This window comes from Aeromonas sp. R2-3 (assembly GCF_040908375.1).
GTDB lineage: Bacteria > Pseudomonadota > Gammaproteobacteria > Enterobacterales > Aeromonadaceae > Aeromonas > Aeromonas veronii.
The window spans coordinates 338725-396395 of the sequence record NZ_JBFODP010000032.1; the positions used below are offsets into that span (position 1 = coordinate 338725).

Consider the following 57671-nt stretch of genomic DNA (forward strand, 5'->3'; position numbering starts at 1 on the left):
TTCGACCACCAGCACGCCGTTATCCTTGAGGAAATCTGCCGCATGGGCCAGCAGACGCTTGGTCAGTTTGAGACCATCGGAGCCGGACGCCAGCGCCAGTTCGGGTTCGTGACGGAACTCGTCCGGCAGATCCGACATATCTTCGGAGTCCACATAGGGCGGGTTGGAGACGATGAGATCGTACTTGTCGCCCGCCGGCAGATCGCGGAACAAATCGGAGCGGATCGGGATAACCTGCTGCTCCAGCCCGTGATCGTTGATGTTGCGCTCGGCCACATTCAGGGCATCGACGCTGATGTCGATGGCATCCACTTCCGCTTCAGGGAACTCGTGGGCCATGATGATGGCGATACAGCCGGAGCCGGTGCACAAGTCCATGATCCGGGTCGGTTCATGTTTGAGGAAGGGTGCAAAACGGTTGGCCACCATCTCGGCAATGGGGGAACGGGGAATGAGCACCCGCTCGTCCACGTAGAACTCCCAACCGGCATACCAGGCCTTGTTGGTCAGATAGGCGGCCGGTACCCGCTCCTGTACGCGGCGGATAATCAGCTCGGCGATGCGGTGACGCTCGCTGCTGGTCAGACGGGAGTGGCGCATGGCCGGGTCTACATCCGGTGGCAGATGTAACGCGGGCAGTACCAGCTGCACAGCTTCATCCCAGGCGTTGTCGGTTCCATGACCGTAAAAAATCCCGGCGTCGTTGAAACGACTCATGGCCCAACGCAACATGTCCTGGATGGTGTGCATCTCGGCAACCACCTCATCGATAAATATCTTGTCCAAATCCACCTCCAAGTCGAGTAATATCCGGCCCGAGCCCCGTTTACGTTGCGGGCAAGACGCATACCTAATACATGAGCATCTGATGAAAAAAACGCCCTCACCGACAGAAGAGGAAACCCTGCTGTTCCGCGATGCGATAAAAGGTACCCGGAAAATCAAGCAAGATACCATAAGGGCCGAGTTACGCCCGGTCAAGCAGAAACGCGAATTGCGCGAAACCCGCGAAAAGCTTGGGGTTGACCACTATTTCAGCGATGAGTATCAGCCCCATCTCGACGATGATGGGCCGACCCGTTACGTGCGGGAAGATGTGTCAAAATTTGAGCTGAAAAAGCTCAAGCGGGGCATTTATCCGCCGGAGATCTACCTGGATCTGCACGGCATGAACCAGCAGCAGGCAAAACAGGAGCTGGCCGCCCTGCTCACCCTCTGCCAGAAAGAGAACATTCACGTCGCCTCGGTGATGCACGGCATCGGCAAACATATTCTCAAGCAGCGCATTCCCAGCTGGCTGGCCCAGCACCCCAATGTGCGCGCCTTCCATCAGGCCCCCCGCGAATGGGGTGGCGACAGCGCCATTCTGGTGTTGCTGGATATCGAAGAGTAGTTAGCCAAACGACCACACTATACTGAATATCAATATGTTATTCGCCGTGGAGGTCGCATGTTTACACAGGGTTCCCATGCCGACATAAAGTCATCTCTCGACGCCATCGGCGCAGCCGTGGCGGTGTTCAGCCTCGACAAGGATGATCACTTTGTGCTGGTCTCTGCCAACGATACCTTTGCCAAGGCGTTTGAGCTGGATGTCCTTGGCAGCATTGGCAAACAGTTGAGCGAGATGTTTCCCCGCTACATCACCAATACCATCGAGCCGCCAATGCACGAATGTGTGCGCATGCAGACCGGGCTCGAGAGCGAGCTGCCCATCGACAGCCTGTCGCGTACCAGTTGGTGGCGCTTTATTCTCTCCCCCATCATTCCCGAGCAGGCACGGATCAACCGGATCATCGTCACCGCCATCGATATCACCGCCAGGATGCAGCTGGAAGAGGCGCTCACCACCAGTCGCCGTCGCTTCGAGGCAGTGGTCAACTCCGCCTATGACGGCATCATCAGTGTCAGCAGCGAATCGCGCATCGAGCTTATCAATACCGCCGCCTGCGAAATGTTCGGGATCGACGAGAGCTATCTCGGCAAGCGGCTGGAAACCCTGCTGCCACAGCGTTTTCGCGCCAATCACGAAACCTATTTCAAAGCCTTCAGCAGCTCCCCCATCAATTCGCGCCCGATGCATGCCCGCGCCTCGGTGATGGGTCTGCGCCGAGACGGCAGCGAATTTCCGCTGGAGGTGACCATCGCCAAGATCAATCTGGGCCCGACCACCGAGATGACCGCCATCTTGCGGGATATCTCTGAGCGAGCCCGACTGGTGGAGGAGTTGAAGGTCGCCGCCACCACGGATCCCCTGACCGGTATTGCCAACCGGCGCCGTTTCGATGAGCTGGTCAACGCCGAGATACAACGCTGCCAGCGCTTTGGTCACACCATGAGCCTGCTGCTGATCGACATCGATCACTTCAAGGAGGTCAACGACAACTTTGGCCACCAGCAGGGGGATCAGGCGATCCTGAGTTTGGTCAACCGGATCGGCAAAGAGCTGCGCGAGGTGGACATGCTGGGACGCTGGGGCGGCGAGGAGTTTATCGTGCTGCTGCCGGAGACCTCGCTGGAGCTGGCCTGGGCCAGCGCCGAGCGGATCAGACTGGCGGTGGAGTCGGCCCGCCATGCGCTATCCGGAGCGCTTGAGGTCTCACTCACCATCAGCATCGGGATCAGCGCCAGCAAGGGCCCCCTCGACAGTGTGGAGAAGATGGTCAGACGGGCCGACACCGCCCTCTATATGGCCAAGAAACAGGGGCGCAACTGCTGCCGCAAAGAGGAGCAAGAGCCGACCTGATGGCGCACGCCCCTGCCCTCTGATGACACTGCTAACCTGTGCCTGCAGAGATAGCCAACCGCAACGTACACAAAAAGCAGCGCTACTCTCTTCGGTAGCGCTTTTTTCGTCCTGTTTTTGGTGCACTCTTCAATCACCACCATCAAGGGGACGGCTAAAGCGCAGTGGGCCGTCATCAGCCAGAGAGAGCCTCACCGACAGCATGCCGCCGTTGGGCAATTGCCACTCGAAGAAGTCATCAAAACCGGCCATCGTTACAGCGCGGATCACCTTGGCGACCACACCGAGCGCCACCAGCAATACCCGCTCCCCTTGCATGGTCGAAGCAAGTTCCGTGAGTCCCTGCGAGACCCGGGCAATCACCTCATCAATGGTTTCACCACCGGGAGGAGCTTCAGCCCAGCACCGAGTGATATTGCGCGCCCACAGTTCGGGATAGCGTGTTCTTGCCTCTACCTGCGTTAGCCCTTCAAACAGGCCGACATCCCGCTCACAAAAGGCAGGCACAAGTTCCACAGGCAATCCCAACTGACGAGACAAGATGGCAGCGCTCTCCCTTGTTCGAAGCAGAGGGGATGCCAGCAACCGATCGAACGGCTGCTCTGTCACAGCTACCTTCTCAGCCAGACAAGAGATCTGGCGCACGCCATCGTCATTGAGCCCGATATCCAGCGCGCCTTGATAGCGCCCTTCCGCATTGGCCTGCGTCTCTGCATGGCGGATAACCACCAGTTCCATGGTGCACTCCTCTTTCCTGCTATCTGCTTAGTGATTAAACCGCATGCGACTTCCCATTCGGATAACGAGACGAAAATCCCCATTCATCTGCGCACCTCAACAATTATTTTAAATCGAGCAAGATTACCTCGCTCCCAGTGAAAATAATCTGCTGAACTACGCACGCTCATCCGTAAACAAATAGATACACATGAATTTTACATCCAATATTTTCATTTCTCACTCTGTGAAATAAATAGCGAGCCGAGTGATGCCATGAGTTGATAGATGGGAAGAATAAACATCCTCATCCTAAATAAGAGAAGGATGGCGCCATGGGTGTGCTCTTCGAACCCATCGTTTAGCAAAACATCACTCAACGCTTTTTAATATTACTGAGCAGCAAGATTAAAACATTAAATCCAGCCATCAATAAATTTGATATAGGCCGTTTACATCACTTTAAGCAGGAAATAAAAGTTGGCCTAAAAATACAGCTACCCCTCCAGATTGATGGTTCTCTTTTTAATCACTGCCACATATTATCTCATACCATAAAAATATATAAAAAGGGGGCCAAGCCCCCTTTCCTTATCAATCAATGGATGGACTATCTCTTTTATTGGGTTGTCACCAACACCCAAGGGCCACCTTTGGCGGGATCATCCCCTTGCGTCCACCATTTGGCCTGATAGACGGCGCCCTTGTAGCTCACCTTGCTGCCAGCGATGTAGACCTTGGTCGCTTCCCAGGCCGGGTTGCCACCGATGGGGGGTTCACTCGGATCGACCGGCGGTGGAGTCAGTTTGTCCACGACCCGCACTTTCGGCCAGTTGGCGTGGGAGCCGTAGAAGTTGGTCACGCACTTCTCGTAATCACCCGGCACCAACGCAGAATAAGCGGTCTGAAAGCCCACCAGCTCGCACTCGAAGGAGTAACCGCCCGGGCGATCCGGATAGTACTTCCAGTTGCCATCCCAGTTGGTGTAGAGCACGTCGGTAGCACCGTTGAGATTGAGGCTGCCATAGGGAGTCTGCTGCCAGCAGGTGTTCTTCTCATCCGCCTTGATCGGGATCTGGTAGTGGTTGGCCAGCCCTTCCCAGTAGCGGATACGATTGACCGGCTGCCCCTTGTCCTTGTTCTGCTCGCCACACTCGATGCCGCCGTTGATGACGTTGATGGTGGTGCCAAAACCATAGCCGATACCAGCGTCAGCTTCCCGTTTGGAGGGTACCCAGGTGCGATCAATCACGTGCAACATGGCCGGTTTCGGGGCCTGCGGGGTGAGGAAAAACCAGATGGCAGAAGCGAGGTTAAGCCAGGAGTCCGCCACCAGCCCCGGGTTGTTGAGCAGCACGGAGGCATCGCCATCAAACATCGCCTCGGAGAAGGCGCCGTAGTTGAAGTGGTAAGAAAGCTGCTTGGCGCCGCGGCCGAAATACCCCTGACCCGTGCTGCAAGGCCACTTCTTGTTCTGCCAGTCGTTCTGGCCGCAGCCTGTGGTGTAGCCGGTCTGTCCCTCTGACCAGCCCATCTCCCGCACATGCACCAGTGCCTGTTGCCACTCCTCCAGCCCCAGCGGGTTATCGGAAATGTTCTCCTTGGCAATATGGCCACCGGTCTCCTGAGAGAAGTGGGCAAAGGCGGTCACGATGGATTTTTTACAGATCGCATCAGAATCACGCCCGTCAGTATATTCGCCACAGAACGCAGGGAATTTACCGATGGCTCGCAAGAAGCGGACATAAGTATATTCCGGCGCTGCCATCTGGGTTAAATATTCCCATTCAGATTGGGGAAATACCCGTTCAACCCGTTTTACGTTGTCAGGATTGCTTGCCAGACCCGGTTCAATGGCATCAACGATTTTATTTGACCGGGTGGCCAATGCCTTGGCCCATATGGCATACATGGGATTTGCCGTCTTGGCTTTTTCCATGGCTGCCAGATCCGGGGCCGCAATCACATATCCTCCCGCATTTTGCGGATCGGGTTGAATATTCATGGCTGCACTCATTGCGGCATAGCTTGGCAATGCGCAGGCGGCAGCGATTAGCCAGGCACAACGCTTGGGTTTGAACATATTTATCGTCCTTGTTTGAATTAATGCGTTCCAAGAGTAGGTGTTTCAACAACTAAATTCACGATGAGAATTAAGAAATGAGCAGAATTTGTGAGCCATTTCACCTTGTGATATTCAGTGCAGCTGAAACAAAGAAAAAGAACCCAAACGAAAACGCCAAAGCGTGATCTGTCGCCCATTTTTAAAACAGTCGAGACGGCCAGGTGGCCTGCCATACGGTCATTGTTCGTGATGAAAAAAATGGCTGACAGGCTCAACCTGTCAGCCATCATGAATGTTCAAGAAAAATGCTCAAAATAGCCGGATGTCAGGCACGCACGGCACGGATCAGGATATTGCGCGGGGTCATGGGTTTGGCACAGAACTCCCCCACTTCGACCCGATAGCCCTGCTCTTGCAAAAAGAGCGCGCGATCCAGCGCCAGCCAGATCTCAAGGGGACGGCGAAATAAATGACGCACCAGCTCCATGCGGGCGACATCACCAAAGCGGCGCTCTCCGTGTTCCAGCCAGGCGGAATAGTCGAGCCCAGCTGGCAGCACAATCCCTTTGCGCTCTGAAGCCCAAACGCAGAATGCCTCAAACGTGCCGGTCAACAGGCTCTTTTGCATATTGGGCACCGGCAGATACTCATCCACACCGCGCACCTGACGCTGCAGGCAGTCAAACCCGAGCCGCCACACCACTTCCTGCTCGCGCAGGCGGGCGATCCGCGCACCGCCAGTCACCGTCTCCTGTAGCGGCAACTTGAGATCCGCCTTGCTCAACACCAGCTCGCTGGCGTTGGCCGCCGCCGACAGCGGGCGATAGTGGCTGCTGCGGATCAGGTGATAACAACAGGGAGAGATGGTCACGCCGCTGGCACTGCGCTCGGCCACCCGCTCCAGCAGATGGGTGTGCAGCTCGCCGCAGGCATGGAGTGCCATAGCGTGATGTTCGGGGGCGATCAGCGCCGCCGATTCGGGGGCAAAGGCATCGGCGCAGGTAAAAGTCATATTGGCGCCATCCCGCTCGGCCAGCAGCCGACCTTCGTCACAAAGCTGCTCTTGCAACTCCAGACTGAGGATAGGAGCCTGTCGATGAAGTGACACCAGCCGCCCAAGATGCCCCTTGCCGGCACACCACTCCAGATAAGGGCCCTGATGGGCAGGCAGACAGGCGGTGAACGACTCGATCTGGGCCTGCTTGCGTCCCGGCATATGCAGTGCCATCTCCTTGCTGCAGGTGATGGGCTCAGGGGTAAACGGGGCAAGCTGACTGAGTTGCTGCAGCTCGGCTCCCTCGGCAATCCAGGGGGCAAGCAGACTGCTGAGGGCATCCATATCCGCATCGAGCTCTGCCAACTGGCCGAGCGTCAGCCCATTGAACAACGCCGCCAGTTCGGGCGCCTCATCGGCAAAGGCTATGGTCAAATGATGATATGGCTGATATTGCCACCAGCGTCGGTAGCGGGTGAGCAGTCGATCCAGTTGTTGAAAACGTTGAGCCAGCACGAATGCCCCTGCCTTGCAGTCAAAAAGGAGGCTCATTCTAGCGATCCCGCTTCAAATTGCACTCTCAATACCTGACGATCAGCGCCGCGCAACAGCACCACCAACCCTGTGACCCAGGGCAGACCTGACAAAGTACGGGGTTTTATGCTATATTCCGCCCCCTCTTTCACGCGCCCCGTCCAACGCGGGTCGCTTTACCACTAGCTATGGGACCAACAACATGACCATCAACGCCATTCTGCAAGCGCGCGCGGGCGCCAAGTGTGAACTGTGCAGCGCCGAGCAGGCGCTGACCGCCTTCGTGGTGCCTCACTCCCCCGCCAGCGACGATGATCACAGCGTTGCTATCTGTGACACCTGCCGTGGTCAGCTGGAACAACCGGATACCCTGGTGGTCAACCACTGGCGTTGCCTGAGTGACAGCATGTGGAGCCAGGTGCCTGCGGTGCAGGTGATGGCATGGCGCCAGCTCAAAGCTCTCTCCGGCAAGGGTGAAGTGTGGGCTCAGGATCTGCTGGACATGATGTACATGGAAGACGAAGCCAAGGCTTGGGCTGAAGCTGGTATTGCTGACGAAGATGACGACAGCGTACCGACCGTTGACTCCAACGGTGCCGTGCTGCAAGAGGGCGACTCCGTCACCCTGATCAAGGATCTGGATGTGAAAGGCGCCGGTTTCACCGCCAAGCGCGGTACCCTGGTCAAGGGCATCCGTCTGACCAACAACCCGCTTCATATCGAAGGCAAGGTCAACGGCGTGCAGATCGTACTGGTTGCTGCCTACCTGAAAAAGGCCTAAGCCAAGGGCGATTGCTCTGCTGTCTGCAGCCAGAGCACAAGCACAACGGAAAAAGGATGGCGTCACGCCATCCTTTTTTATACCCGCTTGCCGCAAACGGCCAACCTGAGTCCATAACAAGCCAGCCAAAGCAACAAGGCGCATCCGGATGGACGCGCCTTGTTTACATGGCCGATACCGTTAACCGGCAGCGGAAACGGTCACTCAGGAGGAGAGTTTGCCGTCCAGCTCGGCAATCTTGGCAGACCAGTAGGCCGGGCCGGTTTCGTGGATATTGTTGCCTTCGGAGTCGACCGCCACGGTCACCGGCATATCTTCCACTTCAAACTCGTAGATCGCTTCCATGCCGAGATCGGCAAAAGCTACCACGCGCGCCTTCTTGATGGCCTTGGCCACCAGATAAGCGGCGCCGCCGACGGCCATCAGATAGACAGCCTTGTGCTGCTTGATACTCTCGACGGTTTTCGGGCCACGCTCGGATTTGCCGATCATGCCGATAAGGCCAGTTTCACCCAGCATCATGTCGGTGAACTTGTCCATCCGGGTGGAGGTGGTGGGGCCTGCCGGGCCAACTACTTCGTCACGCACCGCATCGACCGGGCCAACGTAATAGATGAAGCGGTTTGTGAAATCGACCCCTTCAGGCAGCCCTTCGCCATTTTTCAGCATGTCGGCGATACGCTTGTGGGCGGCGTCGCGACCGGTGAGGATCTTGCCGGAGAGCAGCACGGTATCACCGCTCTTCCAGCTGGCCAGCTCGGCCTTGGTGATGCCATCGACGTTGACGCGGCGCACGTTGCCACCCGCTTCACGGGTGATCTCCGGCCAGTCACTCAGTTTCGGCGGCGTCAGTTCGGCAGGGCCTGAACCATCCAGCTCGAAGTGAACGTGGCGGGTGGCGGCACAGTTGGGGATCATCACCACCGGCTTGGAAGCGGCGTGAGTCGGCGCAGATTTCACCTTCACATCCAGCACGGTAGTCAGACCGCCCAGACCCTGGGCACCGATCCCCAGCTTGTTGACCTTGTCGTAGAGCTCGACCCGCAGCTTCTCTTCGGTGGTTTGCGGGCCACGAGCGATCAGCTCCTGAATGTCGATGTGCTCCATCAGAGCCTCTTTGGCCAGCACCGCCGCTTTCTCGGCGGTACCGCCGATGCCGATGCCCAGCATGCCGGGCGGGCACCAGCCTGCGCCCATGGTCGGCACGGTTTTCAGCACCCACTCGACGATATCGTCAGAGGGGTTGAGCATCACCATCTTGGATTTATTCTCGGAGCCGCCGCCTTTGGCCGCGATGCTCACTTCCACCTTGTTGCCGGGGATCATGTCGATATGGACCACGGCAGGGGCGTTGTCTTTGGTGTTTTTGCGACTGCCGGCCGGATCGGCCAGCACGGAGGCGCGCAGCGGGTTGTCAGGATTGGTGTAGGCACGACGGGTCCCTTCGTCCACCATCTCCTGCACCGTCATGTCGCTGTCCCACTGGACTTGCATGCCAATCTTGACGAAACAGGTCACGATGCCGGTGTCCTGGCAGAGCGGACGATGACCTTCGGCGGACATGCGGGAGTTGATCAGGATCTGGGCCAGCGCATCTTTGGCGGCCGGGTTGGCCTCACGGTCATACGCCGCTTTGGCAGCCTGAACAAAATCCAACGGGTGGTAATAGGAGATGTACTGGAGGGCATCTGCGATAGAATCGATGAAATCCTGTTTTTTTATAATGCTCATATCATCCTCACTGGTCCTTGTCTCTGCCACGGAGCAGGGCAAGGGCTTCCATATGATGGGCCGTGCTGACGTGCTGGCTAAAAACTATCAACCAGCAAAAAACGAACGACACGGCAGTTTTTTCTTAAGTCACCGACACCTATGATACGCTTGCCCACCAGCACCGACTAGGGTTCGGGAACCAAACTGTTGCCTGTGTAACATAAAATGACGCCAACACTTCATATCCATCATCTAGACCATAATGCTGAACTCCATCAGCTTTTTGCCCGCCTGCAACATCAGCCGTGGGCCATGTTGCTGGAATCGGCGGGACCACTCAGTGCCGATAACGGCTTTGATATCATCACTGCCGATCCGCTGGCGACCCTCGAAACCCGTGGCGAGGTGACCACTCTGCGTGTCGGGGCGAATATCAGCAAACACCACGAAGATCCCCTCGCCCTGCTGGCCCATACCCAGCAACAGCTGCTGGGGGAGCTGGATCTGTGCGCCACTCACCTGCCCTTTATTGGCGGCGCCCTCGGCCTGTTTGGCTATGATCTGGGCCGTCGCTTCGAGCGACTGCCGGTGCAGGCCGCCGCCGATATCGCGGTACCGGACATGGCGGTGGGCATCTACGACTGGGCGCTGCTGCGCAATGTGGCGACCGGAGACTGGCAGCTGGTGCACTGGGGGAATGAAGCAGGCCTTGCCAACCGGCTGGCCTGGCTTGAACAGCAGCAGGCCAAACCGGCCCCCTCTTTTGCCTTGCAGGGGTCGTGGCAGAGCAATATGAGCCGTGCCGAGTATGGCGAGAAGTTTGCCCGCATTCAGGAATATCTCGCCGCGGGGGATTGCTACCAGATCAACCTGACCCAGCGTTTCAGCGCCCCCTATCAGGGGGATGAGTGGCAGGCCTATTGCCTGCTGGCAACCGCCAACAAGGCCCCCTTCTCAGCCTTTATCCGCCTGCCGGACAGTGCACTGCTGAGCCTCTCCCCCGAGCGGTTCCTGCTGCTTGATGGCCGCCATATCGAAACCAAACCCATCAAAGGCACTCGCCCTCGCCACCCCGACCCGGCCACCGATCGGCAAGTCGCGCGGGAGCTGGCACAGGCGGACAAGGACAGATCAGAGAATCTGATGATCGTTGATCTGCTGCGCAACGATATCGGTCGGGTCAGCCGGCCGGGCTCGGTCAGCGTGCCTCATCTCTTTGCGGTGGAGTCGTTTCCGGCGGTACATCATCTGGTCTCCACCATCCACGGTGAGCTGGATGCACGCTGGCAAGGAGTCGATCTGCTGCGGGCCTGTTTCCCGGGTGGCTCCATCACCGGCGCCCCCAAGATCCGCGCCATGGAGATCATCGAAGAGCTGGAGCCCCAGCGCCGCAATGCCTATTGCGGCAGCATCGGCTACCTCAGCCAGCATGGCCGAATGGACACCAGCATCTGCATTCGCACTTTGATCGCCGAAGCGGGTCACCTGCACTGCTGGGCCGGTGGCGGCATCATCGCCGACTCCGACGCCGACAGCGAATATCAGGAGACCTATGACAAGGTCGCCCGCATCCTGCCGCCGCTGTCGGCGCTGTAACCCTCCCCACTGTCTGGCCAACGCACAGGAGAGCTCCCCGCCATGGATCGCCACGAACTGTTGACCCGCTTCCAGTTGCAGCGACCCGCCCCGGCCCATCGCCTCGCCATCGGCGGGCTCAGTCCGGCGGCAGTGTTGATCCCGGTGGTGATGCGCGATGAGGGGCTCAGCGTGTTATTGACCCGGCGCAGCCCACGGCTGCGTCATCATGGGGGGCAGATCAGCTTCCCCGGCGGGCGACAGGATCCCGGCGACGAAAACCTCATTGCCACGGCGCTGCGGGAGACCGAAGAGGAGCTCGGCATTCCGGCCCGACTGATTGAAGTGATCGGCACCCTCAACCCGCTCAATACAGTGTCACGATTCGAGGTGCTGCCGGTGCTGGGGCTGCTCGATGGCAACTATCCCCTCATCCTGAGTCCGGATGAGGTGGATCACGCCTTTGAAGTGCCGCTGACCCATCTGCTGGATCGGCGCAACCACATCCCCCTGACCCTTTCCAGAGGGGGGAAAGCACACACTATCTACTGGATCCCCTGGCAACAGCACTTTATCTGGGGGGCTACCGCCAGCATGATCAACCAGCTAGCCCAGCATCTCACAAAATAACAATTTACTTACATTTGGCTGAGCGAGATTTAATCATTAACACTAAAATAACGTGCCAATTGATAAACAATAATTGAATTTTTCTTGTTTTGATCACATTTCCATAAGAAAGTGCGGTTTTTCGTGCCGTAAAGATGAATTTGATCAACATTTTTGATTAGAAAAACCGTATCCTTGCGCCGACTTAATAAGAACCACACATTCGGGGTGAGATAGATGTCAAACACAGTCACTGGCACGCAGGGAGTTGCGGCGTCAACAGAGCAAGGGATCTGCTCTACTCAAACCACTCGTTGGGAAAAACGCGACTCTACCTGGGTCATCAGTCTGTTCGGGACCGCGGTTGGCGCGGGGATCCTGTTCCTGCCGATCAACGCGGGTATGGGCGGTTTCTGGCCGCTGGTCGTCATGGCGCTGCTGGTAGGTCCCATGACCTATCTGGCACACCGTGGTCTGGCCCGCTTCGTGCTCTCCTCCAAAAAGCCAAATGCAGACATCACCGAAGTGGTGGAAGAGCACTTTGGCGTGGGTGCCGGTAAATTAATCACCCTGCTCTACTTCTTCGCCATCTACCCCATCGTGCTGATCTATGGCGTGGGTATCACCAACACCGTGGAAAGCTTTATGGTCAATCAGCTGCAGATGAGTGCCCCACCGCGCTGGATCCTCTCCATTGTGCTGATCATGGGCATGATGTCGGTAATGCTGGCCGGTGAAAAGCTGATGCTGAAAGTGACCGAGCTGCTGGTTTATCCGCTGATCGCCATTCTGGCCGGTATCTCTTTGTACCTGATCCCTGACTGGACCGGTGCTGCGCTGGAGCAAGTGCCCTCTGCCAAGGATTTCGCCACTACCCTGTGGCTGACCATCCCGGTACTGGTCTTCTCCTTCAACCACAGCCCGGCCATCTCCAGCTTCTCCCTGGCCCAGCGCCGCGACCACGGCGATCAGGCTGTCGAGAAAGCCGATGCCATCCTCAAGCGTACCGCCATGGTGCTGCTGGGCTTCGTGATGTTCTTCGTCTTCTCCTGCGTCATGAGCCTGACACCGGCCCAGCTGGCAGAAGCCAAGGCCCAGAACATCGCCGTGCTCTCCTATCTGGCCAACCAGCATGCCAGCCCCATCATCTCCTACTTCGGTCCGTTGGTTGCGTTCGTCGCCATCGTATCCTCCTTCTTCGGCCACTATCTGGGTGCCCGTGAAGGTCTGAAAGGGATGATCGTGCAGAACATGCGCAAGTCCGGCAAAGAGCCGAACGCCAAGAAAGTCGAGATGTTCATTATCGCCTTCTTCATCCTGACCCTGTGGGGCACTGCCATTGCCAACCCTTCCATCCTGGGCATGATTGAATCCTTGGGCGGCCCGATCATCGCTACCATCCTGTTCATCATGCCGATGTACGCCATCAAGCGCGTACCGGCTATGGCGAAATATCAGGGCCATATCAGCAACGTCTTCGTTGCAACCATGGGCATGATCGCCATCTCCGCCATCCTCTATCAGCTGGTCGGTTAATCCCCTACCTGCCGCTGATAGCAAAAAGCCAGCCGAACACTCGGCTGGCTTTTTTTATTGCGTTGTCCCGTCCTGAATAGTCTTGCCACTCATCACGCAGTTATTGCAGCCACAGCACCTGAACTCACACAACAACCAAGGAAACAACCCTTATCCGGCAACCACATCATGATGTTTCAGGGCTTCGCACCGAACCTCGACCAACAAAAATGCCAGTCGGGTAAGCGACTGGCATCTCTTGATAAACACGCACTATCTCTGGCTGATTAGAGTGGTTGCGCTTCCAACAGGAACGGCGTGATACCGGTGATTTCCGGAATACCGAGCACCAGGGTGTCTTTCTGACCATTGCTACCCGGTTTCATGGTCAGATATGCAGTGACACTGGCGTTGCGATCGGCAAATTCGCGCATCCTTTTTTCCCAGAGCCCCTCATAAATTTTTCCCTCTTTGATATCAGCAGGCCCTGTCAAGGTATTGAAACTGCATGACCGATTGTTCCAACCAGTCAACGTCAGCTTGTTCAAACCTTGAGTGTTGGCCTCTGTCTCACCGCTTACAGAACACCCTTCTTTAAACAGGATGGTCAGCTTGATCCCCAAGCCATTGTTGCTGCGCTCGGTTTTGAAATCTTGAAACAGTGCACTCTCCCCAAGGTTGTACCAGGAGTCCGCGTTGATAGGCGCAGTGACCATCGGCTGCAATGCCACTTGGCCGCCCCAATTCTGAATAGTGAGTGCAGAATCGATTTTGGCTTTGACGGGTCGATAATCGAGTACCCAGAGTGACTGGCTGCTTCCCGCCGTATCTGGCACAGACGCCACCTTGACCAACCCATCGACATTGGTATTGGACTTTTGCTCAGCCGAGTCGAAGGTACTGGGTTGGCTTTTGTTCACCAGCAACGACAACGTCAGTGGGTAACCCTCACCTTTATTCAGAGAAGAGAAGCCTTGAGGGAAGGTATAAGTGCTGACTGTGGCACTTCTTTTCTCAGCAATGTTCATCGCCCAACCCGTGCCCTCTGTGGACGCCGGATAGACAAGACCGACCGCACGATAACTGTCGTTGACCGGACGGTTGATTAACTGCCCCTGAGCGTCCATCAGGACGGGGAGATAGACGCCAGCCACCGGCAGCGCCCTCGGTTGCGGCTCCGGTGGCGTGGTACCACCACCACCACTATCTCCGCCACCACCACCGCAACCAACCAAACCTAATGCACCAATAATTGCCCACGAAAGCGTAGTTTTTTTCATTATTTAATCTCGTTTTTTAGCCTGAACCTTATTATTCCGCAGCTATTTTAACGGGGCAGCACCCGCACTGTCTGTCGGCTATTTGTAACCAAACATTTCATCAAAATGAATGTTTTCTTGCGCACTCCTCTCCTCAACACATTTAGGCCCGCTGATATAAAAAGCCCCTCACAGAGAGGGGCTGAATCGAAAAATCGAGCTACCGGCTCACGCCTCGCTGCTGGGCAGCGCGGAAGGTTCCAGCAGGGTTTCATCTTCGGCCATGCAAGCAGCGGCGGTGAACAGCACGTCGGTGGAGCTGTTCAGCGCCGTCTCGGCAGAATCCTGCAGCACGCCGATGATAAAGCCGACTGCTACCACCTGCATGGCGATGTCATTGCTGATGCCAAACAGGCTACAGGCCAGCGGGATCAGCAGCAAGGAGCCGCCCGCCACACCGGAAGCGCCACAGGCACTGACGGTGGCAACCACAGAGAGCAGCACGGCCGTTGCCATGTCCACTTCCATCCCCAGGGTATGTACCGCCGCCATGGCAAGCACAGTGATGGTGATGGCCGCACCCGCCATGTTGATGGTGGCACCCAGCGGGATGGAGACCGCGTAGGTATCTTTGGGCAGGCGCAGTTTTTCACACAGCGCCATGTTGACCGGAATGTTGGCGGCAGAGCTGCGGGTAAAGAAGGCGGTCACACCGCTCTCTTTGAGGCAGGTCAGCACCAGCGGATAAGGGTTGCGCTTGATCTTCCAGAAGACGATCAGCGGGTTGACCACGAAGGCGATAAACAGCATGCAGCCGATCAGCACCACCAGCAGTTGGGCATAGCCAAACAGGGCATCGAAGCCGGTTTCTGCCAACGTGGAGGCAACCAGACCCAGGATCCCGAGCGGAGCACAGCGGATCACCGCTTTCACGATGGCGGAGACACCGTGAGACAGGTCAGTGACCAGCGCCTTGGTGCTCTCGTTGGCATGGCGCATGGCGATACCCAGACCGATAGCCCACGCCAGAATCCCGATATAGTTGGCATCCATCAGCGCCTTGACCGGGTTGGTCACCACGTTGAACAGCAGGGTCTGCAGCACCTCGGTGATCCCGCCTGGCGGGGTGATCTCGGCAGTATTGGCCACCAGATGGAGGTTGGAGGGGAACAGGAAGCTGGCAATCACCGCGACCACGGCCGCAGAGAAAGTACCAAACAGGTAGAGAGCCAGCAGCGGGCGAATATTGGTCTTCTGACCCTGCTTGTGACCAATGATGGCCGCCATCACCAGTACGAATACCAGCAGCGGGGCTACCGCTTTCAGTGCACCAACGAACAGACTGCCGAGCAGACCTGCCGTTTTCGCCCACTCGGGCGCAAACAATGCCAGCAAGATACCGAATACCAAACCAACCAGGATCTGGCTGACCAGACTGGTGCTATTGACCAGCCGAAGGAGGGGGTGTTGTTGTGTCATCAAAAAAGTCCCTAAGCACCGTAGTGCATGAATCATGAGTCCTGTCTGCAACCACTCATCGGGAGACCCCTGTCGCCCGAATGTGGTGTCTGTGGCCAGCCTTCTGTCGGGCCGATCCGCCAGTCACCGGATTGCATGTCGGAATATCCCATTCGCCATCTTTTTTTTCCAGAGACTCACCAAAAAATATCCCGTTTCCATCACAAAAAACCGCAACAAAACCTTAACTACAGCGCAACCACCCATTTTTGTACGTTTTATCGACACTCTCTGCCCTCACCCTCACGACCATTCCTGTGCCACCCGTGACCGGTGTCGCTGTGCTATCATCCCCCATTTGCCGCGGAGCCTTGCCATGATCACGTTCCTGCTCAACCAATATTTTGGTTTCTCCGCACTCAGGCCAGGTCAGGAGGCGGTGATCAGCCGGGTGCTGGCAGGTCAGAGTGCCGCAGCCATCTTTCCCACCGGCTCCGGCAAGTCGCTCTGTTATCAACTGCCTGCCCTCGCCCTGCCCCATCTGACCCTGGTGATCTCGCCGCTGCTGGCGCTGATGCACGATCAACTCGCCTTCCTTAAAAGCAAGGGAATAAGCGCCGCCACCCTCGACTCAAGCCAGAGCACGGAGGAGAGCCGACGAGTGATGCAGCAGGCGCTGGATGGCCAGCTCAAGATCCTGATGATCTCGGTGGAGCGACTCAAGAACGAGCGTTTTCGCCGCTTTATCCAGCAAGTACCGCTCTCGCTGCTGGTCGTCGATGAGGCGCACTGTATCTCGGAGTGGGGCCACAACTTTCGCCCCGACTACCTCAAGCTGCCGAGCTATCGCCATGACCTGAAGATCCCGCAGGTATTGCTGCTGACCGCTACCGCCACGTCGGCGGTGATTCAGGATATGCAGACCAAATTCGGCATCGCGCCGGAGGGGGTCGTGGTCACCGGTTTCTACCGCTCCAATCTTGATCTGGCGGTCATTCCCCTGGCGCCCGATGCGCGGGATAGCTGGCTCGCGCAGGAGCTGGCAAACGATCCGGCGGCCCCCACCATCGTCTACGTCACCTTGCAACACACCGCCGAAGCCTGTGCCGAGCACCTCATTAGAGAAGGGATCAACGCCCGCGCCTATCATGCCGGACTCGACTCGGCGCTGCGCAGTCAGATCCAGCACGACTTCATGGCGGGCAAGGTGGACTGCATCGTCGCCACCATCGCCTTTGGCATGGGGATCGACAAAGCGGATATCCGGCGGGTCATTCACTACGATCTGCCCAAATCTATCGAGAACTACAGCCAGGAGATTGGCCGCGCCGGACGGGATGGCCAGCCATCGCGCTGTATCGTGCTGGCCAACCAGAGCCAGCTGCCGGTGCTGGAGAACTTCGTCTACGGCGATACGCCGGATTTGAGTGCCATCCTCCAGCTCCTTGCCATCATCAAGCAGAGCGGGAACGAGTGGGAATTCCCCCTGCTGCGTCTCTCCAACGACACCAATATCCGCCAGTTGCCCCTTAAAACCCTGCTGGTCTATCTGGAGATGGCGGGCATCATCACCCCGGCCTACAGCTACTACGCAGATTACCGCTTCAAGTTCGTGCTGGATAAAGGCGAGATAGTGAGCCGCTTCAATCCGGAACGCCGCCAGTTTCTGGAGCAGCTGTTCGCCTGTGCCCCGCAAGCCCGCAGTTGGTGCACCATGGACTTTGACGCCCTCTGGCAGGGCTATCAGGGGGAGCGGCAGCGGGCCGTTGCGGCGCTCGACTACCTGCAGCAGCAAGGCTGGATCGAGCTTGAAAGCAAACAGATGACTGAGGTCTACCGGATCACCCGTCAGGGGTGGGACTGCGAGCAGGAGGCTAACGCGCTCCATGCGCTCTTCTTGCAAAAAGAACAGAGTGAGCTGGCCAGACTGCAAGCCATGCTCGACTTCTTCACCTCAAGTGAGTGCCTGAGCCACCGCCTCGCCCGCTATTTTGCCGATGAGGTGGCGCCGGTTCATTGTGGCCACTGTTCGGTTTGTCGCGGCGAGGTGGCGCATCTTCCTCCCCTACCCTCACTGACCATGCCAAACGAGGCGGGGATCCGCGCCTGGTGCGATCCGCTGATTGCCAAGACAGGTTCCGTGGATGCTCGTGTTCTGGCCCGTTTCCTGTGCGGTATCACCACACCGCTGACCAGCCGGATCAAAGCCAAATCGCTGGCGGGCGCAGGCCAGTTGGCCGCGCACCCGTTTGCCCGCGTCCTGGCGGCAGTGCAACAAGCCTACCCTTGCTAGATGAGTGCTGGTGGCTTTAATAGCCACCAGCAGAAACAAGCGTTTAAAGACGCAGAAAAAGAAGACCCTCGCGGTTGCGAGGGTCAAGCCAACGGAAACGTGCTTAAACAGAGCTTGGTGAGGCAACAGTCAACTCTCTTGCTAAAGCGTCTTGCTGCTCACACATCGCCAATCTAGGGTACTCGAAATGTAGCGTCAATGTAAAAATTAGAGCCAAAACTCCAAACAAAGTGATTTACGTTAACGTACACGTAATGACGTTTTCATTCATAACCCCGCCAACCCGCAGCCCCATTGCCTTTCGTCAAACCCCTTAATCTTTTCGCAATAAGTTCCCTCTTTCCCATAAACATTTATTTTTTATGTCTTTGACATTTACCTCACTATCGTGGCAAAAATAATTTAACAGTCAGTAACATAGCGGTGTTGTTGACTGACCCTCCCCGCACAAGGATCGGGCAGGTTTCTTCAGAATTTAACCTATCAACCGTGATGGATTACTGGAGTCTGTTGACTAGGCTTTAAAAGCGCACAACACAAAAGCAGTCATCCACTTTTTTCAGGGTAAGCGACTATAACGAGGGCAAAGTTATGGGCATATTCGAGCATTACCAACAGCGATATGAAAAAGCGAGAGAAGAGGAATATACCATCCAGGAGTTCCTGGATATGTGTAAGCAGGACAAAGCCTGCTACGCCTCCGCAGCCGAACGTCTGCTGACCGCCATTGGTGAGCCGGAGATGGTAGACACCTCAGCCAACCCCAGACTGAGCCGACTCTTCTCCAACCGCGTCGTGGCACGCTATCCCGCCTTCAAGGATTTCTACGGGATGGAAGAGGCCATCGAACAGATCGTCTCCTACCTCAAACACTCCGCCCAAGGGCTGGAGGAGAAGAAACAGATCCTCTATCTGCTGGGCCCCGTTGGCGGCGGTAAATCCTCGCTGGCAGAGAAACTCAAATCCCTGATGCAGAAGGTGCCCATCTATCGCATCAAGGGCTCACCGGTCAACGATCACCCCTTCTGTCTGTTCGACATCGAAGAGGATGGGGAAATCCTGGAAAAAGAGTACGGCATCCCGCGCCGTTACCTGCGTCCCATCATGTCCCCTTGGGTGGCCAAACGCCTGCACGAGTTTGGCGGCGACATCACCAAGTTCAAGGTGGAGAAGGTCAACCCCTCCATCCTCGATCAGATTGCCATAGCCAAAACGGAACCCGGTGATGACAACAACCAGGATATCTCCTCACTGGTCGGCAAGGTCGACATCCGCATGCTGGAGCACTTCGCCCAGGATGACGCCGATGCTTACTCCTACTCAGGTGCGCTCTGTAAAGCGAACCAGGGGGTTATGGAGTTTGTGGAGATGTTCAAGGCCCCCATCAAGGTGCTGCACCCGCTGCTGACGGCAACCCAGGAGGGTAACTACAACGGTACCGAAGGGCTCTCCGCCCTCCCCTTTGACGGCATTCTGCTAGCCCACTCCAACGAATCCGAGTGGCAGCAGTTCCGCAACAACAAGAACAACGAGGCCTTCCTCGACCGGGTCTACATCGTCAAGGTGCCTTACTGCCTGCGTGTCTCCGAAGAGGTGAAGATCTACGAGAAGCTGCTGGTCAATAGCGAACTGACCGAGGCAAAATGTGCCCCGGGTACCCTCGAACTGCTGGGCCAGTTCTCGGTGTTGTCACGGCTGAAAGAGCCGGAAAACTCCAGCATCTACTCCAAGATGCGGGTCTATGATGGCGAAAGCCTGAAAGACACCGATCCCAAGGCGAAGAGCTATCAGGAGTATCGCGACTACGCAGGTGTGGACGAGGGGATGAATGGTCTCTCTACCCGCTTTGCGTTCAAGATCCTCTCCCGCGTCTTCAACTTCGACCACGCGGAAGTGGCTGCCAACCCGGTGCACCTCTTCTATGTGCTGGAGCAGCAGATCGAGCGCGAGCAGTTCCCGCAAGAGCTGCACGATCGCTACCTTGAGTTCATCAAGGGTTATCTGACTCCGCGTTACGTGGAGTTCATCGGCAAGGAGATCCAGACCGCCTATCTCGAGTCCTACTCCGAGTACGGTCAGAACATCTTCGATCGCTACGTCACCTACGCCGACTTCTGGATCCAGGATCAGGAGTACCGTGACCCAGAAACCGGCCAGCTGTTTGACAGAGCGTCACTCAACAGCGAGCTGGAGAAAATTGAAAAACCCGCCGGGATCAGCAACCCGAAGGATTTCCGTAACGAAATCGTCAACTTCGTACTGCGTGCCCGGGCCAACAATGCAGGCCGTAACCCCAACTGGACCAGTTACGAGAAGCTGCGCACCGTGATCGAGAAGAAGATGTTCTCCAACACGGAAGAGCTGCTGCCGGTTATCTCCTTCAACAGCAAAACCTCGGCCGAGGAGCAGAAGAAGCACGATAACTTTGTCGAACGGATGATGGAGAAAGGCTACACCCGCAAACAGGTGCGACTGCTCTCCGAATGGTATCTCAGGGTACGCAAATCATCCTGACCCTGACTGTTCAAGGGGGAGTTATGGCGCATTTTATCGACCGCAGGCTCAACGGCAAAAACAAAAGCGCTGTCAATCGGCAGCGCTTCATCCGCCGCTACAAGAAGCAGATAAAACAAGCGGTCTCGGATGCTGTCTCCAAGCGCAGCATTCAGGACGTAGACAAGGGCGAGAGCATCAGCATCCCGACCAAGGATATCGGTGAGCCCCATTTTCATCAGGGGCACGGTGGTAAACGGGAGATGGTGCATCCCGGCAATGACCAGTTCGTCTCCGGCGACAAGATTGACCGCCCCAAAGGAGGGGGCGGTGGACAGGGTTCCGGCGAGGGACAAGCATCCAATCAGGGGGAAGGGGCCGATGACTTCGTGTTCCAGATCTCCAAGGATGAGTATCTCGATCTGCTGTTTGAAGATCTGGAGCTGCCCAGGCTGCAGAAAACCCAGCTCAATCAGCTCATGGAAGTCAAAACCTACCGTGCTGGCTACACCTCAAACGGGGTGCCCGCCAACATCAACGTGGTGCGCTCGCTGCAAAATTCGCTGGCGCGGCGCATGGCGCTGCAAGCGGGCAAGAAACGCCAACTGCATGAACTGGAAGATCGGCTGGCCCTGCTGGCCGCCGATCCCAACGAGCACTTTGCAGAAATCGCCCTGCTCGAGAAGGAGATCTGGGAGCTGAAACGACGGATCGATGCGGTGCCGTTTATCGACACCTTCGATCTCAAGTTCAACAACTTCGTCAAACGGCCCGTCCCCTCCAGCCAGGCGGTGATGTTCTGCCTGATGGACGTCTCGGGCTCCATGGATCAGGCCACCAAGGAGATGGCCAAGCGTTTCTATATCCTGCTCTATCTGTTCCTGAGCCGGACTTACAAGAACGTAGAAGTGGTCTATATCCGCCACCATACCCAGGCCAAGGAGGTGGACGAACACGAGTTCTTCTACTCCCAGGAGACCGGCGGCACTATTGTCTCCAGCGCCCTCAAGATGATGAATGACATCATCAACGAGCGTTACCCCGCCAATCAGTGGAACATCTATGCGGCGCAGGCGTCGGATGGTGACAACTGGGCCGATGACTCACCGCAATGCAGGGAGATCCTGGCGCGGGACATCATGCCAAGGGTGCGGTACTACTCCTACATCGAGATCACCACCCGTGCTCACCAGACCCTGTGGCACGAATATGAGTCGGTAGCCAGCCAGTTCCCCCACTTTGCGATGGAGCACATTCGCAAGGTCGAGGATATCTATCCGGTGTTCCGCGAGCTGTTCAAGAAACAAGCGGCGTGAGGAGGTCACATGATCGAAACAGAAAAACGTGTAGCGCCACTGGATGACGGACCAGACTGGAACTTCGATCTGCTGGAGACCTATCACCAGGAGATCGCCCGGGTCGCCCGTTTCTACAAACTGGATACCTACCCCAACCAGATCGAGGTGATCACCGCTGAGCAGATGATGGATGCCTACTCCAGCGTCGGCATGCCCATCGGCTATCAGCACTGGTCGTTCGGCAAGCGCTTTATCCATACCGAGCGCAACTACAAGCGTGGCCAGATGGGACTGGCCTACGAGATCGTCATCAACTCCGATCCCTGCATCGCCTACCTGATGGAGGAGAACACCATGCCGATGCAGGCGCTGGTGATGGCCCACGCCTGCTACGGTCATAACTCCTTCTTCAAGAACAACTACCTGTTCAAGGCCTGGACCGATGCCTCCTCCATCATCGACTACCTGCTGTTCGCCAAGAACTACATCACCCAGTGTGAAGAGAAGCATGGCATTGAGGCGGTGGAACAGCTGCTCGACTCCTGCCATGCCCTGATGAACTTCGGGGTGGATCGCTACAAGCGTCCCCAGAAGATCTCGATGGCTGAGGAGAAGCGGCGTCAGAAGGCGCGGGAAGATTATCTGCAGACTCAGGTCAACGAGCTGTGGCGAACCCTGCCCAAACAGCATAAAGCGGCTGGCGTGGAGGACAGGCGCTACCCCGCAGAGCCCCAGGAGAACATTCTCTACTTCATCGAGAAGAATGCCCCCTTGCTGGAGCCTTGGCAGCGGGAAGTGGTGCGCATAGTGCGCAAAATCAGCCAATATTTCTATCCGCAAAAGCAGACTCAGGTGATGAACGAGGGGTGGGCCACCTTCTGGCACTACACCATCCTCAATCACCTCTATGACGAGGGCAAGCTGAGCGATCGCTTCATGATGGAGGTGCTGCACAGCCACACCAACGTGGTCTATCAACCTGCTTACAACAGCCGCTACTACTCGGGGATCAACCCCTATGCGCTGGGGTTTGCCATGTTTACCGACCTGCGCCGCATCTGCGAGAACCCGACCGAGGAAGATAGATACTGGTTCCCCGACTATACCGGCAGCAACTGGGTCGAAACCCTCCACTTTGCCATGCAGAACTTCAAGGACGAGAGCTTTATCAGCCAGTTCCTCAGTCCCAAAGTGATGCGGGATATGAAGCTGTTCGCCATTGATGACGACGACCTGAAGAACTATCTGAAGGTCTCCGCCATCCACAATGACGAGGGGTACCGTCAGGTGCGCAATACCCTGTCGGCCCAATACAACCTCAGCAATCTGGAGCCCAATATTCAGGTCTACAACGTTGCCGTGAAGGGGGATCGCTCCCTTACCCTGCGCTATGTTCCCCACAACCGCATACCCCTTGGTGACTCACGCCATGAGGTGCTCAAACACCTGCATCAGCTGTGGGGATTCGACGTGGTGCTGGAACAGGATAACGGCGATCTGCCTGCAGATATCATCGGCCGCTGCCCGGAGCGCAAACCGGGGATCTGACCCGCGATCAGATATCTCTACGGCCCACTTCGGTGGGCCGTTTTTTAATCGGTTGCTTCTGCCAGCATGAGCGCAGCCCAAGCCGTACAACCGGAACAAACCACAATATAGAAAGAGGCCCGCATGGTGTGCGGGCCTCTTTGCCTTGCGGTCATTCTGCTGCGATTATCAGTAGAAGGTCTGCTGCTCTGCCGCCATCGCCTTGAGACGGGCACAGGGGGCGAACCGGTCGCCGTGGCGCTTCTGGTAATACTCCAGACGGCCAACCAGATGATCGATCCCGAGCGTGTCCATATAACGGAACGGGCCGCCAAGGAAAGGCGGGAAACCGATGCCGAAGATGGCGCCGATATCGCCATCACGGGCCGACGCCACCACACCGCTATCCAGCGCCATCGCCGCTTCGTTGAGCATCAGCAGCACGCAGCGCTCGGCGATCTCCTGACGGGCCAGCTTGGCAGACGGCTTGATGCCGAGCACGCCATAGACGCTCTCGTCCACCGTCTTCTTGCCCTCTTTGCCAGTCAGCTTGTTGCGCGGTGCCGCCTTGCCATAGAGGTAGAAGCCCTTGCCGTTCTTGCGTCCCTTGCGATCATTTTGCAGCAGTTTGTCGAACGCTTTGGGCGCCTGGAACTGCTCGCCGCCCAGCTCTTTCTCGAGAATGGGGGAGATCTTGGCGCCCACATCGATCCCCACCTCGTCCAGCAAGGTGATGGGGCCAACCGGGAAGCCAAAATCCAGCAGCGCGCTATCCAGCACCTCTACCGGCTCCCCTTCCAGCACCAGTCTTGCCGCCTCATTCATGTAGGGCGCCAGGATGCGGTTGACGTAGAAACCGGCTTCGTCCTTCACCACGATGGGGGTTTTGCCCTGGGCACGGGCAAAAGCCAGGGTGGTGGCGACCGTCTCGGCACTGGTGCCAGCGTGGGGGATGATCTCCGCCAGCGGCATCTTGTCCACTGGGCTGAAGTAGTGCAGCCCCACGACTCGCTCTGGGTGCGCCGCCTCTGCCGCAATCTGGTTAATGGGCAGGGAGGAGGTGTTGGAGGCAAACACTGTGTGCTCACCGCACTCACGCTCCACGTCCTTCACCATCTGGTGTTTGAGATTGAGATCTTCAAACACCGCCTCCACCACCATGTCCACTCGGTGAAAACCGGAGTAGTCGAGGGTGCCGGTCAGCAGGCTCATCTGCTTTTCCAGCTCGCTGCGCAGGATGTGACGACGCTTGAGCTTCTTGGCCAGAATGTCATAGCTGTAGCGCATGGCATTGCCGATCCCGGCGCTTGCCACATCCTTGATCCGCACCGGCACGCCCGCCTTGGTAGCGGTGACGAACGCAATGCCGCCCCCCATCAGACCACCGCCCAGCACGGCGGCATGGGCTACCTTGCGCGGCTCGGCTCCCTGATAGGTGACCTCTTTCTTCATCTCGGTGGTGGCAAAGAAGATGGAACGCAGGGCGGCAGACTCGGCAGTCATCACCAGCTCGCCAAAGTGACGGGATTCGGCAGCCAGGCCGGCCTTCATCCCCTCCTCCACGCCGATGCGGACAACGTCCAGGATCCGCTCCGGCGCCGGATAGTTGCCGCGGGTCTTGGCTTTCACCCCCTTGCTGGCCTGATCAAACAGCACCTTGCGGCCCAGCTTGTTGGTCTCCAGCACCTTGCCCTGCAGATCCCGTTTCAACTGATGGCGCGGTTTGCCCTTCTTGGCCAGCTTGATGGCAGCATCCAACAAGATTGACGGCGACACCACATCGTCCACCAGCCCCAATTTTTTGGCTTGTTTGGCCCGCACCTGCTTGCCGGTCAGCATCAGATCCAGCGCCTTGGCCACCCCGATGAGGCGCGGCAGACGCTGGGTACCGCCAGAGCCCGGCAGCAGACCGAGCTGAACTTCCGGCAATCCCAGCACAGATTTTCCGTGATCGGTCACCACCCGACCATGGCAGGCCAGCGCCAGCTCCAGCCCGCCACCGAGGCAGGGGCCGTGAATGGCGGCGATCACAGGAATGGTCAGCCCCTCGATCTCGGCAAAGATCTCCTGCCCTTCTCGCGACAGGGTCTCGGCATCCTTGGCACTGGTGCAGGCGGCCAGCATGGTAATGTCAGCGCCGGCGATGAAGGAGTCCTTCTTGCCGGAGGTGATCACCAGACCGATCAAATCCTTGTTGCGTTTCACTTCGGCCAGCACGGTGCGGATCTCCTCCACAAAGGCGGCCTTCAGGGTATTCATGCTCTCGCCCGGCACATCCATGGTGAGGATGCCGATGCCATCTTTGCGAACATCCAGGGAAAAAGTCTTAGCGCTCATCATTCAACCTCCAACACCATAGCCACGCCCAATCCACCCGCCGCACAGGCGGTGTTGAGCCCCAGTCCCCCACCGCGACGACGCAGCTCGTGCAGGGTCTGGGTGATCATCCGCGCACCGGTCGCGGCAAAGGGGTGGCCATAGGCCAGCGAACCACCGAGGACGTTGAACTTCTCCATGTCCACCTCGCCGATGGCCTGATCGCGGCCCAGCTTGTCACGGGCAAACTCGTGGCTGGCAAACATCTTGAGGTTGGCCAGGGTCTGGGCGGCAAAGGCTTCGTGCATGTCGATCAGGGTCAGATCGCTGAGCGTGATACCGGCTCTGTCCAGCGCCAGCGGCGTGGCGTAGGAGGGCCCCATCAGCATGTCTTGCCACACATCGATGGCCGAGAAAGCGAAGCTGCGGATATAGCCAAGCGGTTCGAGGCCCAGCTCTTTCGCCCGACCTTCGCGCATCAACAGCACGGCAGCAGCGCCATCGGTCAGCGGGGTGGCGTTGGCAGCAGTGACTGTGCCATGGACCCGATCAAACACCGGCTTGAGCTTGGCGTAACTCGCCAGATCCGAGCTTTCACGGATATTGTTGTCCCGCTCGAGCGGTGACTTGTAAGGCGGTACATGGGCGGTAAACACCTCGCCACTGAGCTTGCCATCAGCCCAAGCCTGCGCGGCCAGAGTGTGGGAGCGGTGAGCCAGCGCATCTTGCGCCTCGCGGTTGATCTGGTGACTCTTGGCCATCTGCTCGGCGGTCTGTCCCATGGAGAGACCGGTCGAATATTCCGCCACAGCGGGCGGTACTGGCAGCAGATCCTTGACCCTCAATGTCCGCAGAATATTGAAGCGCTGCTGCAGATTGCGCGCCTTGTTGAGATCCACCAGGGCGCGGGCCAGCTTCTTGCTCACTCCGATAGGCAGTACGGAGGAGGAGTCAGCGCCGCCGGCGATGGCGATGTCTACGGTACCGGCCATGATGGATTCGGTGACGTTGGCCACCGCCTGAAAACTGGTGGCGCAGGCGCGGGAGACGCTATAGGCATCGGTATTGACGCTCATGCCGGTACCGAGCACGATCTCGCGGGCAATGTTGGGGGCTTCCGGCATCTGAACCACCTGACCAAACACCAGCTGGTCGATAAGCTTGGGATCGAGATCGGTACGGGCGAGCATCTCGCTCACCACCAGTTTGCCGAGATCGACTGCAGGCACGCCATGAAAGGCGGTGGCCTGCTTGGCAAAGGGGGTACGCAGCCCCGCCACGACGGCAATCCGTTCGCCCTGGCGAGTCGTCAGTTTCAATGGCTGTTTCATCCTGGCTCCTTGGTTTAAAAGGCAGAGGTCTGACCTCATTGCGCCACATCTTAACAATCCAATCACAAGTTTCATACAGCTGATTGAAACTAAATTAAGCGCGGCAAGGCCCCTTTGCTCGCCCTTGGGAAGCAACTGGAGTATAAAAAGATCAACTTCCATAAAAACAACGGGTTTATCGCATGGCAGCGGCCGAGTTCAGAGCGCTTAGGGACTATCTTGGCAGTCAGATCCTCGGGCAGGAGGAGCTAATAGAAGGGCTCCTGATTGCCCTGTTATGTGAAGGACATGTGTTAATCGAAGGGGCTCCCGGGCTGGCCAAAACCCGCGCCGTCAAGGCGCTCGCTGGCGCCGTCGAAGGGCGCTTTGCCCGTATCCAGTTTACCCCCGACCTGCTACCCGCCGATCTCACCGGCAGCGAGGTGTTTCACCCGCAGGATGCCAGTTTTGTTTTCCAGCCAGGCCCCCTCTTCAACCATCTGGTGCTGGCAGACGAGATCAACCGAGCACCGGCCAAGGTGCAATCAGCGCTGCTGGAGGCCATGGCCGAACACCAGATCACCGTGGGCAAAAAGAGCTGGCGGCTGCCACCCCTCTTTATGGTCGCCGCCACCCAGAACCCAATCGAGCAGGAGGGAACCTATCCCCTGCCGGAGGCACAGCTCGACCGCTTTCTGCTCAAGCTGATGGTGGATTACCCGAGCCCCACCATGGAGCTCGCCATCTTGCAGCTCAACGCCAGCGGGGAACAGCTCGGCGCGGCGCTGGTGAACCTGAGCCAAACCACCTTGCAGCGTGCGCGCAGCGAAGTGCTGGCGGTCACCATGCAAAGCAGACTGGAGCACTATCTGGTGGAGCTAGTCTGCGCCACCCGCCCGGGTAGTGGCCTTTGCCCTGCCCTTGAGCCATTGATTGCCGTGGGAGCCAGCCCTCGGGCTACGCTGGGGCTGGCTCGCTCCGCCCGTGCCCGCGCCTGGCTCGCCGGACGTGATTATGTGCTGCCGGAAGATATCCAGCTGCAAGCCTATCCGGTGCTGCGCCACCGCCTTATTCCCAGCTATCAGGCACTGGCCGACAATCTGGAAAACGATATCCTGATCGCCCAACTGCTGGATCAGGTGCCATGTCCCTAACACCGGACCTCCATCCCGATATCGCCCTGTCGCTGCCACGGCTGCTCAATATCCGGCTCTGGGCCAAGGCCAGGAAGCCACCTCACGCAGGCAGAAGCAGCAGCGAACGCGGCAAACCGGGCCGCTCTCCCGGACTCACGTTTCGGGAGCTGCGCGCCTATCAGGCTGGTGACGAGGTACGCCATATCGACTGGCGAGTGACCGCACGCCTCGGTCGTCCCTATACCCGCCTCTATAGCGAGGAGCTCGATCAGGCGCACTGGCTGCTGCTCGATCTCTCTCCTGCCATGTATTTCGGCTCCACGCTGCAGCTCAAGGCGCGTCTGGGGTGCGAGCTGGCAGCAGCCTTGATCTGGCAAGGGGGGAAGCAGCACAACACCCTGATCTGCCACGGGCTTATCCCCCATCACCAGAGCCAGCGCGGCAGCGTGCTGCCCCTGCTCGAATCCCTCTGCCATCACTACCAGCAAGGGCTGGCACGTCGGCCCCTTTCGCACTCGCTAGCCGACACCTTGTCTGGCGTGAAGTTGCCTCACGGAGCCAAGCTGACGATCATCACCGATCACAGACCCTGCGAGTCGGCGCTCTGTCAGCAATTGCAGCTGCTCTCCCGGCGCCACGATATTCACTATTGGCAGATCCGCGACCCCCTAGAGGCCGCCCTTCCCTCTGACGGCCAGCTGCCAGTGGCCATCGATCGGCCAAGGCAGCACTATCAGGGCTGGCTGGATGGGGGCCATGCCGGTTTCTCCCGCCGCTACCAGCAAGCTGCCGAGCAGCAGCTGGCCTACGGCAAGCAGTTGCTGTTGCCATTGGTGCAGCGCCTCTACCTGCTCGATAACAGCCAGACGCTGCAACAGCAGTGGCAGGAGGGGTTATGTCATCAGGGATGATCTCCCCCGCCGAACTCGACAGTGCCAGCCCCGCCTCCGACGCCATCACTCCGCCGCTGGTTGCCCTGATGCGAGACATCCACCCGGGGCCGGATCTGGTTGAACAGAGTCTTGATCCCAGAGTGCAGGCGCTTTTGTGGCTATTGATCACAGGTCTATTGCTGCTGCTGATCGTCCTGATTGCCCGCAGGGTGATACGTTACCGCCGCTGGTGTCGTCAGCTGGAGGGAGATCCGGCACTGCTGGTGGCACGCATACAGAAGGCCCTGCGTCATGAAGCACTGCAACGCTGGCCCGAGGCGCGCCAGTTGCAGAGAGAGGCGTGGCTCGCCTTCGTCGATCGTCACGGCGGCAGCGATTTCAGCCAGTTCTCGTCTCACTGGAGCAGTTGGCTCTATGGCAGCCAGAACCCGACTCGCGAGCAGTGCGAACAGCTTCGGCAACATTATTGCCGCTGGGGTCAGACCCTCTTCTTGCAACGCTCTCCCCGCTCGAGGCGTAAAGCCGCGCGGAGGCACCCATGACCCTGGCCTGGCCCTGGTTTGCGCTGGCGCTGGTGCTGCCCTTGCTGGTGCGCTTCGGCTTGCCGCCCCTGCGCCGCGGTTATCTGGCTCATCCCGGATTTGCGCTGTTACGCCCCCACGCCGGATTACCGCTCTGGCGCGCCATGCTGCTCTGGTGCGCCCTTATCCTCGCCCTCTGCCGTCCCCAGTGGTGGGGGGAACCGGTGATCCAATATGAAGGGAGTCGGGATCTGCTGCTGGCGGTGGATCTGTCAGACAGCATGCGCACCCCTGATATGCTCGATAACGGTGAGCAGCAAGCTCGGTTGACGGCGGTGCGCCAGCAGATCAAGGCGTTGATCGCCAAACGGGCCGGAGACAGGGTGGGCCTCATCGTATTTGCCGATCACGCCTACCTGCTCTCTCCCCTCACTCAGGAGATCCCGGCGCTGTTGACCTTGAGCGACGAGCTCGATTTTGATCTGGTCGGCCGAACCACTGCCCTTGGCGAGGCAATCCAGCTGGCACGTCAGCATGGGGATCCGGGTCGCCCCACCGCCCTGCTGCTGGTCACTGATGGCCGCAATACCGCAGGCAGTGCTGACCCACTGCAGGAGGCCAAGCTCGCCGCAGCGCAGAGAATACGGATCTACACGCTGGGGGTCGGGGCCGATCCCGATACCTTTATCCAACCCTACGATGAGGCGGGCAGCGGTCAGGCCGATCCCAGCAGCGAACTGGACGAGCCGCTGCTGAAAGAGCTGGCGCAGATCGGCAGGGGGCATTACTTTCGGGCTCGCACCCAAAGCGATCTCGATGCCATCAACGCAACCCTCAATACCCTTGAACCTGCCCCCATGCCGGTTGCCCAGTACCAGCCGGTGATCGAGCTCTACCCCTGGCCGTTGGCACTGCTTTGTAGCTTGCTACTTCTGCCATCAGGGCACGGCAGACTGGAGTTTCGCATGGTGCGTAGCTGGCTGGCACGAGGCTCGCGCAGATGGAGCTGATCTTGCTCCGCCCCCTGTGGCTGATCGCACTCATCCCCTGGCTCTGGCAAGGGTGGCGCCGTCGTCGCCAACCCCCGTTGCTTGCGCCTGCTATGCAGGCTTATCTGCTGCCAGCATCCCGTCCTCAGCGCCCCTGGCTCTGGCTGGCAACCCTGCCCGTGATTTTGGCCCTGAGCGGACCGGCACTGCGCGGTGAGCTGCAACAGCAGCCTGCGGCACCGCTCGATATCTGGCTACTGGACTTGTCACGCTCGATGACCGCCACCGACCTCAAACCGGATCGGGCAACCCGGGTCAGATGGCAATTACAGCAGTTGCTGAGCCGCGCCAAGGGCGAGCGCATTGCGCTGATCCTCTACGCAGGCGATGCCTACCTCGCCATGCCGCCAACCCGGGATCATCAGGCCCTCGCGTTACTGCTGCCCGATTTGCGCCCCGATATCATGCCGCTGCAGGGCAGCAACCCGGCACGGGCGGTGGAACTTGCCATGAAGCAGCTGGCCCCTGGAGAACAAGCGCGTCTGCTGCTGATCACCGACGACCTCACCCAGGATCAGATGACCCAAATCGCTGCTCTGTGGCCCTGCCAGCAACGCCTTCTCTGCCGCGACACCCAGTCGGCACGCCTCGATATTCTGCTCGCCAGCAGTGGTCAACCGGCCCCCATGCCCGCCATTCCGGCCAATGAGTTGGGGTTTGCCACCCGCATGCCCGCTCAGTTGCCCGCCCCCGATAGTCAGGCCATTACCGCCTTGGCCAATCGCCTCGGCGGTGAGCTGCAGTGGCTTGGCAGCGACGCCCCCCGCTTTGCACCGCTGCCCACCACTACCTCGGCCCTCACCCCGGCGCCACTGGATCTTGGCCCATGGTTGCTGATCCCCTTGTTACCGCTCGCCTTGCTGGCCAGAGTCGGCGCCCGGTTGATGATGGCGCTGATGGTGGGAGCGCAGCTGCTTGCGCCACAAGATCTGCAAGCAACAGAGAGAGGAGACCTGCAAGCGATGCAGGCTTATCAAGAGGGGGATTTTCAGCGGGCCGCCCGCACCTTCAACGATCCAGTCTGGCGCGGTAACGCCTGGTATCGAGCCGGTGCCTATCGGCAAGCTATCTCAGCCTATCAGGAAGCTGCGAGCGCCACCGCCCACTACAACCGCGGCAATGCCCTGCTGCAGCTGGGGGAGTTTGCCTCGGCCAAGGAGGCCTATCTGGCCGCTCTGGCACTGGAGCCCGGCCATGAAGATGCGCTCTATAACCTCTCTCTGTTACAGGGTGGAGCGACCGCCGCTCCCGATACCAGCAACAGCAAGCAGCCCAAGCCATCGGCTGAACAGCAGGCAGCAGCAATGCCCCTGCCACCCTCCCCCCCGGTGTTGCTGCTGGAACAGCGACTGCGCAAAGAGGCGCTGCGCCGGGACCTTATCAAGGTGGAGGAGCCCTGGTGACGCGAGCAGGATGGGGACTGTTGCTCGCACTCGCGAGTCCACTTTGCTGGGCTTTGCCCCCTCGGGCAGAGTTGCTGCCGGGGGCCGATCCCAGCGATTGGCTGCTGATCATCGAAGCGGATGGCGAGCGCCAGAACAGCGAACTGGAGATCACCCCCCTACTGCGCCAGTTTGCAGTGGGAAGAGTGACCATGAGCAGGGTCACCACCCCGGTACAACAACTAACTCGCTGGCAGATCCCGCTGCACCAGAGCAACTCACCTGCTAATACAAAGGTGGTGATTGCCCCGCTCAAGCTCGGAAATGAGTTCACCCCCTCGCTCACCCTGCCATTGAGAGAGGCGAAAACTGCCTCGCTGCCGCAGCCCGCAGCCCCCTCACCCCTCGAGATGCAGGCCAGCCTTGATCATCAGGGCCCGCTCTATCCCGGCCAGCCGGTGATCTACCGCCTGACTCTTTGGCTTCCCACCAGCATGCAAAACCCGGCGCTGAGCGAACTCAGCTCTGCTAGCTTCACCATCCGTCGCCTCGGTAGCGACGAGTGGATCGCCCCCGCTCAGGCTGGTCTACCAGGCCGGCTCACCCGCAGCTGGCTCGTTCAGGCAAAAGCGCCGGGGCTCTGGTACCTCGACTCACCCCGCTTGCAGGGGCAGCTCACGCCGCAAGGGGGCAAGCCGCAAAAACTCTCGGCCCGTGCGGCACCACTCGAGGTTCGGGTCGACAAAGCCCCCGCCACGCCAGTGGCCACCCGGCTGACCCTGAGTCAACGGCTTGAACCGGCCACCATGGGGGAAGTGGGTGAACCGCTGATCCGGATCCTCACCCTGACCATGGAGAATGGTGACAGCGGCCAGATACAGCTTGCCCCCCTGATGGCCCATCAACTGCCAAGCGGCATACAGGCACATCCCGATGGCGAGCAACAGCAGGAGCGTTACCGAGATGGCAAGCTGCTGTTTGAGCGACAATGGCGCCAGACTCTGTTCGCGGAGCAGAGCGGCGACTATCAGCTGCCCCCCATTGATCTGCCCTGGTTTAATACCCAAAGTGGCCGGATTGAGCAGGCCAGCCTGCCTGCCATCACGCTGACGTTTCAGGCAACGACAAATCGGCAACCTGATCAGCAGACATCGCAGATGGCACTGCGAGAGAGCCTTTGGTGGGCCGTGCTGGCCATAACGCTGCGTGCGCTATGGCGCCACTGGCCCCGCTGGCGCGCCTTCTATCAACTGCAACGTGCCCTTGCCCAACACCAGCCGGATGCCAGTCGCAAGGCACTGATCCGATGGGCGACCTTGCGCTGGCAGGTCTCCTATTATCAATTAGGCCAGTTGCCCGACGCTGGGCATAATCGGCTCGGCAACGCGCTCGCCGCACTCGAGCGAGCCTGTTTTGCACGGCCCTCTTCTGGCCAGCCCATCGAGTGGCGCACTCTGGCGCGCACCCTCAGGGCTGATGAAACGGCCGGTATTGCGCATCTGATTTACCTGCTGGCGCACGGGAGTTCCCGCTCCCGCCGCTACGCGCCCTGACAAGGATTGCCCTATGGCACTGCTGTTTTTTAGAAAAAAACGTGCTCAGCAGCATATTGGTGGAAATGATCCGGCCACTTCGCCGGTCTCTGATCCCATGGCTGACAAACAAACCAAATTTGAAGCACTGGTTCATGCGCTGCACGGCGATCTCTACCGGTATGCCTACTGGCTGACCCGGGATCCCAACGTAGCGGAAGATCTGGTGCAAGAGACCTTCCTGCGTGCCTGGAAGGCTATCGACACCCTGCAGGATGACAAGGCGGCCAAAGGGTGGCTGATCACCATCCTCAGACGGGAGAACGCCCGCCGCTTTGAACGCAAACAGCTGGAGCTGGTGGATCTCGACGATCACCCTCAACCCCAGCACGATGCGCTGCACAGCGAACAGGAGATGGAGAACGAGTGGTTGCACCGTCACATCGCCCGGTTGCCCGAGGAGTACCAGGAGCCACTGCTGCTGCAAGTCGTGGGAGGATTCAGTGGTGAGGAGATTGCCGAGATGCTCGGCCTCAACAAGAACACCGTCATGACCCGACTGTTTCGCGCCCGCAACCAGATCAAGGAGGCGATGGAGCAGAAGAACCAAGCAAGAGGACACGGACATGGATGAACTCGAATTTCGCCGCAACGCCATGATCCAGCCCAACGATAAACTGCCGGATTTTCTCAAAGCCGCTGAAGCAAGCCAAGCCAATCGGAACTACCTCGACGAGATGAAGCAGTTCGACAGAACTCTCAAGCACGCCATGCAGGTTGAGGTTCCCGCCGGACTGGCCGAACGGATCCTGCTCAGGCAAGCCATGCTGCAAGACAGTGACGCGCAAGATGAGATGCCGCCATCCCGACCCCTTGGCACGGCGCCAGTCAAGCTCCGGACATCAACATCCTGGCGCCAGATCGCCCTGGCTGCATCGGTCGCCTTCCTGCTGGGAATGAGCACCCGCTGGATCACGCTGCCAGAAACGGCTCCTGCGGCCCTCTCCCTCGCACAGGTGGCGATGGCTCATGTCTATGGCGAAGAACCCTTTATTGAAGGTGTCGATGAGCAGGTCAATCTGCATAACATCAATGCCAAGATGGAGAAGTATGGCGCCACCTTAAGCGGGATGGATGGGCTCAAGGTGACCTATGTCAATCACTGCTCGTTTTATCAGGGACCGGCCTTGCACATGGTGATCCAGGGAAAGATGGGGCCAGTCACTCTCTTTTTAGTGCCCAAACATGTGCCATTAACCCTGCAACAGGCCACCTTTGAAGATGGCACCCTCAAAGGAGAGATTGTCCAGCTCAAAGGCGCCAATATGGTACTGATTGGCGAGATGAGAGAGCCACTTGCCCCCGTTGCCAACGCCCTGCAGTCACGTCTGCAGTGGGACATTTAACATCGCTGGTTAACAACCTCAGATCCATCCTCAATAGCAGGCGGCGGTCACGAGCCGCTGCCTGTTCCCTCCCTGTTTACTCCCCTTTGTCACTCATTTGCCTCAAGATTTCGAAAAATTGACAAAATTATTTTTGTGACGGAGATCAGCAATCCAGGTCAATATTCCGCCTTTAGACCCTGAAAATGATGAATTAAACAGCAAGTTAAAACAAATGATTAACACACCGATCACTTTTATGTATTCTGCTGTCACTGGTCTGATTTCTTACCTCCTACCAGATCCATAGAATCACGCCAGAATTGATTGGGAAGAAGCTGAAATAAAAACGGATTTTGTCGAGGTTTGCATTGAACGTGCAGCCAATATCGGCAAAAAAATCTGCCTACAAGAGAGAACACCATGACGACAACTATTTTCAAGAAGAGCCTGATTGCCGCCACCATCGCGCTGGCCACCGGTCAAGTCCATGCCGCGGCATTCCAGTTGAACGAGCACTCGGCCTCCGGTCTGGGTCGCGCCTATGCCGGTGAAGCAGCTATCGCCGACAACGCCTCCGTCCTGGCCCGTAACCCGGCGGCCATGACCACCTTCGACAAGATGGCAGTTTCTGTCTCCGGCACCTACATCAAACCGGATGTGGATGTGGAGGGAACTATTCCTTTGCGTGGCGTAAGTGCCAGCCAAGATGACATTGCACCAGCAGCCTTTGTGCCAGCCTCATATTTTATCCAACCAATTAATGACCAGTGGGCTTGGGGTATTGGTCTCTTCTCCAACTACGGGTTGTCTACCGAGTACGATAAGAGTTTCAACGCAGGCTCTGGAGCAGGTGACACATCCCTTGTTACGTTCAACATCAACCCCAATATTGCCTACCGCATCAACGAGCGGTTCAGCATAGGTGCAGGTATCAATGCGGTCTATGGCGCTGCAGAGTTGAACCGTTTTAACGGTGAACTAATCCCATCGCTGCCTAATGAGACCCGAGTTTCCCATATGAAAGGAGACACTTGGGGTTTTGGTTGGAACGTCGGCACCCTTTATGAAATCAATGAAAACAATCGATTAGCTCTCACTTACCGTTCACAGGTAGACATGAGTTTTGATGGCGATTATTCCAACGATTTACCCGCAGGCCCTGGAGCTTTGGCTGGTAAAACCATTGATGGAAATTTGAAACTTGACTTGCCCGCCCAAGCTGAGTTTGCTGGTTATCATCGTCTTAATCAGCAATTTGCAGTTCACTACTCCGTCAACTGGACCGACTGGAGCGCATTCCAAGAGCTGAAAGCAACCTCCAGCAGTGGCGCAACGCTGTTGAAAAAAGAAGAGAAATTCAAAGACTCAACTCGTTATGCGCTTGGTGGAACTTGGTACATCAACCCAGTTTGGGAAGCACGTCTAGGCTTTGCTTATGACAAAACTCCAATCGAAGCTGAATATCGCAGCTTGAGCATTCCAGACTCAGATCGAATCTGGTATAGCGCTGGTACAACATACCACTTCAACCAAGATATGAGCTTGGACTTCGGCTTGACCTATATCGATGGCAAAAAAGTTGATGTAGATGAAAGCTTGGGTGCGACTCATGGTCCTGCAAGCCTACAAAACCCGCATTGGGTTGGTACTTCACACGGTGATGCATTCTTGGCATCTGTTGGCTTCAATATGAAGTTCTGATTATTGATAGAATGAAAAGAGCGCCGTCAGGCGCTCTTTTTTTGTCCGCAAAAGCCAGTTCAGCGCACACATGTAGCACACACGTGTTTATTTTTCTTTTCTAATCAATCTATTAGATTTCATCATCCCAGCATTTAATCTTGTTTTATCCAGATGCTGGCCATTACCGTTGCCTTACTGGTCATACCATATAAAATCCTGCCTCCATTCATATGACCGATTGAACCTTCGGATAACAGCAAGGATTTTGCCATGCACCCCATCATCAAACCGTCCGCCATCGCCCTGCTGGTGATCGCGGGTCAGACCCATGCCGCCGGGTTCCAATTGGCTGAACAGTCCGCTACAGGACTGGGACGCGCCTTTGCCGGTGAGGCAGCCATCGCGGATAACGCCAGTGTACTCTCCCGCAATGCAGCAGCCATGACCCGCTTCGATCAGATGGCGCTCTCTGGCGGAGTCATCTATGTCAGTCCTGACGTCAATATTGAAGGCAACACCCGCTTGCCGACCAAAGCCGGTATCGTCACCTCCGATGCCAGTGCACACGATATCGCCGCCGCAGCCTGGGTACCCAACGCCTATCTCATCATTCCACTCAATGAGCAGTGGCGACTAGGCTTCTCGGCAACCTCTTACTACGGCCTTGGCGTCAAGATGCCGGATAACTACAGCGCGGGACACTTTGGCAATGTCTCCGATATCAAGACCATGGATCTGGGTACCTCACTCGCCTATCGCATCAATGAAATGTGGTCAATTGGTGCCGGGATCTCTGCTATTCAGGGCGAAGGCGAAGTCGGTGGCACCTTCCCCTCTCGCAACCTGATCGCAAAACATTTGCAAGGGGATGGCTGGGCATGGGGCTGGAATGTCGGCACCTTGCTGGAGTTGTCCGAACAAACCCGAATTGGCCTATCCTACCGTCACGATGTCACTTTGACCCTCTCGGGAGATGCTATCGTGGGCCGACCCAATGCAGATGGCTCCGTTACCGAAATCAGAGATACCGGCAGTCTGGATCTGCCGTTGCCAGCGACGGCAGAGTTGGCGGCATTCCATCAGCTGACTGACAAGCTGGCTCTCCACGGCAGCCTGAACTGGACCAACTGGAGCAAATTCGTTCAGTTGGAAGCTGATCTCAACAATTTGCAGAACATGCACATCAAGGATGAGCACTGGGAAGATAGCTGGCGCTACGCCATCGGTATGACCTATCAGGTCACTCCCAAGTGGCAACTGCGCTCCGGTGTGGCCTATGACGCCAGCCCGGTGCCAGCCGATCGTCGGACCATCTCCATCCCGGATGCCGATCGGCTCTGGTACAGCCTGGGAATGGGGTATCAGTTCACGCCCAACCTGACCGTGGATCTGGGGCTGACCCTGATCGATGGCAAAAAGGTGGATGTCACTGAAAAAATGGAGCTGCAACCGGGTAATCCGTTGACGACCTCCACCTTCCAGGGCACTTCCGAAGGGGATGCATGGCTGGCTGGTGCACAATTGAGCTATCTCTTCTAAATTCCTTCCCTGCAAAAAACGCTATGCCAATTATTGCCTTACTCAATAAGGTGAACACTGGCATAGTGTTCTGCAACACCATAAAATCAACCCAGTACCTTTACTGGAGCAAGGCATGTATTCCTACGTAGCAAGACAGCCGATCCTCGACAGAGACCTCAAAACTCATGCCTATGAGCTGCTCTTTCGCGATAGTCTGAATAATGTCTTCCCGAGTATCTCCTCCCAGCAGGCGACGTCACGCCTGGTGGTCGAACAGTTCCTGCAACAAAATATCGATCAGCTGTTGGGGGGCCGCCCCTGCTTTATCAATTTCCCCCACTCACTGCTGCTGGAGGGATTGGCAGAGTGCCTGCCGCCCGAAAAAGTGGTGATTGAGATCCTGGAAGATTCCCCACCGGATGATGCCCTGCTGGAAAAGGTGAAACAGCTGCACAAGCTGGGATATCAACTGGCACTCGACGACTTCACCATGTCACCTGATTGGGAGCGCTTCCTCCCCTTTATCCACATCATCAAGTTTGATCTTCGTGCCACCCCCCTGATGCAGATCAAGGTGTTTATCCAGCGGCATCAGACGCTGGGGCTCACCTATCTGGCGGAAAAAGTAGAGGACAAGGCGGAGTTCGAGCGGGTCAAACAGCTGGGGATCCAGCTGTTCCAGGGTTTTTTCTTCAGTCGACCCGAGATGGTCAAACAAGCCACTATGGAGCCGGCGCAAGTCGTAGTGATGCAGTTGCTCAACGTGGTCAACGAGGCAGAGCCTGATATCAACAAGATTGAGCAGCTGCTCGGTCAGGATATCTCCCTCTCCCTCAAGCTGCTGCGCTATGTCAACCATCTCAAGGGCCACACCAACCCTATTTCGTCATTTCGCCAGGCTGCCATCTATCTGGGCAACACCCAGCTAAAGCGCTTTGTCTCGCTGGTAGCCGCGACCAGCGCCGGCAAGGGCAAGAGCGCCGAGCTCTACCAGATGTCGATGATCCGTGCCCGCTTCTGTGAACTGCTGGCCCATGCCCACGCTCCGAGCCAGCAGGCACAACAAGCCTTTATCACCGGTCTCTTCTCCCTGCTGGATGTACTGATGGAGCAGCCGATGGACAAGCTGCTCGGCACTATCCCTCTTATCGACGATATTCGGCTGGCGCTATTGGAGCGAAAAGGCAATCTCGGTTTCTACCTCGCGTTTTGTGAAGATTACGAGAGCGCCAACTGGTCACGGGTAACGGCCAGAACAGCCCGCCTGGGGCTGAGCGAGGATAAGGTGAGTCACCTCTATCTGGCCGCCACCACCTGGGTCACGGAACAACTGCTGGCGATGGACGCCACCAATTAATTCGCCTCATCATTCACTTCGACCGCGATAGCGGTCGCCTCACCGCCTCCGATACAGAGCGCGGCCACGCCTCGCCGCAAACCCCGTTGCCGCAGCGCGGCAATCAGCGTCACCAGAATACGCGCGCCACTCGCCCCCAACGGATGACCGAGTGCACAGGCACCACCATTCACATTGACCTTGTGATGAGGGATGCCGACCCCGCTCATGGCCAGCATGGTGACCATGGCGAAGGCCTCGTTGATCTCGAATAGATCCACCTCTTCCACCGACCATGCAAGACGCGCCAGCAAGCGTGAAATGGCGCTAATGGGCGCAGAGGTAAACTCGGCGGGCAATGCTGCATGGCTCTGATAACCGATGATCCGTGCCAGCACTGGTACCTGCCAGGCTTGCGCCGTGGCGCCATCCATCAATATCAGCGCCGCCGCACCGTCCGAGATAGAGCTCGAATTGGCTGCCGTAATGGTGCCCTCCTTGCCAAACGCTGGCTTCAGGGTAGGGATCTTCTCCGGTCTGCCCTTGCCGGGCTGCTCGTCTTCGGCCAGCAACAAGCGCTCACCGCGATAGACGCTTGTCAGTTCGGACACAAACGCACCGGCTTGCTGCGCATCGCGGGCACGCTGCAACGACGCAAGAGCAAACTCATCCATGGCAGTGCGGGTCAAACCAGCCAGATCGGCGCTGCGCTGGGCATGCCCCCCCATCAGCTGGCCATCATAGGCATCTTGCAAACCGTCGAGGAATAGGTGGTCCAGTACCTTTTGATGCCCCATCCGAAAGCCGCTGCGGGCATTATCCAGCAGATAGGGGGCACGGCTCATACTCTCCATCCCCCCCGCGACCGCCACCCTGTTGTCACCAAGGCGGATGGTATCCGCCGCCAGCATCACTGCTTTCATGCCGGATCCGCACACCTTGTTGACCGTGGTAGCAGGCACACTATCTGGCAACCCTGCTTTCAACAACGCCTGCCGGGCTGGCGCTTGCCCCACGCCCGCCGCCAGCACATTGCCCATAAACACTTCATCGACCTGCTCCGGACTCAGCCCACTTTGCTGTAGTGCCGCCTCGATGGCACAGGCTCCCAACTCAGGCGCAGTTACCTCTGCCAATGCCCCCTGAAACGCCCCCATCGGAGTCCGTTTTGCCGCCACAATTGCAATATCCATTTGCCTGCCTCTGTTTGTTACATGGCCATAACATAGGGGTTCTGACGCGATGGAACAAGAGTTGCAGTGCAGTTTACGTTTAGGTAAGGTGCAGACAGGATTTAGTTCGCCAAGAAGTCTGTATGAACAACAAGGATGAAGGACGGCGCTTCAGCATCAGTGAGCTGGCCCGGGAATTTGATATTACGACGCGCAGTATCCGCTTTTATGAGGATCAGGGGTTACTCAATCCCGCCCGAGAGGGACAAACCCGCATTTACAGCAAGCAGGATCGGGTTCGCCTCAAGCTCACCCTGCGCGGCAAGCGGCTCGGGTTCAGCCTCGCCGAGATCCGCGAGCTGTTTGATCTCTATGATGCCGACAAGAGCAGCCGCACCCAGTTACAGACCATGCTGGGACTGGTTGAGGAGAAACGGGAGACACTGCAACAGCAGATGGAAGATATCAGGATGGTGCTGCTGGAGCTGGATGCTGCCGAGCAGCGCTGCCAACAGGCCCTTAGCCAGCTGGGATAACCGCCTCGTTGGCTTATCAGGTAAGTCCTTTCAGCCCGCTCACAAGATGCCAGATAGCAAAAAGCCACTCCTGAGAGTGGCTTTTCTTCAACCTGACGGTTCGCAATTAAACGCGAACGAAGTCCAGGTGGATCAGCTTGTAACGTACCGGGTGACGCTGGATAGCTTTCACTTTAACGTTAACTTCTTCACCGTTGATAACCAGAGTCAGTACAGACTCATAAAATTCCGGCTTCTCTTGAGCCAGGATCATTTTCTTGTGGTCAACAGTGATGGACAGGGCTTCTTTGCCTGCACCGTAAACGATGGCAGGAACTTGGTCAGCTTGACGCAGGCGGCGGCTCGCACCTTTCCCCAGGTCAGAACGGACTTCAGCTTGGAATACGAAAGACATAGTATGTATCTCTTTTGGATGAATTTATGGTGCTAACTGCGACCGGTCAGCACCTCGCAAAACGAACGCGAATACTACCACGGGCCAAATTCGGATACAAGGTACCGACTCTGCATTTAGCGCCCCTGCTCCAACCGGGCGAATTGCTGCTGACGCTGGGCCGGGCTCAGGGCATCAAACCGCGCCAGGGTCTCGGCGCGCGGGCAGTAGAGTCCCTCCCCCGTTCTGACCCGAATGCTCTTGCCAAGCCGCGGCTTATTCTCTGCCACCAGCGCCAGCAAATAGCTGTAGGTATCGGCTCCCCGGGCGCTGGATAACTGGTTGGCAATGCGCCACAGGGTCTCCCCTGCTGCGACCTGATGACACACAGTTTGTGGACCGCCTGCCGCAGGAGCCGAGAGGGTAAGCATGGCGTCACTGCCTGCGGATAAGCTAGCCGTGTGGCTGACGAGCGCCATATCGGCGCTCGCTACTCCCTCATATCCTTGGGTACCACTCATCCCCGCCGTGCGAAAGGTCACCCCCAGCTGAGCGAGCAGAGGTTCGCTCTCGTCGGGGTCGCTGGGCATATCAACACCACCGAACGCGTCTTGGGGTGTGCGGAACTCGGCAATAAAGGGCGCGACAGGTTGCGCGTGATAAGCAGGGAATCCACTCCCCTGCTGCACGATTGCACCAGCCGCAACAGCCTGCCCGGGGACAACCCCGTAAGCCATCTCGTCGATGCGCCGCAGCCTTGCCAGATAGGTTTTGGAGAGCTGCGCCTCCCCCTCGAACAGATCGAAAGGGGGGACCAGCCGGGCTGGAAAGAGGATCTGCCAGCGACCGTGCTTTTGCTTTTGGGCCAGCGGCGGAAACTGATTGCCACGCCAGGCCACAAACATCGCTGGCGGCGTGCGCGCCAGCGGGTAATATTCCGGGTTCAACTGCACCCAGGTTTGTTCCGCGATGGGTTGATAACCGCTGATCACCACCTGCGCCACACTCAACCAGATCCCCAGCATCCTTGCCTCCCTGACTTGCGGTTTGAAGGGGCTACCTGACCGGCAACCCCTTCTCAGCACCCGCTATCATGCTGTTAAAACAGTTAGATAGCAGCTTAGCACTGAGCGATGGCGTTAAGCACACGTTTATCCGACACCGGATAAGGGGTCCCCAGATTCTGGGCAAAGAACGACACCCGCAGCTCCTCGATCATCCAGCGGATATTGGCCACCTCGGTGGGAACAAGCTGGGATTTGGGGATCTTGGCGAGCAGTGCCTTGTACTCCGACTCCACGCTGTGCACCTTGAGCATGTAGACCCGATCCCGGTTGGGATCGATGGCAAGCTTCTCGAGACGACGCTCGATGGCCCGCAGGTAGCGCAGCAAGTCAGGCAGCCGCTGCCAGCCTGTCTCGGTGACAAAGCCCTTGTGAATGAGGTTGCCCAACTGCTGCTGGATATCGGACATGGCAAAGGCGGTGTCGAGCTGCATCTTGCCCTTGAGCCGTTTTTTGATCTCATGGGAGAGGGTCAGCACGGCTTCCACCTGCTTGGCCACCTCCACCACCGCATCGTTGAGCTCGGCGCGGACATACTCCTTGAGTGCCTCGAAACCGGCCTCGTCCCAAGCCATGCCGCCGTGCTGCTCAATCAGCTTGTCGCAGCCGCAGGCAATGCAGTCGTCGATAAGCTCGGCCACCTTGCCAAACGGGTTGAAATAGAGCCCCAGCTTGGCCTTGTTGGGCAACTTCTCCTGCAGATACTTGATGGGCGATGGTACGTTGAGCAGTACCAGTCGACGCTGACCGGCCCACATCAGCTGCTGCTGCACCACCGGGCTCTCCACCAGCTGGATGGCGACCGAATCCTTCTGATCCACCAGGGCCGGATAGGCCTTCACTTCGAAGCCGCCACGCTTTTGGCTGTACTCCTGGGGCAACTCGCCAAAGCTCCACAGGGTGAGGCCAGACTGCTCGATATCATCGTCCGCTACTTGCGACAGGGTCTCCTGCACCCTGCCGCGCAGCGACTCTTTCAAGGCCTCAAGATCTTTGCCTTCCGCCACCTTCTTATGTTTGTCATCCACCACCCGGAAGGTGAGTTTCAGGTGATCGGGCACCGCAGTCCAGTCCCAGGATTCACGGGGCACGGTCACACCAGTCATTCGGCGCAGCTGGCGTTCCATCTCGTCAAGCAGCGGCCCCTGTTCGGGGTTGATACTGGCGAGCAGTGCATCGGCATAGTTGGGCGCCGGCACGAAGTTCTTGCGCATCGGCTTTGGCATCGACTTGATGAGAGCCACCAACAGCTCATGACGCAGACCCGGGATCAGCCACTCGAACCCCTTCACCTCCACCTGATTCAGGAGCGGCAACGGAATATGCAGGGTCACGCCATCGGCGGCCTCCCCCGGCTCGAACTGATAGGTCAACTTGAGCTTGAGGCGCCCCTGCTGCCAGAAGTTGGGGTAGTCGAGATCGCTGATGTGGGCGGCATCTCCCTTCATCAGCATCTCTTTTTCGAAGTTGAGCAGCTCGGAGTCCCGCTTTTGCGCCTCTTTCCACCACTTGTCGAAATGGCGAGCGGAGATCACCTCCTCCGGCAAGCGGGCATCGTAGAAGCGGAACAAGTCCTCATCATCCACCAGAATGTCGCGACGACGGGATTTGTGCTCCAGCGCTTCCACCTCGGCCAAGAGCTTGCGGTTATCGCTGAAGAAACGGTGACGGGTCTCGAAATCCCCTTCCACCAAGGCGCGGCGGATAAACAGCTCACGGCACAGCGCCGGATCGATACGGCTGAAGTTGATGGTGCGCTCGTTGACCAGGGTCAGACCATAGAGGGTCACCTTCTCCTTGGCCATCACGGCGCCGTTTTTCTTCGACCAGTGGGGGTCGCTGTGGTGCAGCTTGATGAGGTGGCCAGCCAACGGTTCCACCCACTCGGGTTCAATCTTGGCGTTGATGCGGGCGTAGAGACGCGAGGTTTCCACCAATTCTGCGGCCATCACCCACTTGGGCGGCTTCTTGAACAGGCCCGAGGCCGGGAACAGGTGGAAACGGCCGTTGCGAGCGCCAAGGAACTCGGGCTTTTCCAGATCCTTGTTGCCGATGTGGCTCAAGAGGCCGGTCAGCAGGGCGCAGTGCACCGTCTTGAAATCTGCCGGTTCATGGTTGGCTTTAAAACCAAGCTCTTTCACCGTCTGGCGCAGCTGGAAGTGAATGTCCTGCCACTCGCGCACCCGCAGGTAGGAGAGAAACTCCTTCTGGCACATGCGGCGGAACGGATTGCTGCCCAGGGCATCCTGCTGCTCTTTCAGATAGTTCCAGAGGTTAACAAAAGCGAGGAAGTCGGAATCCTTGTCCTCAAAGCGTCTGTGCTGCTCATCGGCAGCCTGCTTCTTCTCCATGGGACGCTCGCGAGGATCCTGAATGCTGAGGGCAGCGGTGATCACCATCACCTCACTCAGACAGCCGGTCTGCGCTGCGCTGATCACCATCTTCGCCAGACGCGGATCAAGAGGGATGCGCGAGAGCTGGCGACCGATCTCGGTCAGCTGCAGTTTGGCTTCTCGATCGCCGGTGGCAGGCAATTCCCTCACCGCCTCCAGTTCTTTGAGCAGGGTCAAGCCATCCTTGATATGGCGGGACTCGGGCGGCTCGACAAAGGGGAACGCCTCCATGTTGCCAAGGCCGAGCGCCAGCATCTGCAGGATGACGGAAGCCAGGTTGGTGCGCAGGATCTCGGGGTCGGTGAAGGCGGGGCGGCCGTTGAAATCCTCCTCCGAGTAGAGGCGGATACAGATGCCGTCCGCCACCCGACCGCAACGCCCTTTACGCTGGTTGGCACTGGCCTGGGAGACCGGCTCGATGGGCAGGCGCTGCACCTTGGTACGCCAGGAGTAACGGCTGATGCGGGCGGTGCCTGGGTCAATGACGTAACGAATGCCCGGCACCGTCAGCGAGGTCTCCGCCACGTTGGTGGCAAGCACGATGCGCCGTCCGGCATGTTGCTGGAACACCTTGTTCTGCTCGGCGTTGGAGAGGCGAGCGTAGAGCGGCAGCACCTCGGTATCGCGCAGGTTGAGTTTGCGCAGGGCATCGGCGGTATCGCGGATCTCCCGCTCGCCGTTCATGAAGATAAGGATGTCCCCCAACCCTTCGCGGGCCAGCTCTTCCACCGCATCGAAGATCCCCTGCAGCTCGTCGCGCTCTTCAAGCCCTTCGCTCTTGTCACTGGTAAGTGGGCGGTAGCGCACCTCAACCGGGTAGGTGCGGCCGGAGACCTCGATCACCGGCGCCTTGTTGAAATGGCGGGAGAAACGTTGCGGATCGATAGTGGCCGAGGTGATGATCACCTTGAGATCGGGGCGCTTGGGCAACAGTTGCTTGAGATAACCCAGGATGAAGTCGATATTGAGGCTACGCTCGTGGGCCTCGTCAATGATGATGGTATCGTACTGGGTCAGCATCCGGTCATTCTGGATCTCCGCCAGCAGGATACCGTCGGTCATCAGCTTGATGTGGGTCTGCTCGCTCACCTGATCGGTAAAGCGCACCTTGTAACCCACGTAGTGGCCAAGCTCGGACTCCATCTCCTCGGCAATACGGGCCGCGACGGTGCGGGCCGCCAAACGGCGTGGCTGGGTGTGGCCGATAAAGCCCTTCACTCCGCGCCCGAGCGCCAGACAGATCTTGGGGATCTGGGTGGTTTTGCCCGAGCCTGTTTCCCCTGCAATGATCACCACTTGATGCTCTTGAATGGCCTTGGCGATCTCAGCCTGCTTCTGGCTCACCGGCAGGTTGTCCGGATAGGTGACCTTGGGCACTCCGGCCAGACGGGTTTGATAGCGCGCTTGCGCGGCATCCAGATCGGCGGCGATGGTCTCCAGCACGGCTGCCTGTTTGCCTTCAGGCAGCTTCTTGACCCCGTGCAGACGGCTGGAGAGACGGCGGGCGTCAAGGTTCATGCAGGCAGGGAGACGGCGGCGCAGCGCCTCGATAGAGAGAGACAAGGTACGAATTCCTTAAATAGGTGCCCAGAGGGGCCATATCGATTAGCTGCGAGCGATCCTAAAGAGCGAGCGGGAACGGTGCAAGCCTTAACGTAGCGTTATATATGGGAAGACTGAGAGATTGGCCGATCCTCAGATATGGCAAAACAATTATTGTAAGATGGCATAACATGAATAAATGGCAGCATATGAAATAGCCAAGGCAAGCCGAAGCTTGCCTTGGGAGAGAGAAAAACAGGGTTAACCGTGGGTGTGATGGACAAAACAGGTGGTGAGCTGGGCGTGAATGGCCTGCATGACGTTGTGGCGATTGATGACCCCGAGCAGACGCCCCTCCTCCACTACCGGATAGATCTTCGGCTTTTGCCCCATCATCATCTCCGCCAGACTCAAAATGCTGGTATCGGGACCCACCGACAACACCTCCTTACGCATCACATCCTTGACCTGCGCCACCTGTTCGCAGTGATAGGCCTCCTTAAGCAGCACTGCGATGCAATCCTGCTCGGAGATCCAGCCAATCAGATGGCCCTGCCCATCCACCACCGGGCCACCGAGCTGATGACTGTTCAGAAATTTCTCAACCGCAGCTTGCACCATCATGTCGGCAGTGAAGGTGATGGGTCTGCTCTGCATATAATCCTTGGCTTTTAGCGATTCCATATCTGCTCCCCTACGGTAGTCCATCAAGCTGGCGTCTTGTGCGCCGGTACCGGCACCATGCTCGGCTTGTTCCAAGCATAGCTGGCTCACGGCGGTATGAGTCAGCAGCCAGCCTCTCCCTCAATTGATGGCATGATCCGGCTCGCGATCCGGAATGGCTGCCATCATCATCTGCGGCAGGTGATCGGCCAGCACCGCCACCACAGCGGGATCGACCCGCCCCTGATCCGCCAGTTGCTGCATAAAGGTCAATGCGTCACGGGCAGGCAGGCCACGCCGATAAGGTCTGTCCTGCACCATTGCCTGAAAAATATCGGCGACCCGCAGGATCCGCGCTTCGAGCGCCATGGCGGATGCCGGCAGGTGGAACGGATAGCCCTCCCCGTCAGGCTCCTCATGGTGATAGGCCGCCCAACAGGCAATCTCCTCAAACCCTTCGATATGACGCAGGATCTGGTAAGTCTCGAAGCTATGGGTATTGATGATTGCCCGCTCCTCTTTCGTCAGGCTGGCAGGCTTGTCGAGGATCTCGTCCGGCACCCTGAGCTTGCCCAGATCATGCAGCAAACCGGCGATCTCCAGCATGTCGCAATGGATGGCACTGACCCCCATCAATTCTGCCAACGCACGAGACAACCTGCTCACACCGAGTGAATGCGTCATCGTGAATGGGCTTTTGGCGTCGACAATGCCAGAGAAGATCTGCGCCAGCGCTTTTAGCTCCCCGTTGAAAGTCAGGCAAGGCTCCCGCACCTGCAGCATCTCCAGCATGTAATCATTGATAGAGCGTGCTTCCAGCTGCAGCCAGAATGCCTCAGAGCGAGACGCCTTGAGGAAGGCATCCACCAGCTCGGGGGCAAAGAACTCGTCACGGAAATCCTGCAGGCGTGCGCGGATCTCGTTGGTATGCATCAACAATGAACCATCGCCATAGTAGGGCGCCGCCAACGCATCGCAGCGATCCACCAGAAAGATAAGGTTGGCCTGACGGGCTACATTGGGGTCCACATCGGCCATCTCGCGCAACAGGTGCCAGTGGGTATGGTGATAACGGATAGGCAGGGCCAGCGGGGCCAGCAAACGGAAATCCTTGAGCAGCTGATATCCCACCTCGCAGTGGCGCTGGGAGGACTCCCAATCGAACTCGCTGACCAGATGGTGATGGGTGATGGTCGAGGAGACACCGATATCATGCAGCACCCCAAGCTCGAACAGCAGACAGCGTTCGGCCTCACTCATTCCCAGCTCCCGGCTGCACTCGGCAGCCATAATCCCAACCCGTTTACCGTGGGCCACATCGCCAATGCCCACCAGATCCAGCGAGGCTGACAGGGCATACACCACCTGCCTTAGATCCACTTGCAACGAAAAGGGGGCTGCGCCCTGCGCTCTGTCCATGATCCGGGTCCCATGCGATGTTGTTGTATCAAACTGGCGCTGTTTTATCCTTCGCCTTCTATCAACTTAGTCAATAGTCGAGCCTTTTACCTTGTTTTTATAGGCATTTATGACCCTAGCATCTTGAATAGACAAAGATCACAGCTGGATTTATTTGGCCACTCCCATTCAAGTTATATTTATCCGTTCAAAAATATGCGAGCAGACTTTTTAAATCTCGCGTAGATATTGTGAGCAATTTTAAAAACTCATATCTGAGCGAAACAATCAACACCCCAACTTTACTTAATTATTACTTAATCAGAATTAAAGAGTGCTCGGCTTGCCAGTAAGAGTTTTGAATAAAGGCACACCACAACGCCCATAACTGCCACCATCCCCAAATTAATTAACCAAACTGTGAACTCCATCACCCATTTCTTCGCCTTGTCGCCATCGATAGTGCTAGACACCTCACGCTTTCTGGACACAGCTTCCCATGCTCGCTCGAGCCCACCCGATAGCCTGCGACCAAAGGGTTGGAGAGAAAATATCGGATAACCAGCGGTTATATTCGCTATAAGGCGACAAGGATAAACGGGATTTATAGAGTGAAACTGTTGAAAGCTGATTTCCAAGCTGCGGTTAACTCGGGCTATTCAGGTCATATCACTCTTTGCAGGTCATAACGACAGCGATAAAGGGGAATGTGCCCATCCGGGTATTCCATCCCCTCCAACAGCCTGCACGGGATGATATTTCCACCGCGTTAAACGCACGCTGCTTTCATCGCCCATTTTGTGTACCAATTCACATCAGATTAGGAGTGGAGCCAATAATGGCCATTCAAATAAACAAAATAGCCATGAGCCTTGCCTTAATGGCCACCGCTGGTAGTGCCACAGCAACCGCCAAGCCCAATATTCTTGCCATCATGGGCGATGACATCGGCTACTGGAACATCAGTGCCTACAACCAGGGGATGATGGGCTACCAGACCCCGAACCTGGACAGGATCGCCAATGAAGGGGCCCTCTTTACCGATCACTACGGTCAGCAATCCTGCACCGCTGGCCGCGCCGCCTTCATTACCGGTGAAGAGCCATTCCGTACCGGTCTGCTGACCATCGGCATGCCCGGATCCACCCACGGCATTCCGGATTGGGCCCCTACCATCGGTGATCTGCTCAAAGAGCAGGGTTACATGACGGCTCAGTTCGGCAAAAACCATTTGGGCGATCAGAACCAGCACCTGCCGACCAAGCACGGCTTCGACGAGTTCTTCGGCAACCTCTATCACCTGAACGCAGAAGAAGAACCGGAAACCTACTACTACCCGAAAGATCCGGAGTTCAAGAAGAAGTTCGGCCCACGCGGCGTCATCAAATCTTCTGCCGACGGCAAGATTGAAGATACCGGCCCCATGACCCGCAAGCGCATGGAGCATGCTGACGAAGAGTTCCTCGAGTCTTCGCTGGCGTTCATGGAGAAAGCAGTCAAGGCCAAGAAGCCCTTCTTCATCTGGCACAACGCCACCCGTATGCACGTCTGGACCCGTCTGCAAGAGAAGTATCAGGGTAAATCCGGCGTCAGCATCTATGCCGATGGCATGCTGGAGCACGATGATCAGGTGGGGATCCTGCTCGACAAACTGGACGAGCTGGGGGTCGCCAACAACACCATCGTGATCTACACCACTGACAACGGCGCCGAGACCGTCAGCTGGCCGGATGGCGGCACCACCCCATTCTACGGCGAAAAAGGCACCACATGGGAAGGCGGGATGCGGGTTCCGCAACTGGTTCGCTGGCCAGGCGTGATCAAGCCAGGCACCAAGGTCAACGCCATGATGGCCCATCAGGACTGGATGCCGACCCTGTTGGCCGCTGCCGGTGTACCGGATGTGAAAGAGAAGCTGGCCAAGGGCTACAAGGCCAACGGCAAACAGTGGCGGGTGAAACTGGACGGTTACAACTTCATGCCGTATCTCGCCGGAAAAGCCGACACCTCCCCACGCAACTCCATGCTCTACTTCTCCTCAAACGGCGAACTCAACGCCGTGCGCTGGAATGACTTCAAACTGAACTTTGCCACCATGGAGGGCAACATCACCGACGCGGCGCGTGTGACTCCGAACTGGCCGCAGATCATCAACCTGCGCGCAGATCCGTTCGAGAAGGCACCGCATGAATCAGGCATGTATCTGCGCTGGATGGCAGACAACATGTGGCTGTTCGTACCTGCACAGGGGATCCTGAAAGAGTTCTTCGACACTCTGCCCAACTACCCGATGCAGCAGAGCTTCCAGATGAACCCGGCCAGCATTAGCTCCCAGAGCCTGATGCTCAAGGCCAAACTGGCAGAGCTGGATGCACTCAAACAAAAAGTCGCCACCATCAAGTAAGGCGGTGACTCCAACGCCCATCACTCTCTGGTGGGCGTTTTCAATTTCCAGCCGGCTCGCCCCGAACTGGCTGGAAAGTGAAAACCCGTTGGCCCCCTCCTAGCCCTATCTCTGTCTCGTTAAATGTACCCTGTGGAAAACCCTATGAACCCCTTGCAACAACAGATCTCGCAACTCATCGAACAGGTTGGTCACAGTGTGGTCGGCCAGTCCCATGTGATCCGCGCCCTGGTCATCGGCCTGCTGACCAATAGCCACGTGCTCCTTGAAGGTTTGCCCGGCACCGCCAAGACCCGCTCGGTCAAGGCGCTGGCAGAAGCCCTCAATACCAGCTTCGGCCGCATTCAGTTCACCCCCGATCTGCTCCCCTCAGATGTAACCGGCACAGAGATGTATCAGGAGCGTGACGGAGCCCACCAGTTGCGTTTCCAGCCAGGCCCCATCTTCAACAGCATCGTACTGGCCGATGAAGTGAACCGCGCCCCCGCCAAGGTACAAGCGGCGCTGCTGGAGGCGATGGCCGAAGGCACCGTTACCGTCGGTGACAAGAGCCATCGCTTGCCCGAGCTCTTTATGGTGCTGGCCACCCAGAACCCCATCGAGCAGGAGGGGACCTACCCGCTGCCAGAAGCCCAGATGGACCGTTTTGCCCTCAAGGTCTCGGTCGCCTACCCCGATGATGAGGCAGAGCTTGCCATCATTCGGCTGGTGCGGACCGAAGAGCGCGGTACCCGTGAGCAGAACGAGGGATTCGCCCCCCTCTCCCCTGAGCTCATCTTGCAGGCCAGATCAGAGCTCTCGGCCATGACGGTCTCACCGCTGGTGGAGCACTACATCATTGCGCTGGTCATGGCGACCCGACACCCCGATCGCTACCCGGCCACCGGGCTGTCACAGTGGATTGCGGTCGGCGCCAGCCCCCGCGCATCCATTGCTCTGGACAAGTGCGCCCGCGCCTATGCCTGGCTGCAAGGGCGCAACCATGTGCTGCCCGACGATGTGCGCGCCATGGTGCCCAGCGTGCTTGGCCACCGCTTTACCCTCAGCTATGACGCGCTGGCAGATGGGGTGGATCACCAGCAGGTGGTGATGACTCTGCTCGATCACGTTGTCATCGGGTAAGCGATACCATGACACCTCGCTCCTTATCCCATGACAGGCTAACACAGTGCGGGCAACCGCCCAGTGGTGACCCCCGCATCCACTGTGACTACCTGACGCTGGTCCGGCTACAGGGGCTGGTCGGCCAGTTTTCACTGCTGCCCCGGCTAAACAGCGGCAACCTGCTGTGCGGCCGTCACCCGTCACGCTTTCGCGGCCGTGGACTCAACTTTGAAGAGCTGCGCCACTATCAGCAAGGGGATGATATTCGCACCCTGGACTGGAAAGTGACCCTGCGCACCGGCCGCCCCCATGTGCGCAGTTATAGCGAAGAGAAAGATCGTCACGTGATCCTCTGCGTTGATCAGCGCAGCGGCATGTTCTTCTCCTCGGTGGAGGTGATGAAGTCGGTGGTGGCCGCCGAAGTCGCTGCCCTGCTCGGCTGGCAAGTACTCAAAGAGAGCGATCGGGTCGGGCTCGCCATTTTGCACTGCGATGGCGTGGAGTGGCTGCGCGGCCAGCGCTCCCGTGGCCACTGGTTGGCAGGGCTGCGCCAGCTCTGTGCCGCCAATCATGCTCTCTCGGCCAACAGCCGCGACAGCGAGGCGACCGGTCTGGCCCCCCTGCTGGCGATGCTGGGCCGCCTCAAGTTGAAAAATACCACCCTGATCTTTCTCAGCGACTGGGCCGGAGTAACCGAGGCCGACCTGACCCGCCTCGGTTACTTGCAACAGCACAACGATGTGCTGGCACTGCACATCGCCGATCCCCTTGAGTCGACCCTGTCGACCACAGCCGCTGGCGCCAGCTTGGTAGTTGGCGATGGCCAGTACCAGCTCAATATTGCTCCCCACCAGATCCCTGTGCTGGATCAGGGGCTAGCCCGCCAGCAGCAGCTGAAAAAAGATCAACTGCTGCGACTGATGGCCCTCAAGGGATTGCCGCTTATCACCCTCGACACCGGTGGCCACCACCTCGCCCGCCTCATTACCGCATTGGGAGGAGATCACTGATGAACCACAAGCTGCCCGGCACCTATATGCTGCGCGAATTGCAGGACGTGACCGTACCACCCACCATCAGCTGGCAACCGCAAACCGCAGGCTGGCTGCTGCTGGCGCTGAGCCTGGGGGCGCTGGCGCTGCTCTGGCTCTATCACCGGGCACAGCGCTGGTGGCAACAGCGTTACCGCCGTGAAGCGCAGGCGGCCCTGCGCACGATCAACTGGTCTGATGCCGGGGCCAATCTGGCGCTGTTTCACCTGATCAAGCAGGTGTTGACCCACCTAGATCCCCGGCACGGCAAGCTGTTTGGCTTGGCATTGCTGCAGACCCTCGACAATGCCATGGCTGATAGGCAGCCCCGTTTCGCGACCGAACTGGGGGAGCGCTGGCTGGTATCGCTGGTCTGTGATCAGGTGGTGTTAAGCGTGAGTGATCAGCTCTGCCTCGTTTCCCTCTGCAACGACTGGCTTGCCCACCACCAGACTCCAATACAAACAGCCTCGTTGGCGACGGAGGCCCGTCATGCTTGATGCCGGTCTCGAGTTTGCCCACCCCCACTGTTTCTGGCTGCTGCCCCTGCCGTTGCTGGTGTTTCGCCTTATTCCGGCCTATCGCACTCGGCAGAGTGCCATCAAGGTGCCCTTCTTCGACCTGCTGATCGACCTGCTGGATGAGCCGCCGCGTGAGGGGGCAACCCAGCTGACTGCCAGCTGGTGGCAACGGATCGCCCTGATCACCGTTTGGCTACTGGCGGTGCTGGCGCTGGCCAAGCCCACCATCTATGGCCCGCCTCAGGTACGCGAGCGGTTCGGGCGGGATGTGATGATAGTGCTGGATCTCTCCGGCTCCATGGCAGAGACCGACTTCTCCCCCGACCCCGGCAAGTCCCTTAGTCGGCTCGACGCCGCCAAAGAGGTGCTTAAACAATTTGCTGCAACGCGTAAAGGAGATCGACTCGGGCTCATCCTGTTTGGGGATGCCGCCTTTGTCCAGGCGCCGTTTACCGCCGATCTCGACACCTGGCAAACCCTGCTGCAGGAGACCGATGTCGCCATGGCAGGCCAGAGCACCCATCTGGGGGATGCCATCGGTCTGGCAATCAAAGTGTTCAACAACAGTGATCGCCACGGGCAACAAGACCAGAACAGCGCCAAGCGGGAGAAAGTCGCCATCATCCTTACCGATGGTAACGACACCGGCAGTTTTGTCAGCCCACGGGATGCGGCCCGGGTAGCCGCGGTCAACGGCGTGCGGCTGCATACTATCGCCATGGGGGATCCGGCCACCGTCGGCGAACAGGCACTCGATCTCGATACCCTGCAACAGCTGGCGACCCTGACCGGCGGCCAGTTGTTTCAGGCTCTTGATGAGGCGCAGCTGACGCGCGCCTATCAGGTGATCGGTGAGCTGGAGCCACAACGCTACGAAAGCACCCGCTTTCAGACTCGCGAAAGCCTGCACCATTACCTCATCGCCGTCAGCGTCGGCCTCTATCTCACCCTCTTTTCCCTGTTGACCCTCAGGCGCTACCGCCTGCGCACTGCTCTCTCAGGAGACACGCCATGATGGATCCCCTCTACTGGCAACAGCTCTGGCTGAATGCCCACTTTCTGCGCCCCTGGTGGCTGCTGGCCTTGCTCCCCCTTGTCGCCATCCTGCTGCTGCGCTGGCACATGGATGAAGCGAACAGCTGGCAACAGCGGCTGCCGCCACATCTGCGCGAGGCGCTGACGCTGGGGGACACCGGCTGGAAAAAGAACCTGCCCCTCAAAGTGCTGGGGCTGCTGATGGGGCTGGCCATCCTGATCTGCGCAGGGCCGACCTGGAGCCGTGAACCCTCCCCCTTTGGCGAAGATCAGGGCGCCCTGCTGATCCTGCTCGATAACAGCGACTCCATGCTGGAAACGGATATCGCCCCCAACCGCTTGACGCGGGCCAAACAGAAGATCAGCGATCTGCTGGCGACCCGCGATGGCGGGCGCAACGGGCTGGTGGTCTTTGCCGGCTCGGCCCACACCGCCATGCCGCTGACCCGTGACAGTGCCGTCTATGACCCTATCCTCGCCGCCATCCGTCCCGAAATCATGCCTAAAGCGGGCAAGCGCACCGAACAGGTGATCCCGCTGCTCACCGAACTTCTGGCCGATGAGACAGGCAGCACCGTTTTGCTGGTGAGTGATGGCATCAGCCCCGCCGCCATTGCCCCCTTGGCTGACTATTTCCGTGGTCAATCCCGTCAGCTGCTGATCCTGGCCGCTGGCGACCCGGCCCTGAGTGGCAAACGCCCGCTGGAGCTTGCCTCACTAAGGCGACTGGCCAGTGACAGCAATGGCACCCTGCTCACCATGACGGTGGATAATCGCGACGTAGAGCGCATCAACCGGGGGATTGAACGCAACTTTTTGATCCACAACGACTCCCTGATGCCTTGGCAGGACATGGGGTACTACCTGCTCTTTCCGGTCGTCGCCCTGCTGCTGCTCTGGTTTCGCAAAGGCTGGCTGGTGCAGTGGGGTCTGGTGGCAGCCATCGGTCTCTCCCTGTTACAGACGACGCCTGCGCAGGCCACCACCTTCTCGCTTGCGCCCGCAGAGCCGACAGAGCCTGCGATCAATCACTGGGCAAAGGAGCTGAAACAGCAGTGGTTCAACCTCTGGCTCACCCCGGATCAGCAGGGGCAGTGGTACTTCCAGCAAGGGGACTATCTGGAGGCGGCTAAACACTATGAAGATCCCTTCTACAAGGGGGTGGCCTACTACTATGGCGCCGAGTTTGCACTGGCCCAGTCAGCATTCCTGCAAGCCGACTCAGAACAGGCTCTGCTCTATGCCGGTAATGCCCTCGCCAGACAGCGTGAGTATCTGGCCGCCCGCCGGCTGTTCCGGAAACTGGCTGACGAGGCCAGCGACCCGAGCGTGCGTCAATCAGCCGCCCACAACTATCAGGTGATGAGCGGGATTGTTGACGAGATCAACCGCGCCAGTCAGAGCCAGACCGGCACGCCGGATGGACCTGATCACTCCAGTGAACTGCCCGATGATGAGCCACGCAGTGCCGACGGGGCGGAAGAGACCGTGGCTTCATCCCTGATGGCGCGCGAAACCCTGACCGCAGATCAGATTCTGGCCAATCCGGCGCAGGCCGAAAAGTGGCTGCGCCGGGTGGAGTCTGATCCCGGTGACTTCCTGCAAGCCAAATTCCGCCTCCAGCTACACGCACAGCAAACGGGCGCAACCGCCCGTCCTCGTTCTGCCACCCACAAGGAGCCTACCCATGTGCAACCGGCACAATAAACTCCGCCACTGGCTTTGCGGATGTATGGCGACCGCTACCCTGCTCGGGGCCGTGCTGCTCACGGTCGAAGCACAGGCTGCCGAGGCCGCTGATGCGACTGACGCCACTCAGGTAACCCTCAAGAGCTGGTTGAAAGATCAGGGGGAGGAGAAACGCCCCTATGCCGTCACCCAACAGATCACCCTCTATCTGGATCTGGCCACCAACCGCTGGTTTACCGCGGGCACCCGCATCGGCCAGTTCGAGCTGCCGGGGGTTATGGTCAAACAGCGCAGCGAGCTGGCAACCAACTTCACCCAGCGCCGCGATGGCGAGACCTGGTCACATCAGCGCTGGGAGCTGACGCTCTATCCCCAGCAATCCGGCCAATTCGAGATCCCCGCCATCGCGGTGCGGGCCACCGTGGCGCGCCCTGAAGGGGGCTCCCGGCAGATCACCCTCACCACCCACCCTCAGCGTTTTGCCGCCGCTCTGCCCGACCCAGCCCTGACGGTCGGCGGGCGTTGGTTGAGCGCCAGCAATCTCACCCTGAGCCAGCGTTGGCAGCGCTCTGCGGATGACCATGCTGACGGCGAGCTGCGGGTAGGGGATGCCATCACCCGCACCGTGACCGCCAGCGGGCAGGATACCCTCTCGGTACTGATCCCGCCGCTGATCACTCCGCTTGCAAGCGATGGGCGGGTACAGGACTATCCGGCGCAAGCCCGACTGAACGATACCCAGGAGCGAGGGGAATACCTCTCGACACGGGAAGATCAAACTACCTATATCGTGCAGCGCGGTGGTGAGTTGACCATGCCCGCGCTGGAGCTTGCCTGGTGGAACAGCCAGACTGGCCTGCTGCAGACCCTGACACTCCCTGGGCAGACCCTGCAAGTGCGCCACACTCCCGCCTCCTGGCTGGCGGCCTACTGGCATCGGTTGCTTGGAGTAGCCGGTGGTGTAGCCCTGCTGGTGCTGGCGCTCCTGGCTATAGCCCGTTACTACCGTCACCACCCTCGCCCGCTCGGCTGGCAATATGGAGCCGCCATCTGGTGCAGGCAGTGGGGGGCGGTGCGGGTACTGGCCTATCGCTATCTGCGG

General features: G+C 58.2%; 44 protein-coding genes (2 of these 44 only partly in view). 29 read left to right on the forward strand and 15 right to left on the reverse strand.

What is annotated here, in order from left to right:
• Positions 1-786: the 5' portion of a 50S ribosomal protein L3 N(5)-glutamine methyltransferase gene (prmB, locus tag AB5Z02_RS19180; protein WP_058051987.1), read on the reverse strand. It extends 150 nt beyond the left edge of the window; only the first 786 of its 936 coding nucleotides appear in the window; the start codon lies at positions 784-786; its stop codon lies off the left edge, out of view.
• A gap of 82 nt (positions 787-868) precedes the next feature.
• Here prmB and smrB point away from each other — a divergent pair, with 82 nt between their 5' ends.
• The gene (smrB, locus tag AB5Z02_RS19185; RefSeq protein WP_235462222.1) at positions 869-1393 is read left to right on the forward strand and encodes an endonuclease SmrB; all 525 of its coding nucleotides are present in this window, start codon (positions 869-871) and stop codon (positions 1391-1393) included.
• Positions 1394-1450: 57 nt separating this feature from the next.
• Positions 1451-2746 carry a diguanylate cyclase gene (locus tag AB5Z02_RS19190; RefSeq protein ID WP_368216689.1) on the forward strand — a complete coding sequence of 432 codons (1296 nt, stop codon included), beginning with the start codon at positions 1451-1453 and terminating at the stop codon, positions 2744-2746.
• Between the two features lie 129 nt (positions 2747-2875).
• Here the strand turns inward: AB5Z02_RS19190 and AB5Z02_RS19195 are convergent, their stop codons facing one another.
• The 3 genes from AB5Z02_RS19195 to AB5Z02_RS19205 form a co-directional block, all read right to left on the reverse strand.
• The gene (locus AB5Z02_RS19195) at positions 2876-3484 is read right to left on the reverse strand and encodes a histidine phosphatase family protein (protein ID WP_368216690.1); all 609 of its coding nucleotides are present in this window, start codon (positions 3482-3484) and stop codon (positions 2876-2878) included.
• A 598-nt stretch (positions 3485-4082) separates the two neighbouring features.
• Positions 4083-5546: a chitinase gene (locus AB5Z02_RS19200; protein ID WP_231721342.1), complete on the reverse strand. Its 1464-nt coding sequence runs from the start codon at positions 5544-5546 to the stop codon at positions 4083-4085.
• A 307-nt stretch (positions 5547-5853) separates the two neighbouring features.
• Positions 5854-7074 (reverse strand): methyltransferase, encoded by a 1221-nt coding sequence (locus tag AB5Z02_RS19205; protein ID WP_368216691.1) that lies wholly within the window; start codon positions 7072-7074, stop codon positions 5854-5856.
• Positions 7075-7258: 184 nt separating this feature from the next.
• Between AB5Z02_RS19205 and AB5Z02_RS19210 the strand changes: the two genes are divergently transcribed.
• Entirely contained in the window at positions 7259-7837 is a 579-nt protein-coding gene (locus AB5Z02_RS19210) for an alkylphosphonate utilization protein (RefSeq protein ID WP_005333203.1), read from the forward strand.
• A 204-nt stretch (positions 7838-8041) separates the two neighbouring features.
• Here AB5Z02_RS19210 and AB5Z02_RS19215 read toward each other — a convergent pair whose 3' ends face one another.
• A complete protein-coding gene (locus tag AB5Z02_RS19215; RefSeq protein WP_005351759.1) occupies positions 8042-9568 on the reverse strand; it encodes a fumarate hydratase in 1527 nt (508 codons plus the stop codon).
• A gap of 294 nt (positions 9569-9862) precedes the next feature.
• Between AB5Z02_RS19215 and pabB the strand changes: the two genes are divergently transcribed.
• The 3 genes from pabB (at position 9863) to AB5Z02_RS19230 (ending at position 13270) form a co-directional block, all read left to right on the forward strand.
• Positions 9863-11146, forward strand: coding sequence for an aminodeoxychorismate synthase component I (gene pabB, locus AB5Z02_RS19220; protein WP_368216692.1), 1284 nt, complete (start codon positions 9863-9865; stop codon positions 11144-11146).
• 42 nt (positions 11147-11188) lie between these two features.
• Entirely contained in the window at positions 11189-11755 is a 567-nt protein-coding gene (locus AB5Z02_RS19225; RefSeq protein ID WP_231721345.1) for a CoA pyrophosphatase, read from the forward strand.
• Between the two features lie 216 nt (positions 11756-11971).
• On the forward strand, positions 11972-13270 hold the full coding sequence (locus AB5Z02_RS19230; protein WP_139747210.1) for a serine/threonine transporter: 1299 nt from the start codon (positions 11972-11974) through the stop codon (positions 13268-13270).
• Positions 13271-13536: 266 nt separating this feature from the next.
• On the opposite strand, the gene AB5Z02_RS19235 is transcribed toward AB5Z02_RS19230, so the two are convergent.
• Together AB5Z02_RS19235 and sstT are read right to left on the reverse strand one after the other, a co-directional pair.
• Complete coding sequence (locus AB5Z02_RS19235) at positions 13537-14529, reverse strand: hypothetical protein (protein WP_021230165.1); 993 nt, start codon at positions 14527-14529, stop codon at positions 13537-13539.
• A 207-nt stretch (positions 14530-14736) separates the two neighbouring features.
• Positions 14737-15987 (reverse strand): serine/threonine transporter SstT, encoded by a 1251-nt coding sequence (gene sstT / locus AB5Z02_RS19240; RefSeq protein ID WP_368216693.1) that lies wholly within the window; start codon positions 15985-15987, stop codon positions 14737-14739.
• Positions 15988-16342: 355 nt separating this feature from the next.
• Here sstT and AB5Z02_RS19245 point away from each other — a divergent pair, with 355 nt between their 5' ends.
• From AB5Z02_RS19245 to AB5Z02_RS19260, 4 genes are all read left to right on the forward strand, one after another.
• Positions 16343-18259 carry an ATP-dependent DNA helicase RecQ gene (locus AB5Z02_RS19245; RefSeq protein WP_368216694.1) on the forward strand — a complete coding sequence of 639 codons (1917 nt, stop codon included), beginning with the start codon at positions 16343-16345 and terminating at the stop codon, positions 18257-18259.
• Positions 18260-18850: 591 nt separating this feature from the next.
• Positions 18851-20773 (forward strand): PrkA family serine protein kinase, encoded by a 1923-nt coding sequence (locus AB5Z02_RS19250; RefSeq protein WP_033113275.1) that lies wholly within the window; start codon positions 18851-18853, stop codon positions 20771-20773.
• 23 nt (positions 20774-20796) lie between these two features.
• Complete coding sequence (locus AB5Z02_RS19255; protein WP_231721349.1) at positions 20797-22068, forward strand: YeaH/YhbH family protein; 1272 nt, start codon at positions 20797-20799, stop codon at positions 22066-22068.
• 9 nt (positions 22069-22077) lie between these two features.
• Complete coding sequence (locus AB5Z02_RS19260) at positions 22078-23598, forward strand: SpoVR family protein (protein ID WP_368216695.1); 1521 nt, start codon at positions 22078-22080, stop codon at positions 23596-23598.
• Between the two features lie 168 nt (positions 23599-23766).
• Here the strand turns inward: AB5Z02_RS19260 and fadJ are convergent, their stop codons facing one another.
• Entirely contained in the window at positions 23767-25914 is a 2148-nt protein-coding gene (fadJ, locus tag AB5Z02_RS19265; protein WP_368216903.1) for a fatty acid oxidation complex subunit alpha FadJ, read from the reverse strand.
• Complete coding sequence (gene fadI / locus AB5Z02_RS19270) at positions 25914-27224, reverse strand: acetyl-CoA C-acyltransferase FadI (protein WP_368216696.1); 1311 nt, start codon at positions 27222-27224, stop codon at positions 25914-25916. Before fadI ends, fadJ begins: the two co-directional genes overlap by 1 nt.
• A 182-nt stretch (positions 27225-27406) precedes the next feature.
• On the opposite strand from fadI, the gene AB5Z02_RS19275 reads away from it, so the two are divergent.
• The 11 genes from AB5Z02_RS19275 to AB5Z02_RS19325 all read left to right on the forward strand — a co-directional run bounded on the left by AB5Z02_RS19275 (position 27407) and on the right by AB5Z02_RS19325 (position 39665).
• Entirely contained in the window at positions 27407-28357 is a 951-nt protein-coding gene (locus tag AB5Z02_RS19275) for an AAA family ATPase (RefSeq protein ID WP_368216697.1), read from the forward strand.
• Entirely contained in the window at positions 28348-29250 is a 903-nt protein-coding gene (locus AB5Z02_RS19280) for a DUF58 domain-containing protein (RefSeq protein WP_368216698.1), read from the forward strand. Before AB5Z02_RS19275 ends, AB5Z02_RS19280 begins: the two co-directional genes overlap by 10 nt.
• Positions 29235-29774: a DUF4381 family protein gene (locus tag AB5Z02_RS19285; RefSeq protein ID WP_368216699.1), complete on the forward strand. Its 540-nt coding sequence runs from the start codon at positions 29235-29237 to the stop codon at positions 29772-29774. The genes AB5Z02_RS19280 and AB5Z02_RS19285 overlap by 16 nt, the downstream gene beginning before the upstream one ends.
• Entirely contained in the window at positions 29771-30763 is a 993-nt protein-coding gene (locus AB5Z02_RS19290; RefSeq protein WP_368216700.1) for a VWA domain-containing protein, read from the forward strand. The genes AB5Z02_RS19285 and AB5Z02_RS19290 overlap by 4 nt, the downstream gene beginning before the upstream one ends.
• Positions 30754-32205, forward strand: coding sequence for a VWA domain-containing protein (locus AB5Z02_RS19295; RefSeq protein ID WP_368216701.1), 1452 nt, complete (start codon positions 30754-30756; stop codon positions 32203-32205). The genes AB5Z02_RS19290 and AB5Z02_RS19295 overlap by 10 nt, the downstream gene beginning before the upstream one ends.
• Positions 32206-32225: 20 nt before the next feature.
• Positions 32226-33737, forward strand: coding sequence for a hypothetical protein (locus tag AB5Z02_RS19300; protein ID WP_368216702.1), 1512 nt, complete (start codon positions 32226-32228; stop codon positions 33735-33737).
• A gap of 13 nt (positions 33738-33750) precedes the next feature.
• Positions 33751-34350 carry a sigma-70 family RNA polymerase sigma factor gene (locus AB5Z02_RS19305; protein WP_005333245.1) on the forward strand — a complete coding sequence of 200 codons (600 nt, stop codon included), beginning with the start codon at positions 33751-33753 and terminating at the stop codon, positions 34348-34350.
• Positions 34343-35122, forward strand: coding sequence for a DUF3379 domain-containing protein (locus AB5Z02_RS19310; RefSeq protein WP_231721358.1), 780 nt, complete (start codon positions 34343-34345; stop codon positions 35120-35122). Before AB5Z02_RS19305 ends, AB5Z02_RS19310 begins: the two co-directional genes overlap by 8 nt.
• Positions 35123-35524: 402 nt before the next feature.
• A complete protein-coding gene (locus AB5Z02_RS19315; protein ID WP_231721359.1) occupies positions 35525-36805 on the forward strand; it encodes an outer membrane protein transport protein in 1281 nt (426 codons plus the stop codon).
• Between the two features lie 252 nt (positions 36806-37057).
• Positions 37058-38326, forward strand: coding sequence for an OmpP1/FadL family transporter (locus AB5Z02_RS19320; protein WP_139494726.1), 1269 nt, complete (start codon positions 37058-37060; stop codon positions 38324-38326).
• A gap of 115 nt (positions 38327-38441) precedes the next feature.
• The gene (locus AB5Z02_RS19325) at positions 38442-39665 is read left to right on the forward strand and encodes an EAL and HDOD domain-containing protein (RefSeq protein WP_368216703.1); all 1224 of its coding nucleotides are present in this window, start codon (positions 38442-38444) and stop codon (positions 39663-39665) included.
• Here the strand turns inward: AB5Z02_RS19325 and AB5Z02_RS19330 are convergent.
• Positions 39662-40837, reverse strand: a complete 1176-nt coding sequence (locus AB5Z02_RS19330) for an acetyl-CoA C-acyltransferase (protein WP_368216704.1) — start codon at positions 40835-40837, stop codon at positions 39662-39664. The genes AB5Z02_RS19325 and AB5Z02_RS19330 overlap by 4 nt on opposite strands.
• A gap of 122 nt (positions 40838-40959) precedes the next feature.
• Between AB5Z02_RS19330 and AB5Z02_RS19335 the strand changes: the two genes are divergently transcribed.
• Positions 40960-41352 (forward strand): MerR family DNA-binding transcriptional regulator, encoded by a 393-nt coding sequence (locus tag AB5Z02_RS19335; protein ID WP_005360322.1) that lies wholly within the window; start codon positions 40960-40962, stop codon positions 41350-41352.
• A gap of 106 nt (positions 41353-41458) precedes the next feature.
• On the opposite strand, the gene rplY is transcribed toward AB5Z02_RS19335, so the two are convergent.
• From rplY to AB5Z02_RS19360, 5 genes are all read right to left on the reverse strand, one after another.
• On the reverse strand, positions 41459-41746 hold the full coding sequence (rplY, locus tag AB5Z02_RS19340) for a 50S ribosomal protein L25 (protein WP_005333252.1): 288 nt from the start codon (positions 41744-41746) through the stop codon (positions 41459-41461).
• 116 nt (positions 41747-41862) lie between these two features.
• Positions 41863-42750 carry a hypothetical protein gene (locus AB5Z02_RS19345; protein WP_368216705.1) on the reverse strand — a complete coding sequence of 296 codons (888 nt, stop codon included), beginning with the start codon at positions 42748-42750 and terminating at the stop codon, positions 41863-41865.
• A gap of 95 nt (positions 42751-42845) precedes the next feature.
• Positions 42846-46745, reverse strand: coding sequence for an ATP-dependent RNA helicase HrpA (gene hrpA, locus AB5Z02_RS19350; RefSeq protein WP_368216706.1), 3900 nt, complete (start codon positions 46743-46745; stop codon positions 42846-42848).
• A gap of 240 nt (positions 46746-46985) precedes the next feature.
• On the reverse strand, positions 46986-47408 hold the full coding sequence (locus AB5Z02_RS19355) for a CBS domain-containing protein (RefSeq protein WP_005333273.1): 423 nt from the start codon (positions 47406-47408) through the stop codon (positions 46986-46988).
• 120 nt (positions 47409-47528) lie between these two features.
• Positions 47529-48806 carry an HD-GYP domain-containing protein gene (locus AB5Z02_RS19360; protein WP_031227597.1) on the reverse strand — a complete coding sequence of 426 codons (1278 nt, stop codon included), beginning with the start codon at positions 48804-48806 and terminating at the stop codon, positions 47529-47531.
• Positions 48807-49650: 844 nt separating this feature from the next.
• On the opposite strand from AB5Z02_RS19360, the gene AB5Z02_RS19365 reads away from it, so the two are divergent.
• The 7 genes from AB5Z02_RS19365 to AB5Z02_RS19395 all read left to right on the forward strand — a co-directional run.
• Positions 49651-51189 carry an arylsulfatase gene (locus AB5Z02_RS19365; protein WP_368216707.1) on the forward strand — a complete coding sequence of 513 codons (1539 nt, stop codon included), beginning with the start codon at positions 49651-49653 and terminating at the stop codon, positions 51187-51189.
• 144 nt (positions 51190-51333) lie between these two features.
• The gene (locus AB5Z02_RS19370; RefSeq protein WP_368216708.1) at positions 51334-52311 is read left to right on the forward strand and encodes an AAA family ATPase; all 978 of its coding nucleotides are present in this window, start codon (positions 51334-51336) and stop codon (positions 52309-52311) included.
• Positions 52312-52319: 8 nt separating this feature from the next.
• On the forward strand, positions 52320-53303 hold the full coding sequence (locus AB5Z02_RS19375; protein WP_368216709.1) for a DUF58 domain-containing protein: 984 nt from the start codon (positions 52320-52322) through the stop codon (positions 53301-53303).
• Positions 53303-53824: a DUF4381 family protein gene (locus AB5Z02_RS19380; RefSeq protein WP_368216710.1), complete on the forward strand. Its 522-nt coding sequence runs from the start codon at positions 53303-53305 to the stop codon at positions 53822-53824. Before AB5Z02_RS19375 ends, AB5Z02_RS19380 begins: the two co-directional genes overlap by 1 nt.
• Positions 53817-54860 (forward strand): VWA domain-containing protein, encoded by a 1044-nt coding sequence (locus AB5Z02_RS19385; protein WP_368216711.1) that lies wholly within the window; start codon positions 53817-53819, stop codon positions 54858-54860. Before AB5Z02_RS19380 ends, AB5Z02_RS19385 begins: the two co-directional genes overlap by 8 nt.
• Positions 54857-56587 (forward strand): VWA domain-containing protein, encoded by a 1731-nt coding sequence (locus tag AB5Z02_RS19390; RefSeq protein WP_368216712.1) that lies wholly within the window; start codon positions 54857-54859, stop codon positions 56585-56587. Before AB5Z02_RS19385 ends, AB5Z02_RS19390 begins: the two co-directional genes overlap by 4 nt.
• A gap of 25 nt (positions 56588-56612) precedes the next feature.
• A protein-coding gene (locus AB5Z02_RS19395) for a protein BatD (RefSeq protein WP_368216713.1) crosses the window boundary here: on the forward strand, positions 56613-57671 show its 5' portion. 279 nt of this gene lie beyond the right edge of the window; the window shows 1059 of its 1338 coding nt (coding positions 1-1059); it begins with the start codon at positions 56613-56615; its stop codon lies off the right edge, out of view.

Coding starts and splice junctions, on each gene's coding strand:
- AB5Z02_RS19365 (WP_368216707.1), top strand. CDS start 49,651: ATGAGCCTTGCCTTAATGGCCACCGCTGGTAGTGCCACAGCAACCGCC.
- AB5Z02_RS19200 (WP_231721342.1), bottom strand. CDS start 5,546: ATGTTCAAACCCAAGCGTTGTGCCTGGCTAATCGCTGCCGCCTGCGCA.
- AB5Z02_RS19225 (WP_231721345.1), top strand. CDS start 11,189: ATGGATCGCCACGAACTGTTGACCCGCTTCCAGTTGCAGCGACCCGCC.
- AB5Z02_RS19210 (WP_005333203.1), top strand. CDS start 7,259: ATGACCATCAACGCCATTCTGCAAGCGCGCGCGGGCGCCAAGTGTGAA.
- AB5Z02_RS19245 (WP_368216694.1), top strand. CDS start 16,343: ATGATCACGTTCCTGCTCAACCAATATTTTGGTTTCTCCGCACTCAGG.
- AB5Z02_RS19375 (WP_368216709.1), top strand. CDS start 52,320: ATGACACCTCGCTCCTTATCCCATGACAGGCTAACACAGTGCGGGCAA.
- AB5Z02_RS19280 (WP_368216698.1), top strand. CDS start 28,348: ATGTCCCTAACACCGGACCTCCATCCCGATATCGCCCTGTCGCTGCCA.
- AB5Z02_RS19285 (WP_368216699.1), top strand. CDS start 29,235: ATGTCATCAGGGATGATCTCCCCCGCCGAACTCGACAGTGCCAGCCCC.
- AB5Z02_RS19190 (WP_368216689.1), top strand. CDS start 1,451: ATGTTTACACAGGGTTCCCATGCCGACATAAAGTCATCTCTCGACGCC.
- AB5Z02_RS19230 (WP_139747210.1), top strand. CDS start 11,972: ATGTCAAACACAGTCACTGGCACGCAGGGAGTTGCGGCGTCAACAGAG.
- AB5Z02_RS19325 (WP_368216703.1), top strand. CDS start 38,442: ATGTATTCCTACGTAGCAAGACAGCCGATCCTCGACAGAGACCTCAAA.
- sstT (WP_368216693.1), bottom strand. CDS start 15,987: ATGACACAACAACACCCCCTCCTTCGGCTGGTCAATAGCACCAGTCTG.
- AB5Z02_RS19385 (WP_368216711.1), top strand. CDS start 53,817: ATGCTTGATGCCGGTCTCGAGTTTGCCCACCCCCACTGTTTCTGGCTG.
- AB5Z02_RS19310 (WP_231721358.1), top strand. CDS start 34,343: ATGGATGAACTCGAATTTCGCCGCAACGCCATGATCCAGCCCAACGAT.
- AB5Z02_RS19290 (WP_368216700.1), top strand. CDS start 29,771: ATGACCCTGGCCTGGCCCTGGTTTGCGCTGGCGCTGGTGCTGCCCTTG.
- AB5Z02_RS19250 (WP_033113275.1), top strand. CDS start 18,851: ATGGGCATATTCGAGCATTACCAACAGCGATATGAAAAAGCGAGAGAA.
- AB5Z02_RS19355 (WP_005333273.1), bottom strand. CDS start 47,408: ATGGAATCGCTAAAAGCCAAGGATTATATGCAGAGCAGACCCATCACC.
- AB5Z02_RS19295 (WP_368216701.1), top strand. CDS start 30,754: ATGGAGCTGATCTTGCTCCGCCCCCTGTGGCTGATCGCACTCATCCCC.
- AB5Z02_RS19330 (WP_368216704.1), bottom strand. CDS start 40,837: ATGGATATTGCAATTGTGGCGGCAAAACGGACTCCGATGGGGGCGTTT.
- fadI (WP_368216696.1), bottom strand. CDS start 27,224: ATGAAACAGCCATTGAAACTGACGACTCGCCAGGGCGAACGGATTGCC.
- AB5Z02_RS19235 (WP_021230165.1), bottom strand. CDS start 14,529: ATGAAAAAAACTACGCTTTCGTGGGCAATTATTGGTGCATTAGGTTTG.
- AB5Z02_RS19320 (WP_139494726.1), top strand. CDS start 37,058: ATGCACCCCATCATCAAACCGTCCGCCATCGCCCTGCTGGTGATCGCG.
- AB5Z02_RS19360 (WP_031227597.1), bottom strand. CDS start 48,806: ATGGACAGAGCGCAGGGCGCAGCCCCCTTTTCGTTGCAAGTGGATCTA.
- fadJ (WP_368216903.1), bottom strand. CDS start 25,914: ATGAGCGCTAAGACTTTTTCCCTGGATGTTCGCAAAGATGGCATCGGC.
- AB5Z02_RS19275 (WP_368216697.1), top strand. CDS start 27,407: ATGGCAGCGGCCGAGTTCAGAGCGCTTAGGGACTATCTTGGCAGTCAG.
- AB5Z02_RS19345 (WP_368216705.1), bottom strand. CDS start 42,750: ATGCTGGGGATCTGGTTGAGTGTGGCGCAGGTGGTGATCAGCGGTTAT.
- AB5Z02_RS19335 (WP_005360322.1), top strand. CDS start 40,960: ATGAACAACAAGGATGAAGGACGGCGCTTCAGCATCAGTGAGCTGGCC.
- AB5Z02_RS19255 (WP_231721349.1), top strand. CDS start 20,797: ATGGCGCATTTTATCGACCGCAGGCTCAACGGCAAAAACAAAAGCGCT.
- AB5Z02_RS19195 (WP_368216690.1), bottom strand. CDS start 3,484: ATGGAACTGGTGGTTATCCGCCATGCAGAGACGCAGGCCAATGCGGAA.
- AB5Z02_RS19390 (WP_368216712.1), top strand. CDS start 54,857: ATGATGGATCCCCTCTACTGGCAACAGCTCTGGCTGAATGCCCACTTT.
- AB5Z02_RS19370 (WP_368216708.1), top strand. CDS start 51,334: ATGAACCCCTTGCAACAACAGATCTCGCAACTCATCGAACAGGTTGGT.
- rplY (WP_005333252.1), bottom strand. CDS start 41,746: ATGTCTTTCGTATTCCAAGCTGAAGTCCGTTCTGACCTGGGGAAAGGT.
- AB5Z02_RS19305 (WP_005333245.1), top strand. CDS start 33,751: ATGGCACTGCTGTTTTTTAGAAAAAAACGTGCTCAGCAGCATATTGGT.
- smrB (WP_235462222.1), top strand. CDS start 869: ATGAAAAAAACGCCCTCACCGACAGAAGAGGAAACCCTGCTGTTCCGC.
- AB5Z02_RS19205 (WP_368216691.1), bottom strand. CDS start 7,074: ATGAGCCTCCTTTTTGACTGCAAGGCAGGGGCATTCGTGCTGGCTCAA.
- AB5Z02_RS19380 (WP_368216710.1), top strand. CDS start 53,303: ATGAACCACAAGCTGCCCGGCACCTATATGCTGCGCGAATTGCAGGAC.
- pabB (WP_368216692.1), top strand. CDS start 9,863: ATGTTGCTGGAATCGGCGGGACCACTCAGTGCCGATAACGGCTTTGAT.
- AB5Z02_RS19215 (WP_005351759.1), bottom strand. CDS start 9,568: ATGAGCATTATAAAAAAACAGGATTTCATCGATTCTATCGCAGATGCC.
- AB5Z02_RS19260 (WP_368216695.1), top strand. CDS start 22,078: ATGATCGAAACAGAAAAACGTGTAGCGCCACTGGATGACGGACCAGAC.
- AB5Z02_RS19315 (WP_231721359.1), top strand. CDS start 35,525: ATGACGACAACTATTTTCAAGAAGAGCCTGATTGCCGCCACCATCGCG.